Origin of the sequence: Mycobacterium palustre (genome assembly GCF_002101785.1) — a bacterium.
In the GTDB taxonomy this organism is placed as follows: Bacteria; Actinomycetota; Actinomycetes; order Mycobacteriales; family Mycobacteriaceae; genus Mycobacterium; species Mycobacterium palustre.
In genome coordinates, this window is record NZ_LQPJ01000004.1 from 1 (window position 1) to 43,157 (window position 43,157).

Annotated in this window: 38 protein-coding genes; 19 read left to right on the forward strand and 19 right to left on the reverse strand. The window is 69.3% G+C overall.

The window, feature by feature from the left end; genetic code table 11:
- Positions 1-78: 78 nt before the first annotated feature.
- Both AWC19_RS00205 and AWC19_RS00210 read right to left on the reverse strand, forming a co-directional pair.
- Complete coding sequence (locus tag AWC19_RS00205; protein WP_085076111.1) at positions 79-903, reverse strand: glycerophosphodiester phosphodiesterase; 825 nt, start codon at positions 901-903, stop codon at positions 79-81.
- A gap of 4 nt (positions 904-907) precedes the next feature.
- Complete coding sequence (locus AWC19_RS00210; protein WP_085076112.1) at positions 908-1,957, reverse strand: DUF4328 domain-containing protein; 1,050 nt, start codon at positions 1,955-1,957, stop codon at positions 908-910.
- Between the two features lie 801 nt (positions 1,958-2,758).
- Here AWC19_RS00210 and AWC19_RS00215 point away from each other — a divergent pair.
- The 9 genes from AWC19_RS00215 (at position 2,759) to rraA (AWC19_RS00255) (ending at position 8,865) form a co-directional block, all read left to right on the forward strand.
- On the forward strand, positions 2,759-3,382 hold the full coding sequence (locus tag AWC19_RS00215) for a superoxide dismutase (RefSeq protein ID WP_085076126.1): 624 nt from the start codon (positions 2,759-2,761) through the stop codon (positions 3,380-3,382).
- A 193-nt stretch (positions 3,383-3,575) separates the two neighbouring features.
- The gene (locus AWC19_RS00220) at positions 3,576-4,109 is read left to right on the forward strand and encodes a peptidase (protein ID WP_085076127.1); all 534 of its coding nucleotides are present in this window, start codon (positions 3,576-3,578) and stop codon (positions 4,107-4,109) included.
- Between the two features lie 256 nt (positions 4,110-4,365).
- Positions 4,366-5,061 (forward strand): TMEM165/GDT1 family protein, encoded by a 696-nt coding sequence (locus tag AWC19_RS00225; protein WP_085076113.1) that lies wholly within the window; start codon positions 4,366-4,368, stop codon positions 5,059-5,061.
- Between the two features lie 454 nt (positions 5,062-5,515).
- Positions 5,516-5,914, forward strand: a complete 399-nt coding sequence (locus AWC19_RS00230) for a transcriptional regulator (protein WP_085076114.1) — start codon at positions 5,516-5,518, stop codon at positions 5,912-5,914.
- 120 nt (positions 5,915-6,034) lie between these two features.
- On the forward strand, positions 6,035-6,691 hold the full coding sequence (locus AWC19_RS00235; protein ID WP_085076115.1) for a DUF6474 family protein: 657 nt from the start codon (positions 6,035-6,037) through the stop codon (positions 6,689-6,691).
- A 20-nt stretch (positions 6,692-6,711) separates the two neighbouring features.
- Positions 6,712-7,359 (forward strand): YcnI family protein, encoded by a 648-nt coding sequence (locus AWC19_RS00240; RefSeq protein WP_085076116.1) that lies wholly within the window; start codon positions 6,712-6,714, stop codon positions 7,357-7,359.
- Positions 7,356-7,868, forward strand: coding sequence for a copper resistance CopC family protein (locus AWC19_RS00245; RefSeq protein ID WP_085076117.1), 513 nt, complete (start codon positions 7,356-7,358; stop codon positions 7,866-7,868). Before AWC19_RS00240 ends, AWC19_RS00245 begins: the two co-directional genes overlap by 4 nt.
- 99 nt (positions 7,869-7,967) lie before the next feature.
- Positions 7,968-8,390, forward strand: coding sequence for an Rv3852 family protein (locus tag AWC19_RS00250; protein WP_085076118.1), 423 nt, complete (start codon positions 7,968-7,970; stop codon positions 8,388-8,390).
- Position 8,391: 1 nt separating this feature from the next.
- On the forward strand, positions 8,392-8,865 hold the full coding sequence (gene rraA / locus AWC19_RS00255; protein ID WP_085076119.1) for a ribonuclease E activity regulator RraA: 474 nt from the start codon (positions 8,392-8,394) through the stop codon (positions 8,863-8,865).
- Positions 8,866-8,868: 3 nt separating this feature from the next.
- On the opposite strand, the gene AWC19_RS00260 is transcribed toward rraA (AWC19_RS00255), so the two are convergent.
- Positions 8,869-10,338 (reverse strand): flavin-containing monooxygenase, encoded by a 1,470-nt coding sequence (locus tag AWC19_RS00260; RefSeq protein ID WP_085076125.1) that lies wholly within the window; start codon positions 10,336-10,338, stop codon positions 8,869-8,871.
- 77 nt (positions 10,339-10,415) lie between these two features.
- Here AWC19_RS00260 and AWC19_RS00265 point away from each other — a divergent pair, with 77 nt between their 5' ends.
- The 3 genes from AWC19_RS00265 (at position 10,416) to AWC19_RS28710 (ending at position 12,600) form a co-directional block, all read left to right on the forward strand.
- Complete coding sequence (locus tag AWC19_RS00265) at positions 10,416-11,057, forward strand: TetR/AcrR family transcriptional regulator (protein ID WP_085076128.1); 642 nt, start codon at positions 10,416-10,418, stop codon at positions 11,055-11,057.
- 37 nt (positions 11,058-11,094) lie between these two features.
- Positions 11,095-12,309 carry a DNA polymerase IV gene (gene dinB, locus AWC19_RS00270; RefSeq protein WP_085076120.1) on the forward strand — a complete coding sequence of 405 codons (1,215 nt, stop codon included), beginning with the start codon at positions 11,095-11,097 and terminating at the stop codon, positions 12,307-12,309.
- A gap of 102 nt (positions 12,310-12,411) precedes the next feature.
- Positions 12,412-12,600, forward strand: coding sequence for a PE domain-containing protein (locus tag AWC19_RS28710; RefSeq protein ID WP_142280894.1), 189 nt, complete (start codon positions 12,412-12,414; stop codon positions 12,598-12,600).
- Here AWC19_RS28710 and AWC19_RS00275 read toward each other — a convergent pair.
- Complete coding sequence (locus AWC19_RS00275) at positions 12,551-13,558, reverse strand: PHP domain-containing protein (RefSeq protein WP_085076121.1); 1,008 nt, start codon at positions 13,556-13,558, stop codon at positions 12,551-12,553. The two genes, AWC19_RS28710 and AWC19_RS00275, sit on opposite strands and share 50 nt — an antisense overlap.
- Before the next feature lie 103 nt (positions 13,559-13,661).
- On the opposite strand from AWC19_RS00275, the gene AWC19_RS00280 reads away from it, so the two are divergent.
- Entirely contained in the window at positions 13,662-14,519 is an 858-nt protein-coding gene (locus tag AWC19_RS00280; protein ID WP_085076122.1) for an LLM class F420-dependent oxidoreductase, read from the forward strand.
- 355 nt (positions 14,520-14,874) lie between these two features.
- Here the strand turns inward: AWC19_RS00280 and AWC19_RS00285 are convergent, their stop codons facing one another.
- Positions 14,875-16,341: a glutamate synthase subunit beta gene (locus tag AWC19_RS00285; RefSeq protein ID WP_085076123.1), complete on the reverse strand. Its 1,467-nt coding sequence runs from the start codon at positions 16,339-16,341 to the stop codon at positions 14,875-14,877.
- Entirely contained in the window at positions 16,334-20,923 is a 4,590-nt protein-coding gene (gene gltB / locus AWC19_RS00290) for a glutamate synthase large subunit (protein WP_085076124.1), read from the reverse strand. Before gltB (AWC19_RS00290) ends, AWC19_RS00285 begins: the two co-directional genes overlap by 8 nt.
- A 1,310-nt stretch (positions 20,924-22,233) precedes the next feature.
- Between gltB (AWC19_RS00290) and gltB (AWC19_RS00295) the strand changes: the two genes are divergently transcribed.
- Together gltB (AWC19_RS00295) and AWC19_RS00300 are read left to right on the forward strand one after the other, a co-directional pair.
- Positions 22,234-26,823, forward strand: a complete 4,590-nt coding sequence (gene gltB / locus AWC19_RS00295; RefSeq protein ID WP_085076124.1) for a glutamate synthase large subunit — start codon at positions 22,234-22,236, stop codon at positions 26,821-26,823.
- Complete coding sequence (locus AWC19_RS00300) at positions 26,816-28,282, forward strand: glutamate synthase subunit beta (protein ID WP_085076123.1); 1,467 nt, start codon at positions 26,816-26,818, stop codon at positions 28,280-28,282. Before gltB (AWC19_RS00295) ends, AWC19_RS00300 begins: the two co-directional genes overlap by 8 nt.
- Before the next feature lie 355 nt (positions 28,283-28,637).
- Here the strand turns inward: AWC19_RS00300 and AWC19_RS00305 are convergent, their stop codons facing one another.
- The gene (locus tag AWC19_RS00305; RefSeq protein WP_085076122.1) at positions 28,638-29,495 is read right to left on the reverse strand and encodes an LLM class F420-dependent oxidoreductase; all 858 of its coding nucleotides are present in this window, start codon (positions 29,493-29,495) and stop codon (positions 28,638-28,640) included.
- A 103-nt stretch (positions 29,496-29,598) separates the two neighbouring features.
- Here AWC19_RS00305 and AWC19_RS00310 point away from each other — a divergent pair, with 103 nt between their 5' ends.
- Positions 29,599-30,606, forward strand: coding sequence for a PHP domain-containing protein (locus AWC19_RS00310; RefSeq protein WP_085076121.1), 1,008 nt, complete (start codon positions 29,599-29,601; stop codon positions 30,604-30,606).
- Here the strand turns inward: AWC19_RS00310 and AWC19_RS28720 are convergent.
- From AWC19_RS28720 to AWC19_RS00320, 3 genes are all read right to left on the reverse strand, one after another.
- Positions 30,557-30,745, reverse strand: coding sequence for a PE domain-containing protein (locus AWC19_RS28720; protein ID WP_142280894.1), 189 nt, complete (start codon positions 30,743-30,745; stop codon positions 30,557-30,559). The genes AWC19_RS00310 and AWC19_RS28720 overlap by 50 nt on opposite strands.
- A 102-nt stretch (positions 30,746-30,847) precedes the next feature.
- Positions 30,848-32,062 carry a DNA polymerase IV gene (gene dinB / locus AWC19_RS00315; RefSeq protein WP_085076120.1) on the reverse strand — a complete coding sequence of 405 codons (1,215 nt, stop codon included), beginning with the start codon at positions 32,060-32,062 and terminating at the stop codon, positions 30,848-30,850.
- 37 nt (positions 32,063-32,099) lie between these two features.
- Positions 32,100-32,741 carry a TetR/AcrR family transcriptional regulator gene (locus AWC19_RS00320; RefSeq protein ID WP_085076128.1) on the reverse strand — a complete coding sequence of 214 codons (642 nt, stop codon included), beginning with the start codon at positions 32,739-32,741 and terminating at the stop codon, positions 32,100-32,102.
- 77 nt (positions 32,742-32,818) lie between these two features.
- Here AWC19_RS00320 and AWC19_RS00325 point away from each other — a divergent pair, with 77 nt between their 5' ends.
- Positions 32,819-34,288, forward strand: coding sequence for a flavin-containing monooxygenase (locus tag AWC19_RS00325; RefSeq protein ID WP_085076125.1), 1,470 nt, complete (start codon positions 32,819-32,821; stop codon positions 34,286-34,288).
- A 3-nt stretch (positions 34,289-34,291) separates the two neighbouring features.
- Here AWC19_RS00325 and rraA (AWC19_RS00330) read toward each other — a convergent pair whose 3' ends face one another.
- The 9 genes from rraA (AWC19_RS00330) to AWC19_RS00370 form a co-directional block, all read right to left on the reverse strand.
- Positions 34,292-34,765, reverse strand: a complete 474-nt coding sequence (gene rraA, locus AWC19_RS00330) for a ribonuclease E activity regulator RraA (RefSeq protein ID WP_085076119.1) — start codon at positions 34,763-34,765, stop codon at positions 34,292-34,294.
- A gap of 1 nt (position 34,766) precedes the next feature.
- Positions 34,767-35,189 carry an Rv3852 family protein gene (locus tag AWC19_RS00335; RefSeq protein WP_085076118.1) on the reverse strand — a complete coding sequence of 141 codons (423 nt, stop codon included), beginning with the start codon at positions 35,187-35,189 and terminating at the stop codon, positions 34,767-34,769.
- A gap of 99 nt (positions 35,190-35,288) precedes the next feature.
- Complete coding sequence (locus AWC19_RS00340; RefSeq protein ID WP_085076117.1) at positions 35,289-35,801, reverse strand: copper resistance CopC family protein; 513 nt, start codon at positions 35,799-35,801, stop codon at positions 35,289-35,291.
- Positions 35,798-36,445, reverse strand: coding sequence for a YcnI family protein (locus AWC19_RS00345; protein ID WP_085076116.1), 648 nt, complete (start codon positions 36,443-36,445; stop codon positions 35,798-35,800). The genes AWC19_RS00340 and AWC19_RS00345 overlap by 4 nt, the downstream gene beginning before the upstream one ends.
- 20 nt (positions 36,446-36,465) lie before the next feature.
- The gene (locus AWC19_RS00350; RefSeq protein ID WP_085076115.1) at positions 36,466-37,122 is read right to left on the reverse strand and encodes a DUF6474 family protein; all 657 of its coding nucleotides are present in this window, start codon (positions 37,120-37,122) and stop codon (positions 36,466-36,468) included.
- Positions 37,123-37,242: 120 nt separating this feature from the next.
- Complete coding sequence (locus tag AWC19_RS00355) at positions 37,243-37,641, reverse strand: transcriptional regulator (protein ID WP_085076114.1); 399 nt, start codon at positions 37,639-37,641, stop codon at positions 37,243-37,245.
- 454 nt (positions 37,642-38,095) lie between these two features.
- A complete protein-coding gene (locus tag AWC19_RS00360) occupies positions 38,096-38,791 on the reverse strand; it encodes a TMEM165/GDT1 family protein (RefSeq protein ID WP_085076113.1) in 696 nt (231 codons plus the stop codon).
- A gap of 256 nt (positions 38,792-39,047) precedes the next feature.
- Positions 39,048-39,581: a peptidase gene (locus AWC19_RS00365; protein ID WP_085076127.1), complete on the reverse strand. Its 534-nt coding sequence runs from the start codon at positions 39,579-39,581 to the stop codon at positions 39,048-39,050.
- 193 nt (positions 39,582-39,774) lie between these two features.
- Positions 39,775-40,398, reverse strand: coding sequence for a superoxide dismutase (locus AWC19_RS00370; RefSeq protein WP_085076126.1), 624 nt, complete (start codon positions 40,396-40,398; stop codon positions 39,775-39,777).
- Between the two features lie 801 nt (positions 40,399-41,199).
- On the opposite strand from AWC19_RS00370, the gene AWC19_RS00375 reads away from it, so the two are divergent.
- Together AWC19_RS00375 and AWC19_RS00380 are read left to right on the forward strand one after the other, a co-directional pair.
- Positions 41,200-42,249, forward strand: a complete 1,050-nt coding sequence (locus AWC19_RS00375; protein WP_085076112.1) for a DUF4328 domain-containing protein — start codon at positions 41,200-41,202, stop codon at positions 42,247-42,249.
- 4 nt (positions 42,250-42,253) lie between these two features.
- A complete protein-coding gene (locus AWC19_RS00380) occupies positions 42,254-43,078 on the forward strand; it encodes a glycerophosphodiester phosphodiesterase (protein ID WP_085076111.1) in 825 nt (274 codons plus the stop codon).
- The last annotated feature ends 79 nt before the right edge of the window (positions 43,079-43,157 follow it).

Below are 43,157 nucleotides of genomic sequence, written 5' to 3' on the forward strand. Positions count from 1 at the left end.
ACACTCAACGCCGCCACAGCGCACTCAGCGGCCTACCACCCATCAGCCGCCTGTAACCAACGTTATGGCCGGGTACACCTAGTGGGCGCCGTTGCCGGTGCTTCGGTGCTGCAGCCACGCCTTGGTGCGGCCCGGGTGGTGGGTGGCGAGCCAGGCCACCCCGACGTCGCGGCAGAAGTCGATGTCCTCGTACTCGTCGACGTTCCAGCAGTACACCGCCCGCCCCTGGGCCACGGCGCGGTCCACGAGCTGCGGGTAGTCCTTCAACGTCGGCAATGACGGTCCCACCGCGGTCGCGCCGACCGCCGTGGCCGCGGTGCTGGTCAGGTAGCGAGCGGTCCTGCCGAGCAGCACGGTCGGCAGCATCGGCGCGGCGCGGCGAATCCTCCAGACGGCGGCCGCCGAAAACGACATCACCACCGCGCGCGACCGGTCGGCCGAGGGCGGCGCGGCGATGCCGAAGCGGTGCAGCGCCGCGAGGAGTTTGCTTTCCACCAGCGAGCCGTAGCGGACCGGGTGCTTGGTCTCGATGAAGATCTTCACCGGCCGGCGCCAGTCCAAAACGAGCGACACGAGGGCGTCGAGCGTCAGCAGGCTGGTGTCACCGTGCGCCCCGTCCTCCCGCCAGCTGTCGTGCCACGCGCCGTACTCGAGCTTGCGGAGTTGCGCCAGGGTCATAGTGCTGACCAGACCGGCTCCCGTCGACGTCCGGTCCAGGCGGCGGTCATGCACGCACACCAGGTGGCCGTCGCGGGTCAACCGCACATCGCATTCCACGCCGTCGGCGCCCTGCTGGAGCGCGAGATCGTAAGCGGCCAGGGTGTGTTCGGGCCGAGCGGCCGAGGCGCCCCGGTGAGCGACGACATACGGATGCCCGGCGAGCACCTCGTCGGCCCAGGTCATACCCCTATGCTGCCGGTTCCTGCCCCTCCAACTCAACCGGGCCACCCGATGCCGGCGCGGCGGGCCGCGGCGGGCCCTCCGTGGGGACGACGACCCATCGGTGCGCGGGCCGCTCGACGGGTTTGCGCTCGAACCCCTCGAATACCCGGCCCGCGGCGGCCAGCGTGACGGCCGCGAGCAGGTAGGCGAACACCATCAGCACCGTGTTGTTGGCGATGCCCTGGGCGTCGGGGGCAAAGCTGGTCGCGATCGCGAAGGCCGACACCAGGTAGCTGAGCACCCACGCCACCCACCACTCGACGATCGGCCTGCGCAGCCGGGCGTAGTGCTCCTCGACGATGGCCAGCTCGATGACGAACACCGGCGCCCACAGCAGATTGGCGAGCGGAACGGCGCAGCCCGCCCACAGCGCCCGAACGGAGCGCGGCTCGGGCAGGCCGTGATGGGCGAACACGGCGGCCCGCCGCGCGATCAGCCAGCGGATCAGCAGCACACCGGAGACGATCACCGCCGCGATCGCGCCCAGGCTGGCCAGCACGCCCAGCCAGTCCGCGGCGAACGCGACGATCGAATTCAGCAGGGTGTTCCGGTTGACCACAAGCAGCACATACCGCACGACGTAGACCAGGGCGGTGATGCTGAGCACCAGCACGCTCAAGAACAGCCCGGTTCGCACGACGGGCGCCGATGGTGCTGTCCGCGTTGGCTTTTCGACCGTCGCCGGCGCCTGGTCGACGCGGTCGGCCAACCCCCAGCGCGGGATCACCGTGTAGCGCGGGGTGGGGCCCAGGGGCCGCCGCCCGTGCCGCGGCGGCGGCGCGGAGCCCGGGCGCACCGCGATCCAGCGGAAGCCCGCCGGCAGGCGCGGGGTGCGCTGCCAGGCGGTCGCCGCGGGAACGGGGGCCGTCGGCCCGGCCTGCGCGCCCCACCGCGGGTCGGCCGGCGGCGCGTCCGGCAGGGGCGCCATGAGCGCGCCCCGGCAGCGGGGGCACCACTCGCGCCGCCGCTCGCGCACGTTCCACCGCGTGCCGCACTGGGAGCACACCTGGATCACCGGACCAGACTAACGCCGCCGCCCACGCCGGCCGCGGATGCGGCCCGGCCGCGCAGGCGCGCGGTTGCTCGGCACCCACCGCGCCGATCGGCAACACCGAAAGCCGCCCACCCTATCCACAGTTTCCACAGGTTTATCCACAATTGGTGCATGGGTGTTCGCGGCATCGGCACAGCCCCCGCCGCGTGCCCGGCTTCGCCACTGTGGATAACACCCGGCTGGTACAGCTGTGCCATAAACAGGCCCAGGCGCGACCCGAGCGAAATGCATTGTCTTGCTAAGCATCGCCACGGCGGCGCCCGGCGGGACCGGCCCGGCGGCGGCTGTCTCCGCGCGCCGCGCCCGCCGTCGAGCAACACAGGCGCACCGCCGTTACGCAGGGCGTTTTTCAACCCCACTGCTAGCGGTTATGATCACCGTCACGAAAAATGGTTGTGACTCACCTCACTCGAGGTGAACGTGCAGGCGAAAGGCGCTTAATGGCGACGCATTCGTTCGGTCCCGGTTCCCCGGCCCCGTCGAACTCATACTCTGGCTCGCCTGCGTGGAACCATAGTTACAGCATCGCCGCCCTGCGTGCCGCTCTGATCGCGCTGGCGTTGCTCGCGGTTCTGGCCGTCATCGTCTTGTCTTAAATCGCGCCCGAGCGGGTAACCCGGGCCCCGCCCCGTTGCGGTCGTCCTTGCGGCACGCGCGGTCATGGAGCAGGGTTGACTGGTGAAGCTCGGGGCCCAGGCCGCCGCGTGGCCGACCCCGCGCGACTGCGCGTCAAGCACGATCACAATCGAAGAAAGGAATGCCGTGGCTGAATACACCCTGCCCGACTTGGACTGGGACTACGCAGCGCTGGAACCGCACATCTCCGGTCAGATCAACGAAATCCACCACAGCAAGCACCACGCCGCCTACGTCAAGGGTGTCAACGACGCCCTGGCCAAACTCGAAGAGGCGCGTGCCAACGACGACCACTCGGCGATCCTGTTGAACGAGAAGAACCTCGCGTTCCATCTCGGTGGCCACGTCAACCACTCGATCTGGTGGAAGAACCTTTCGCCGGACGGCGGCGACAAGCCGACCGGCGACCTCGCCGCCGCCATCGACGACGCGTTCGGGTCGTTCGACAAGTTCCGCGCTCAGTTCAGCGCGGCCGCCAACGGCTTGCAGGGATCGGGCTGGGCGGTGCTCGGCTACGACACCCTGGGCAGCAAGCTGCTGACCTTCCAGCTCTACGACCAGCAGGCCAACGTCCCGCTCGGGATCATTCCGCTGCTGCAGGTCGACATGTGGGAGCACGCCTTCTACCTGCAGTACAAGAACGTCAAGGCCGACTACGTCAAGGCGTTCTGGAACGTGGTCAACTGGGCCGACGTGCAGGCGCGGTACGCGGCCGCGACCTCCAAGACCCAGGGCCTGATTTTCGGCTGAGGCCAGTGTGGTGGAGGCCGGGGCGCCGCGCGGATCGCGTGGCGCCCTTGCCTTTCCCCGGCACGTTCGAGGTTTTCGATGAGCGGGTATTACCTGCCGTGTCGAGTTGCACCGCGCCGAAGCCGCAGGCATGCTGGGTTATTCGAGCTACCAGTGTGGTTATTCGGACGGAGAAGTCACGCGGGAGGCCGAGATGGAGACCGGTTCAGACCGTCCTATAGGGGTTTCGCCGTTCCACGCCCGTGGCGCGCTGAAAGGGTTCGTGATCTCCGGGCGTTGGCCCGATTCGACCAAGGAATGGGCCCAGCTGCTGATGGTGGCCGTCAGGGTCGCGTCGCTGCCCGGATTGCTTTCCACCACAACGGTGTTCGGGGCTCGCGAGGAGTTGCCCGACGAACCCGAGCCGGGCACCGTCGGCCTGGTGTTGGCCGAGGGCACCGTCTTCGGTGAAACCGCCATCCAGCCCGGGCATTTCGCCGAGCATCAGCCGCCGGCGCTGCTGATGCTGCACCCGCCGTCGGAGACGACGCCGTCGCTGCCGGAATGCAGCGGGGCCGCGTCGGGGTGCGTGCTGCTGCCGGGGTTGCCGTACCTGGGATTGGAACATCGCGCGGCCTGGGTGGAAGCCGAGGCCGACGGAACCATCACGTCGATGGTGAGCCGCGTCGGCGTCGATCCGATCAGCCATCCCGACACGGCCATCTTGGCGATGCTGCTTGCGGCGTAACGGAATTCGGATGCGCTGAATCGGCCCCCGAATCACAAATTACGGGTCTCCGAACTTCCCCGCCTCCCTGGCGTTCGCCAAATCGGCCCGCTAGCCTGAACACCGTCAGCGAAGGGGAGTAGCCCCGAATCGTCGTGTCGACATACTGGCGCACAGCCCGGCCGACGAACCGGTCCCGGCGGACCGGTGGGCGAGACCTTCGACCGATGTTCGGTGGCCCTTCCGGCGCCGACGACGTGTCGAAAGGTCGCCTCCCATGCTCGCCGCCACTTTGGTCACGCTCGGTGTGGTCTTCCTCGCCGAACTCGGCGACCGCTCCCAGCTCATCACCATGACCTTTGCGCTGCGCTACCGATGGTGGGTGGTGCTGGCGGGTGTGGCGATCGCGGCGTGCCTGGTGCACGGCGTCTCGGTGTCGATCGGCCACTTCCTGGGCGCCACGCTGCCGGCCCGGCCGATCGCTTTCGCGTCGGCGGTCGCCTTCCTGCTCTTCGCGGTGTGGGCGTGGCGCGAAGGCGCCGGCGACGGCCAGGCCGTCGCGACCGTCCGCGAACCCCGCTTCGCGTTGCTCACGGTGGTGTCGTCGTTCGTCCTGGCCGAGATGAGCGACAAGACGTCGCTGGCCACGGTCACCCTTGCGAGCAACCACGACTGGACCGGCGTGTGGATCGGCTCGACCCTCGGCATGGTGTTGGCCGACGGCTTGGCGATCGGCGCGGGGACGCTTTTGCACCAGCGCCTGCCCGCCAGGCTGTTGCACGTCCTGGCAAGCCTGCTGTTTTTGATCTTCGGCCTGTGGATGTTGTTCGACAGCGCGCTGGGGCTGCGCTCGGTCGCCATCACCGTGACCGCGGCGGTGGCGTTGATCGCCGCGGCCGCGGCGGCCGCGCAAACCGCTCGACGGCGCAGGAAAGAAGCCGCGATCGCCGGGAGGCCACCGGACGTCAACTAAGGCGCCGTCGCGCCACCTTCCCCTCGCACCGCCGTGCCCCGCATCCGCCCCGGAGGTATCGCCGCGGGCGATTATGTGCACCCTCGGCCCGTTTTGTACGCGTGTTCCCTACTTGACAGCAAATGATGTCGCCGCGAGCTCCGCGTCGCCTGCCGATTGCGGTGCGACTGCCCGGCATCCTCGCTCGCACCGCCGGACCGGGCGCCGGCGCGGCGGCCCGCCACCATCGCGCCGACGCCGAATTCTGCGGATAACCTGTGAAGTTCGCCGAGTTAGTGGACACCTCAGCGAATTGGTTAGACGCTCGTCAAGTGGGGGTTTGGCAAGCGTCAGCAATGGAGGTGTCGACCGCCCAGGGGTTTGCACCTGGTTGCGGGCCCAATCCCTCGCTACCATGATCAGCAAATACACTTAGGTAATAGTTCACTTCTACAGCCCAGTGGAGGTCTTATCGATGAGCACGACGTTCGCCGCCCGCCTGAATCGCTTGTTCGAGACGGTGTATCCACCCGGACGCGGGCCGCACACCTCGGCGGAGGTGATCGCAGCGCTCAAGGCGGAGGGCATCACGATGTCGGCTCCCTACCTGTCCCAGCTACGTTCGGGCAACCGCACCAACCCGTCAGCGGCGACCATGGCCGCCCTGGCCAACTTCTTCCGCATCAAGCCGGCCTACTTCACCGATGACGAGTACTACGAGAAGCTCGACAAGGAGTTGTCCTGGCTGGCCACGATGCGCGACGACGGCGTGCGCCGCATCGCGCTGGGCGCGGCCGAGTTGTCTGCGGAGGCCCGGCAGGAGATCGCGGAGCGCGTCGACGAGCTGCGGCGCGCCGAGCGCGCCACCGCATAGCCCGTAGCACATCTCGACCTGGAAAGCTGGGCCCGGCCCCTTCCGATTAGGGTTGGCTTTCGAATCGTGCACGAGCGATAGACACCGTTAGCCAGCGAGATCACCGGGAGGCGGCCGGGAATGGCCCTGTTTGGCAAGCGAAAGAGCCGCGCGACGCGTCGCGCCGAAGCCCGCGCGATCAAGGCCCGCGCCAAACTCGAGGCCAAGCTGGCCGCCAAGAACGAGACCCGCCGGCTCAAGGCCGAACGGCGCGCCGCGGAAAAGGCGCTGCGGGCGCAGATCAAGTCGCAGCGGGACAGCGACCGCACCGCGCTGAAGGTCGCCGAGGCCGAGCTCAAGGCCGCCCGGGAAGGCCGGCTGCTGTCGCCGACCCGGATCCGCCGGGTGCTGACGGTGGCCCGGCTGCTGGCCCCGATCCTGACGCCGTTGGTCTATCGGGCAGCCATGGCCGGCCGCTCGATCATCGACCAGCGCCGCGCCGATCGGCTCGGGATCCCGCTGGCCCAGATCGGCCAGTTCTCCGGGCATGGCGCCGAGCTGTCGGCCCGCATCGCCGGGTCGGAGAAGTCGTTGCGCCTGGTGCAGGAGAAGAAGCCCAAGGACGCCGAGACCCGGCAGTTCGTCGCCGCCATCACCGAGCGGCTCACCGACCTTTCCGCGGCCGTCACCGCCGCCGAGAACATGCCGGCGGCGCGGCGCCGGGCGGCCCACGCAGCGATCTCGTCGCAGCTCGACGGCATCGAGGCGGACCTGATGGCCCGCCTCGGGCTGGCCTGACCGCGCCGCCGGGAGATCCCGTGTCATCGCAGCACCAGCGGATTGTTCGCGTCCTAACGCCGGTCGTCGCGGCCGCCGCGCTCTACGTCGGCTCGGCCGCGGCTTGCCCCGCCGCGTGGGCGCACGTCCATGCCAGCGCGGACAACCCAGTCCGCGGCGCTAGGGCGACCGTCACCTTCCAGGTGCCCAACGAGTCGGACAAGGGCGCGGCGACCACCGCGCTGACCGTCACGCTGCCCAACGTGGCCTCGGCCAGCACCGAGGCCATGCCGGGATGGACGGCCAGGCTGGACCGCGACGCGGCGTCGGGCTCCGTCCGCTCGGTGACCTGGACGGCCGCGCCCAACGCCGGCATCGGCGTGGACCAATTCGCGCTGTTCCGCATCGCGGTCCAGTTGCCCGACGCCGAGACCGTCAGCTTCCCCGCGGCGCAGACCTATTCCGACGGCACCGTCGTCAACTGGGACCAGCCGCCGCAGCCGGGCGGCGGCGAGCCCGAGCACCCGGCGCCCATGCTGACGCTCGGCGGAAGATCGCCGGCGTCGCACGTGCACGGCGCTCCCCCGCGGTCGGAATCGCCCGACACGACCGCCCGCGCCCTGGCCGGGGTGGCCCTGGCGGTGGCCGCCGCCGGCCTCGCGCTCGCGCTGGTCCGCCGACGGTCATGAGACGAGAGGCCCTCGCCGGCTGCGCGGGGCTGCTGCTGGCCGCCGTGATGCTGACCGCCGCCCTGACCGCCCCGGTGGCGTCGGCCCACGCCGCGCGGGTGTCGGCCGAGCCCGCCGACAACGCCACCGTCGCGACCGGGCCCCAGCGGGTCAGCGCGACCTTCAACGAGCGATTGCAGACCACGTTCGCCGCCATGACGGTGGTCGGTCCCGACGGGAACGTGTGGTCGACGGGGGACCCGACCGTGCAGGGCGCGGTCGTCGGTGTAGGCCTGCGGCCCCTCGGGCCGGCCGGCACCTACACGGTCAACTACCGGGTGACGTCGGCGGACGGGCACGTGGTGTCGGGGTCCTGGTCGTTTCGCCTCACGGTGCCCGGCACCGGCACGCCGGGGCCCGCCGCCACCGGCGCCCGGCCGGGCGGCCACCCGCCGGTGTGGCCGTTCGCGGTGGCGACGCTGGCGCTCGTCGCGGCCGCCGGGGCGTGGGCGGCGCGCCGCCGGCGCTGACGACCCTGCTGGCCAAGGCGCCGCAAGCCCCCCTGGCATGATGGGACCGAGCAACCCGGTGCCCGCAATCACTTCAGAAAGCTGCAAAGGAGCGGCCGCATGGCAGACCCGCAGGACCAACCCAACGGCGAACCCGAGGGCGCAGCGACCCCGCCGGAGAAGAAGCCGCCCGCCAAGGCCGCCAAGAAAGCCCCTGCGAAGAAAGCGCCCGCCAAAAAGGCCGTCGCGAGGAAAACTCCCGCCAAGAAGGCACCGGCGAAAAAGGCTCCCGCCAAAAAGGCACCGGCCGCCGGCCCCGAACCGGCCCGGGACGCGCAGCAACGAATCGAAACCAACGGCCAGCTCGCGGCCGCCGCCAAAGACGCCGCGGCCCAAGCCAAGTCGACCGTGGAGGCCGCCCCGAACCCGGTCTCACCGGCCGTGCCGGCGCGCGAAGAAAGCGTGTTCCCCACGCCGTGGGCGGTCGCGCTGGCGGTCAGCCTGCTGGCCGTCCTGCTGATCCGTCAGCTGCGGCGCCGCTGACGTGTCCGTCTCCTTCAAGCCCACCGCCGACCTCGTCGACGACATCGGGCCCGACGTCCGCAGCTGCGACCTGCAGTTCCGCCAGTTCGGCGGCCGCTCCGAATTCGCCGGGCCGATCAGCACGGTGCGCTGCTTCGAGGACAACGCGCTGCTGAAGTCGGTGCTTTCCAGCCCGGGGAACGGCGGTGTGCTGGTGATCGACGGCGCCGGCTCGCTGCACACCGCGCTGGTCGGCGACGTCATCGCCGAACTGGCGCGGTCCAACGGCTGGGCGGGGCTGGTGGTCAACGGCGCGGTGCGCGACGCCGCCGCGCTGCGCGGCATCGACATCGGCATCAAGGCGCTGGGCACCAACCCCCGCAAAAGCAGCAAGACCGGGGACGGGGAACGCGACGTCGAGGTCACCCTGGGCGGGGTGACGTTCGTGCCCGGGGAAATCGCCTACAGCGACGACGACGGCATCGTTGTCGTCTGACGGTCAAACAGCAACCGGCGCAGGTTTCTTCGCAAACCGCAGGCCCTCGTCGTCGATCTTGCCGTGCCGGATCGTCCGCATGTCGAAGAAGTAGTTCTGTTTGAGCCGCCACGGCGCCCGCGATCCCGACTTGGGCAGCAGGTGCATCGCACGCTGGAAATACCCGGGGTTGAAGTCCATGAACGGCAGCACGTCGACGTCGTTGCCGGGGTGCTGCGGCTCCACGGTGTCGAAACCCTTGGCGTCCATGTAGTTCAGCAGCCGGCAGACGAACTCGGACACCAGGTCGGCCTTCAGCGTCCAGGACGCGTTCGTGTAACCGAAGGTGATCGCGAAGTTCGGAACGTCGGAGAACATGCAGCCCTTGTAGGTCATCAGCGTGGTCAGGTCGAAGGGCTGACCGTTCCTGGTCGGCTGCACGCCACCGAGCAACTGCATGTTCAAACCCGTTGCGGTGACGATGATGTCGGCCTGCAACTCCTCACCGGAGGTGAGCCGGATCCCGGTCTTGGTGAACCGGTCGATGGTGTCGGTGACGACGTCGGCCTTGCCGTGCCGGATGGCCCTGAAGAAATCGCCGTCGGGCGCCAGGCACAGCCGCTGGTCCCACACGTTGTAGCGCGGCCCGAAGTGCTTCTCGACGTCGTAGCCCTTGGGCAGGCGCCGCTGGGCCATCGTCATCAGCGTCTTGCGCATGTAGGCGGGCCGCTTCCGCGACAGCTGGTACTGGAAAGTGCTGAACGCGATCGCTTTCCAGCGATTCGCGATGTGGGCTAGGCGGTCCGGCAACAGCCGGTTGGCCCGAACGGCGAACGGGTCGACCGAGGGCAGCGAGCCGATGTAGGTCGGCGAGCGCTGCAGCATCGTCACATGCCCGGAACCGGAGTTCACCAGCGCCGGGATCAGGGTGATCGCGGTGGCGCCGGACCCGATGACGATGATCTTCTTGCCGGCGTAGTCCAGGTCCTCCGGCCAGTGCTGCGGGTGCACGATCGTGCCCTCGAAGTCTTTCGCTCCCGCGAAGGTGGGCGAATAGCCCTCGTCGTAGTTGTAGTAACCGGTGCAGGCGAACAGGAACGAGCAGGTGATCTCGCTCCGCTGGCCGTCGTGCTCCACCGTCACGGTCCAGCGGTTGTCGGCGTCGGACCAGTCGGCGGCCAGCACGCGGTGGCGGTAGCGGATGTGCCGGTCGATCCCGTTCTCGACCGCGGTTTCCCGGATGTAGTTTTTGATCGATTCGCCGTCGGCGATCGACTTGGCCGAGTGCCACGGCTTGAACCGGAACCCGAGGGTGAACATGTCCGAGTCGGAACGGATGCCCGGGTACTTGAACAGGTCCCAGGTGCCGCCCAGGTCGGCGCGGCGTTCGAGGATTGTGTAGCTCTTGGTCGGGCAGCGGTTTTGCAGGTGCCAGGCCGCGCTCACGCCGGAGATGCCGGCGCCCACGATGAGGACGTCGAGATGCTCAGTCATGCGGGCCACGTTATCAACGCGGTGTCGAGTCAGTCAACGGCCTGTCGAAATTCTCGACCACGTGTAAAGTGGCGGCCGTGACCACCGCCGGCCAGACCCGCGCCCTGCGCGGCCGTCGCGCCATCCGCCCGTCGGGCGACGACCGCGAGCAGGCGATCCTGGCGACCGCCGAGCGCCTCCTCGAGGAGCGCGGCTTCGCCGCCATCTCGGTCGACGACCTGGCCAAGGGCGCCGGCCTGTCGCGGCCGACGTTCTACTTCTATTTCAAGTCCAAGGAGGCGGTGGTCCTCTCGCTGCTGGAGCCGGTGATCGCGCGCGCCGACTCCGAGTTCGACGGCGCCATCCAGCGGCTGCCCGCCGACCCGCGCCGGGTTTGGCGCAACGGCATCAAGGCGTTCTACACGGCCTTCGCCTCGAACCGCGCCCTGGCGCGGGCCGCGACGGAGGCGCTGGCCTCCAGTTCGGAGCTGCGGGCGGTGTGGTCGGGCTACATGCAGAAATGGATCGACCAGACGGCGGCCATGATCACCGCGGAACGGGCCCGCGGCGCCGCGCCCGAGACCATCCCGGCCGCCGACCTGGCGACCTCGCTGAACCAGATGAACGAGCGCACCATGATGGCCGCTTTGTCCGCCGAGACCCCGGCGGTCGACCAGGACCGGGTCGTCGACACCCTCACCCACATCTGGGTCAGCAGCATCTACGGCGAGGCCGGCTAAGCCGCCTCTCGATATCGTCGGGGCCCGGTGCGAACATATGTTCGTGCGGTGCGACGCCTCCATTCTGCACGCCGACCTCGACTCCTTCTACGCGTCCGTCGAGCAGCGCGACGATCCGACGCTGCGCGGCCGGCCGGTGATCGTCGGGGGCGGCGTGGTGCTGGCGGCCAGTTACGAGGCCAAGGCGTACGGCGTGCGCACGGCCATGGGCGGGGCGCAGGCCCTGCGGCTGTGCCCCCACGCCGTCGTGGTCCCGCCCCGGATGAGCGCCTACACGCGCGCCAGCGACGCGGTGTTCGAGGTGTTCCGCGACTGCACGCCGCTCGTCGAGCCGCTTTCCGTCGACGAGGCGTTTTTGGACGTCGGCGGGCTCGGCCGGGTCTCCGGCACGCCGGTGCGGATCGCCGAGCGGCTGCGCGCCGACGTCCGCGAGCGCGTCGGCCTGCCGATCACCGTCGGGGTGGCCCGGACCAAGTTTCTCGCCAAGGTCGCCAGCCAGGAAGCCAAGCCCGACGGGCTGCTGCTGGTGCCGCCCGACCGGGAGCTGGCCTTCCTGCGCCCGCTGCCGGTGCGGCGGCTGTGGGGCGTGGGCGCGGTGACCGCCGAAAAGCTGCGCGCCCACGGCATCGCGACCGTCGCCGACGTCGCCGACCTCGGCGAGTCCACGCTGGCCGCGCTGGTGGGCGGCGCGATGGGCCGCCAACTGTATGCGCTGTCGCGCAACGTCGACCGCCGCCGGGTGACCACCGGCGTGCGCCGCCGATCGGTCGGCGCGCAGCGCGCGCTGGGCCGCGCCGGCAACCGCATGTCGGCCGCCGAGGTCGACGCGGTGGTGGTCACCCTGATCGACCGGATCACGTCGCGGATGCGCACCGCCGGGCGCACCGGACGCACCGTGGTGCTGCGGCTGCGGTTCGACGACTTCGGCCGGGCGACCCGCTCCCACACGCTGCCGTGGGCCACCTCGGCGACCCGGCCCATCCTGGCCGCGGCCCGGGGGCTGGTCGCGTCGGCGCAGCCGCTGATCGCGGAGCGGGGGCTGACGCTGATCGGCTTCGCGGTCTCGGGCATCGACCGCGGCGGCGCGCAGCAGCTGATGCTGCCGTTGGGCGCGGCCCGAAGCGAGCTCGCCGCCGACGACCTTGACGCCGCGATCGACCGGGTGCGCCACCGCTACGGCAAGTCGGCGCTGACGCCCGCGGTGCTGGTCGGCCGCGACGCGGGCCTCGAGATGCCGCACCTGCCGGACTGAGTTTCCCGGCGCTCTCGGCACGAGAGTGCACCGGAGGCACCCAACCGGCCTTCAGAATCGTGCTCGAGCCGGCGCGGCTGAGAGGAGCGCTCTGCGGAGGGAATCGATGTCGATCGCGCCCTCGGTTCCGGCGCGGCGGCGTTGCCGTCGTTGACCGCGTTGGCGCCGGCCGGGGCCGAAGAGGTGTGGATTCAGGCCGTCATGGCGTTCGCGGCTGAGGCCCAGGCGATGCCGGCCCTCACTAGGCCGACCCGGCCCACTCCAGCAACGTATCGGCCGGCCACGTGTTGACGATCCGGTCCGCGGGCACGCCGGCGTCCAGCGCGCGCTGGGCGCCGTAGCCCAAAAAGTCCAGCTGCCCGGGCGCGTGCGCGTCGGTGTCGATGCTGAACACGCAGCCGATCTCCAGCGCGAGCTTGAGCAGGCGCATCGGCGGGTCGCGGCGCTCCGGGCGGGAGTTGATCTCCACCGCCGTCCCATGGTCGCGGCAGGCGGTGAACACCGCCTCGGCGTCGAACTGCGATTCGGGCCGGATGCCGCGGCCGCCGGAGACCAGCCGCCCGGTGCAGTGGCCCAGCACGTCGGTGTGCGGGTTGGACACGGCGCGGACCATGCGCCGCGTCATTCCCGCGGAATCCATCGACAGCTTCGAATGCACGCTGGCCACCACGACGTCGAGACGCTCGAGCAGCTCGGGCTCCTGGTCCAGGCCGCCGTCCTCGAGGATGTCCACCTCGATGCCGGTCAGGATGCGCATCGGCGCGAACTGCTCGCGCAACCCCTCGATGACGTCGAGTTGCTTGCGCAACCGCTCCGGAGACAGCCCCTTGGCGATCGTCAGGCGCGGCGAATGGTCGGTCAGCGCGCAGTATTCGTGGCCCAGCGCGGAGGCGGTCGCCATCATCTCGTCGATCGGCGCCGACCCGTCCGACCAGTTCGAGTGCAGGTGTAGATCGCCGCGCAGCGCCGATCGGATGTCACCGCCACCGAGATATGCTGCGGCGGCGCGCAATTCGACGAGCATGTCGGGTTCGCGGCCAGACCAGGCCTGGTCGATCACCTTGGCGGTCTTGGGCCCGATGCCCGGGATCGTCTGCCAGCTGTTGGCCTGGCCGTGCCGCTCCCGCGTGGCGTCGTCGAGCCCCTCGATGATGTCGGCGGCGTTGCGGTAGGCCATCACCCGCCGGGGGTCGTGGCGGCTGCGGTCCTTGTAGTAGGCGATCTCGCGCAGGGCCGATACCGGATCCATGACTCCAGTGTGCCCGGCCCGGTCATCCGGCCGGCCGGCGACGAGGGCTCACCGACCGGCTCAGTTTAGTTGCCCTTCATAAAGACCGACTAACGTCGGTGGCATGCGATTCGCGTTCAAAACCTCACCCCAAAACACCACCTGGGCCGACATGCTGGCCGTCTGGCGGGCCGCCGACGGCATCGAGGTCTACGAGTCCGGGTGGACGTTCGACCACTTCTATCCGATCTTCTCCGACAGCGCCGGCCCCTGCCTGGAGGGCTGGACGACGCTGACCGCGCTGGCGCAGGCCACCGAGCGGCTGCGGCTGGGCACCCTGGTCACCGGCATCCATTACCGCCACCCCGCCGTGCTGGCCAACATGGCCGCCGCGCTCGACATCATCTCCAACGGACGCCTGGAGCTGGGCATCGGCGCCGGGTGGAACGAGGAGGAGTCGGGCGCGTACGGCATCGAGCTGGGCACCATCAGGGAGCGCTTCGACCGGTTCGAGGAGGCCTGCGAGGTGCTGACCAGCCTGCTCAGCCAGGAGACCACGGACTTCGCCGGCAAGTACTACCAGCTCAAGGGCGCGCGCAACGAGCCCAAGGGTGTGCAGCGCCCGCACCCGCCGATCTGCATCGGCGGCAACGGGGAGAAGCGCACGCTGCCGATCACCGCCCGCTACGCCCAGCACTGGAATTTCGTCGGTGGACCGCCGGACTTGTTCGCCCGCAAGCGTGACGTCCTGGCCGCCGAGTGCGAGAAGATCGGGCGCGACCCGAGGGAGATCACCCTGTCGGCGCACCTGCGCCTGAACGAGGACCGCAACTACGAGAAGGTCCTCGAGGAGGCGGCCGGCCTGGCCGCCGCGGGCCTGAACCTCGGCATCATCTACATCAACCCGCCGCACGACCCCGCGGTGCTGGAGCCGATGGCGGAAAAGATCCGGGATTCGGGGCTCTGGGACGCGGCGGGCTGACCCCCGCGTCGGGATGACAACGCTGTAAGTCCGGCAAACCCGTCGCGCGCCGGCGCTGCGCCGGCGGGGACGACTACACGCCGAAGAGCACCAGCTCCTCGGCGGTGATCAGGCGCTCGTTCTTGGCGGGAAACTCGCGGCTCTTCATCGGGTGGCGAAACCAGGACCAGGCTATTCGCCCCATCCGCGACCGAGGTACTGGGTTGACATGCACAGTGATCACTCCTGCGATCGGTCCGATCTATGGGACTCCCCCGAGACGAGCCCGCAATGAATCCATTAGACAACAGCGGGCTGGCAAACATGGGCAGAAACGCCGAATCGGTTCCGCGTGTTTCTGGTGTGACTGGTGTGACTACTGGAGGGGGACGGTCGTCGGCTTGATCGGCGCCGGCAGCGCGGTCGAGCCCATCAAGTAGCGGTCCACGCCCGCCGCGGCGGCCCTGCCCTCAGCTATCGCCCAAACGATCAATGACTGGCCACGACCCATGTCACCGGCAACGAAAACGCCGGGAACCGAGGTGTCGAAATCGGCGCCGCGCGCGACGTTGCCGCGCTCGGTGAGCTTCACGCCGAGGTCGGTCAGCAGGCCGTCCTTCTCCGGGCCGACGAATCCCATCGCCAGCAACACCAAATCGGCCTCGAGCTCGAAGTCGGAGCCCTCGACTTTGACGAACTTGCCGTCCTGCATGGTCACCTCGTGCGCCTTGAGGGCGGTGACGTGGCCGTCCTTGCCGACGAACTCCTCGGTGTTGACCGAGAACACCCGCTCGCCGCCCTCTTCGTGCGCCGACGACACCCGGTACATCAGCGGGTAGGTGGGCCACGGCGTCGACGCGGCGCGCTCGTCCGGCGGCCGCGGCATGATCTCGAACTGGTGCACCGCGACGGCGCCCTGCCGGTGCACGGTGCCCAGGCAGTCCGCGCCGGTGTCGCCGCCGCCGATGATGACGACCTTCTTGCCCTTGGCGGTGATCGGCGGCTCGCCGTCGGGCCCGAGGACGTCGTCGCCCTCCTGGACCCGGTTGGCCCACGGCAAGAACTCCATCGCCTGGTGCACGCCGTCCAGCTCGCGGCCGGGCACGGGCAGGTCGCGCCAGGCGGTGGCGCCGCCGGCCAGCACCACCGCGTCGAACTCCGCACGCAGCTGGTCGGCGGTGATGTCGACGCCGACGTTGATCCCGACCCGGAACTCGGTGCCCTCGGCGCGCAGCTGCTCCAGGCGGCGGTCCAGAACCCGCTTTTCCATCTTGAATTCCGGGATGCCGTAGCGCAGCAGCCCGCCGATGCGGTCGTCGCGCTCGAAGACGGTCACGCTGTGACCGGCGCGGGTGAGTTGCTGCGCGGCGGCCAGGCCGGCCGGCCCCGAACCCACCACGGCGACCTTCTTGCCGGTCAGCTTGTCCGGCGGCAGGGGCACCACGAAGCCCTCGTCGAAGGCGTGGTCAATGATCTCCAGCTCGATCTGCTTGATCGTCACCGGATCCTGGTTGATGCCCAACACGCACGCCGGCTCGCACGGCGCCGGGCACAGCCGGCCGGTGAAGTCCGGAAAGTTGTTGGTGGCGTGCAGCCGCTCGATGGCGTCGCGCCAGCGGCCGCGGCGCACCAGGTCGTTCCATTCGGGGATCAGGTTGCCCAGCGGACATCCGTTGTGGCAGAACGGAATGCCGCAGTCCATGCAGCGGGCCGCCTGGTGGCGCAGCGTCTCGTCGTCGAAGTCCTCGTAGACCTCGTTCCAGTCGCGCAGCCGCAGCGGCACAGGCCGGCGCCGCGGCAATTCCCGATGCGTGTATTTCAGGAAGCCGGTGGGGTCAGCCATGCGCGGCCGCCATGATCGCCTGGTCCACGTCCACGCCGTCCCGCTCCGCCTCGGCGATCGCCTGCAGCACCCGCTTGTAGTCCCGCGGCATCACCTTGACGAAGCACGGCAGCTGCCCGGACCAGTCGTCCAGGATGCGTTGCCCCACAGCCGAGTCGGTGGCGTCGACGTGCGCCTGGATGGTGGCCTGCAGGTACTCCACGTCGTCCTCGTCCAGCGGTTCCAGCTCGACCATTTCGGCGTTGAGGTTTGACGGCAACTCGCCCCGCGGGTCGTACACGTAGGCCACGCCGCCCGACATGCCCGCCGCGAAGTTGCGACCGGTCCGGCCCAGGATGACGACCTTGCCTCCGGTCATGTATTCGCAGCCGTGATCGCCGACGCCCTCGACCACCGCGTGGGCGCCGGAGTTGCGCACCGCGAACCGCTCCGCGACCACGCCGCGCAAATAGACCTCCCCGCTCGTGGCGCCGAACAGGATCACGTTGCCGCCGATGATGTTGTCCTCGGCGACGTAGTCGGCCGGCGCGTTGTCCGACGGCCGCACCACGATCCGGCCACCAGACAGGCCCTTGCCGACGTAGTCGTTGGCGTCGCCGTAGACGCGCAGGGTGATGCCCCTGGGCACGAAGGCGCCGAAGCTGTTGCCGGCGGACCCGTCGAAGGTGATGTCGATCGTTCCGTCCGGCAAGCCCTCGGCCCCATAGGCTTTCGTCAGCTCGTGGCCGAGCATGGTGCCCACGGTGCGGTTGACGTTGCTGATCGTGGTGGAGAACCGGACCGGCTTGCCCGAATCGAGCGCCTCGCGGCTCATCACGATCAACTGCTGATCGAGTGCCTTGTCCAGCCCGTGATCCTGCCGCGAGCTGCAGTACAGGTCCTGGTTCATGAAGGCCGACTCCGGCGCGTGCAGCACCGGCGTCAGGTCCAGCTTGTGCGCCTTCCAGTGCGCGCGGGCCAGCGTGGTGTCCAGCGAGCCGACCTGGCCGACGGCCTCGTTGAAGGTGCGGAAGCCCAACTGCGCCATGTATTCCCGCACTTCTTCGGCGATGAACATGAAGAAGTTCTCGACGAACTCGGGCTTGCCGGTGAACCGCGCGCGCAGCACCGGGTTCTGGGTGGCGACGCCGACCGGGCAGGTGTCTAGGTGGCACACCCGCATCATGATGCAGCCCGAGACCACCAGCGGCGCGGTGGCGAAGCCGAATTCCTCGGCGCCCAGCAGCGCGGCGATCATCACGTCGCGGCCGGTCTTGAGCTGACCGTCCACCTGGACCACGATCCGGTCACGTAACCCGTTGAGCAGCAACGTCTGCTGGGTCTCGGCAAGGCCGAGTTCCCAGGGGGCGCCGGCGTGCTTCATCGAGGTCAACGGGGTGGCCCCGGTGCCGCCGTCGTGCCCCGAGATCAGCACCACGTCGGCGTGCGCCTTGGAAACGCCCGCCGCGACCGTTCCGACGCCGTTCTCGGAGACCAGCTTGACGTGCACCCGCGCGGCCGGGTTGGCGTTCTTCAGGTCGTGGATCAGCTGCGCCAGGTCCTCGATGGAGTAGATGTCGTGGTGCGGCGGCGGCGAAATCAGGCCGACGCCGGGCGTGGAGTGGCGGACCTCCGCCACCCACGGGTACACCTTGTGGCCCGGAAGCTGGCCGCCCTCACCGGGTTTGGCGCCCTGGGCCATCTTGATCTGAATGTCCGAGCAGTTGGTCAGGTAGTGCGAGGTGACCCCGAACCGGGCCGAGGCGACCTGCTTGATCGCGCTGCGGCGCCAGTCGCCGTTGGGGTCGCGCTCGAAACGCTTGGCGTCCTCGCCGCCCTCGCCGCTGTTGGACCGGCCGCCCAGGCGGTTCATAGCGATGGCCAGCGTCTCGTGCGCCTCGGCCGAGATCGAGCCGTAGCTCATCGCGCCGGTGGAGAAGCGCTTGACGATCTCGCTTGCCGGCTCCACCTCGTCGAGCGGCACCGGGGGCCGCACGTCGCCGCGGAACTTCAGCAGGCCGCGCAGCGACGCCATCCGCTCGCTCTGGTCGTCGACCAGGCGGGTGTATTCCTTGAAGATCTTGTACTGCCCGGTGCGGGTGGCGTGCTGCAGCTTGAACACTGTCTCGGGGTTGAACAGGTGGTACTCGCCCTCACGGCGCCACTGGTATTCGCCACCCACCTCCAGCTCGCGGTGGGCGCGCTCGTCCGGCCGGTCGAGGTAGGCCAGCTTGTGGCGGGCGGCGACGTCGGCGGCGATGTCGTCCAGGGTGATGCCGCCGGTCGGGCAGCTCAGCCCGGTGAAGTATTCGTCGAGCACGTCCTCGGAGATGCCGACCGCCTGGAACAGCTGGGCGCCGGTGTAGGAAGCGACCGTCGAAATGCCCATCTTGGACATGACTTTCAGCACGCCCTTGCCGGCCGCCTTGACGTAGTTGTTCAAGGCCGTGTTGCGGTCTATCCCGTTTGCACCGCCGTCGAAGAAGCCGCGGTCAAGCATGTCCTCGATCGACTCGAACGCCAGATAGGGGTTGATCGCCGCCGCGCCGAAGCCGACCAGCGCCGCCATGTGGTGCACCTCGCGGGCGTCACCGGTCTCGACCACCAGGCCCACCTGGGTGCGCGTGCGGTCGCGCACCAGGTGGTGGTGCACCGCCGCCACCGCCAGCAGCGACGGGATGGGGGCCAGCCGCTCGTCGGATTCGCGGTCGGACAGGATGATGACCCGGGCCCCGTCGGCGATCGCCGCCGACGCCTGCGCGCGCACGTCCTCGATTGCGGCGGCCAGCCCGGCGCCGCCGTCGGCGACGGGGTACAGGCAGCGAATCACCTTGGAGCGCATGCCGTGTGGCCGCCCGTCGATCTTGTCGTCGGGGTTGAGGTTGATCAGCTTGGCCAGCTCGTAGTTACGCAGGATCGGCTGCTGCAACACGATCTGGTGACAGGAGTTCTCGTCCGGGTTGAGCAGGTCGCGCTCGCCGCCGGTGGTCCCCTGCAGGCTGGTCACCACCTCCTCGCGGATGGCGTCCAGCGGCGGGTTGGTCACCTGGGCGAACAGCTGCTGGAAGTAGTCGTAGAGCATGCGGGGCCGCTGGGACAACACCGCCACCGGGGTGTCGGTGCCCATCGACCCGATCGGCTCGGCGCCGGAGCGGACCATCGGCGCCACCAACAGGTTGAGCTCCTCGTAGGTGTAGCCAAAGATCAACTGGCGCTTGACGAGTCGCTCGTGCGGCATCCGGACGTACTCGCCCGACGGCAGGTCGTCAAGGGGAACCAGGCCCTTGTCGAGCCACTCCTGGTAGGGGTGCTCGGCGGCCAGCTCGGCCTTGATCTCCTCGTCGTCGACGATGCGGCCCTGCGCGGTGTCCACCAAAAACATCCGGCCCGGCTGCAGGCGCATCCTGCGGACCACCTTGGCCGGGTCCAGGTCCAGCACCCCGGCCTCGGAGGCCATCACCACCAGGCCGTCATCGGTGACCCAAATTCGCGAGGGGCGCAGACCGTTTCGGTCCAGCACGGCGCCCACGATGGTCCCGTCGGTGAACGTCATCGATGCCGGGCCGTCCCACGGCTCCATCAACGACGCGTGGTACTGGTAGAACGCCCGCCGCGCCGGGTCCATCGACTCGTGGCGCTCCCAGGCCTCCGGGATCATCATCAAAACCGCGTGGGCGAGGCTGCGGCCGCCCAGGTGCAGCAGTTCGAGCACCTCGTCGAAGCGGGCGGTGTCCGACGCCCCGGGGGTACAGATCGGGAACAGCTTCTCGACGTCGTCGCCGAAGACGTCGGTCTTGATCAACGCCTCCCGGGCGCGCATCCAGTTCTCGTTGCCCGTGACGGTGTTGATCTCACCGTTGTGGGCGATGCGCCGGAACGGATGTGCCAGCGGCCAGGACGGGAAGGTGTTGGTGGAGAACCGCGAGTGCACGATGCCCAGCGCGCTGGTCAGCCGATCGTCTTGCAGGTCAAGGTAGAACGCCTTGAGCTGCGGGGTGGTCAGCATGCCCTTGTAGATGAACGTCTGACCGGAAAGACTTGGGAAATAAACGGTTTCGCGACCCGGGCCGTCCTGCCCGGGGCCCTTGGTCCCGAGCTCGTGTTCGGCGCGCTTGCGCACCACGTACGCGCGGCGCTCCAGCGCCATGTCGGACGCACCCGCGATGAACACCTGGCGGAACGTCGGCATCGCGTCGCGCGACAGCGCACCCAGCGACGAGTCGTCGGTGGGCACGTCGCGCCAGCCCAGCACCTGCAGGCCCTCGGCCTCGACGATCTTCTCCACCGCGGCGCAGGCGGCGGCGGCGTCCTTGGACGACTGCGGCAAAAACGCGATGCCCGTGGCGTAGCTGCCGGGCGGGGGGAGCTCGAAATCCACGACCTCGCGCAGGAAGGCGTCCGGGACCTGAATCAGGATGCCCGCGCCGTCACCGCTGCGCGGCTCGGCGCCCTGGGCGCCGCGGTGTTCGAGGTTGAGCAGCGCGGTGATCGCCTTGTCGACGATGTCGCGGCTGCGCCGGCCGTGCATATCGACGACCATGGCAACCCCGCACGCGTCGTGCTCGAACGCGGGGTTGTATAACCCGACGCGCTTCGGCGTCATATGCACCTGACCCTTCACCAAAACGTTCTCGCTGCCATTACGAGCGGCTCCGACGGGGCCGCAACCCCGGAGGGTTGCGGGCTTCGGACCCCTTAGGCCCCTTCGGTCTTGTCGATAGGCTGTCCCCAAGCGGAGCTGGTCCGATCAGGGATTCGTCCGTGCAGCGCTGAACGGGGGCTTGGAACCGGTCTCGACAAGTCGTAAAACGATATGACAATACCCGCCTGACATGCCAACTTCGTTAAGTCTAGCCGCCGACCGGCAGCGCCGTAAATTCGCTGCAGCCAACGACCGGCGACGCCGCCGACGTGCTGTTTCCGGTCGATACTTTTCTCGCCCCACCGTCGATGCTACCGAATCACCAGCCATGTCTGCCAATCCCGCGAGTTTGCTGTGACGATGCCCACGTGGCACCGAATGGCCGCCCGCGCCGCCCGCGGGCGTGCTCAGCGAAAGACCGGTATCGCGGTGGCCTCGCGGCCCGAAGTTTGCGCGCTGTTCGGCCGAGCCGGTGGCGGCGCGGGAGGCGATACTTAACACAAATTTCTCCGCGCGGTCGGCCCCGCGCGAGGATCGATTCCCGGCAGTCGAGGAGCCCATGAACGAGCGCGACGAATTCCTGCGGGACCGTCTGCAGCCCGACCTGCCCGGCGTCGACGCCGGGCAGGTCGGGCTGCAGACGGTCCCGCAGGAATTCGTCGCGCTCGTTCATGGGCTCCTCGACTGCCGGGAATCGATCCTCGCGCGGGGCCGACCGCGCGGAGAAATTTGTGTTAAGTATCGCCTCCCGCGCCGCCACCGGCTCGGCCGAACAGCGCGCAAACTTCGGGCCGCGAGGCCACCGCGATACCGGTCTTTCGCTGAGCACGCCCGCGGGCGGCGCGGGCGGCCATTCGGTGCCACGTGGGCATCGTCACAGCAAACTCGCGGGATTGGCAGACATGGCTGGTGATTCGGTAGCATCGACGGTGGGGCGAGAAAAGTATCGACCGGAAACAGCACGTCGGCGGCGTCGCCGGTCGTTGGCTGCAGCGAATTTACGGCGCTGCCGGTCGGCGGCTAGACTTAACGAAGTTGGCATGTCAGGCGGGTATTGTCATATCGTTTTACGACTTGTCGAGACCGGTTCCAAGCCCCCGTTCAGCGCTGCACGGACGAATCCCTGATCGGACCAGCTCCGCTTGGGGACAGCCTATCGACAAGACCGAAGGGGCCTAAGGGGTCCGAAGCCCGCAACCCTCCGGGGTTGCGGCCCCGTCGGAGCCGCTCGTAATGGCAGCGAGAACGTTTTGGTGAAGGGTCAGGTGCATATGACGCCGAAGCGCGTCGGGTTATACAACCCCGCGTTCGAGCACGACGCGTGCGGGGTTGCCATGGTCGTCGATATGCACGGCCGGCGCAGCCGCGACATCGTCGACAAGGCGATCACCGCGCTGCTCAACCTCGAACACCGCGGCGCCCAGGGCGCCGAGCCGCGCAGCGGTGACGGCGCGGGCATCCTGATTCAGGTCCCGGACGCCTTCCTGCGCGAGGTCGTGGATTTCGAGCTCCCCCCGCCCGGCAGCTACGCCACGGGCATCGCGTTTTTGCCGCAGTCGTCCAAGGACGCCGCCGCCGCCTGCGCCGCGGTGGAGAAGATCGTCGAGGCCGAGGGCCTGCAGGTGCTGGGCTGGCGCGACGTGCCCACCGACGACTCGTCGCTGGGTGCGCTGTCGCGCGACGCGATGCCGACGTTCCGCCAGGTGTTCATCGCGGGTGCGTCCGACATGGCGCTGGAGCGCCGCGCGTACGTGGTGCGCAAGCGCGCCGAACACGAGCTCGGGACCAAGGGCCCCGGGCAGGACGGCCCGGGTCGCGAAACCGTTTATTTCCCAAGTCTTTCCGGTCAGACGTTCATCTACAAGGGCATGCTGACCACCCCGCAGCTCAAGGCGTTCTACCTTGACCTGCAAGACGATCGGCTGACCAGCGCGCTGGGCATCGTGCACTCGCGGTTCTCCACCAACACCTTCCCGTCCTGGCCGCTGGCACATCCGTTCCGGCGCATCGCCCACAACGGTGAGATCAACACCGTCACGGGCAACGAGAACTGGATGCGCGCCCGGGAGGCGTTGATCAAGACCGACGTCTTCGGCGACGACGTCGAGAAGCTGTTCCCGATCTGTACCCCCGGGGCGTCGGACACCGCCCGCTTCGACGAGGTGCTCGAACTGCTGCACCTGGGCGGCCGCAGCCTCGCCCACGCGGTTTTGATGATGATCCCGGAGGCCTGGGAGCGCCACGAGTCGATGGACCCGGCGCGGCGGGCGTTCTACCAGTACCACGCGTCGTTGATGGAGCCGTGGGACGGCCCGGCATCGATGACGTTCACCGACGGGACCATCGTGGGCGCCGTGCTGGACCGAAACGGTCTGCGCCCCTCGCGAATTTGGGTCACCGATGACGGCCTGGTGGTGATGGCCTCCGAGGCCGGGGTGCTGGACCTGGACCCGGCCAAGGTGGTCCGCAGGATGCGCCTGCAGCCGGGCCGGATGTTTTTGGTGGACACCGCGCAGGGCCGCATCGTCGACGACGAGGAGATCAAGGCCGAGCTGGCCGCCGAGCACCCCTACCAGGAGTGGCTCGACAAGGGCCTGGTTCCCCTTGACGACCTGCCGTCGGGCGAGTACGTCCGGATGCCGCACGAGCGACTCGTCAAGCGCCAGTTGATCTTTGGCTACACCTACGAGGAGCTCAACCTGTTGGTGGCGCCGATGGTCCGCTCCGGCGCCGAGCCGATCGGGTCGATGGGCACCGACACCCCGGTGGCGGTGTTGTCCCAGCGGCCCCGCATGCTCTACGACTACTTCCAGCAGCTGTTCGCCCAGGTGACCAACCCGCCGCTGGACGCCATCCGCGAGGAGGTGGTGACCAGCCTGCAGGGGACCACCGGCGGCGAGCGCGACCTGCTCAACCCGGACGAGAACTCCTGTCACCAGATCGTGTTGCAGCAGCCGATCCTGCGTAACTACGAGCTGGCCAAGCTGATCAACCTCAACCCCGACGACAAGATCGACGGGCGGCCACACGGCATGCGCTCCAAGGTGATTCGCTGCCTGTACCCCGTCGCCGACGGCGGCGCCGGGCTGGCCGCCGCAATCGAGGACGTGCGCGCGCAGGCGTCGGCGGCGATCGCCGACGGGGCCCGGGTCATCATCCTGTCCGACCGCGAATCCGACGAGCGGCTGGCCCCCATCCCGTCGCTGCTGGCGGTGGCGGCGGTGCACCACCACCTGGTGCGCGACCGCACGCGCACCCAGGTGGGCCTGGTGGTCGAGACCGGTGACGCCCGCGAGGTGCACCACATGGCGGCGCTGGTCGGCTTCGGCGCGGCGGCGATCAACCCCTATCTGGCGTTCGAGTCGATCGAGGACATGCTTGACCGCGGCTTCTTCGACGGCGGTGCAAACGGGATAGACCGCAACACGGCCTTGAACAACTACGTCAAGGCGGCCGGCAAGGGCGTGCTGAAAGTCATGTCCAAGATGGGCATTTCGACGGTCGCTTCCTACACCGGCGCCCAGCTGTTCCAGGCGGTCGGCATCTCCGAGGACGTGCTCGACGAATACTTCACCGGGCTGAGCTGCCCGACCGGCGGCATCACCCTGGACGACATCGCCGCCGACGTCGCCGCCCGCCACAAGCTGGCCTACCTCGACCGGCCGGACGAGCGCGCCCACCGCGAGCTGGAGGTGGGTGGCGAATACCAGTGGCGCCGTGAGGGCGAGTACCACCTGTTCAACCCCGAGACAGTGTTCAAGCTGCAGCACGCCACCCGCACCGGGCAGTACAAGATCTTCAAGGAATACACCCGCCTGGTCGACGACCAGAGCGAGCGGATGGCGTCGCTGCGCGGCCTGCTGAAGTTCCGCGGCGACGTGCGGCCCCCGGTGCCGCTCGACGAGGTGGAGCCGGCAAGCGAGATCGTCAAGCGCTTCTCCACCGGCGCGATGAGCTACGGCTCGATCTCGGCCGAGGCGCACGAGACGCTGGCCATCGCTATGAACCGCCTGGGCGGCCGGTCCAACAGCGGCGAGGGCGGCGAGGACGCCAAGCGTTTCGAGCGCGACCCCAACGGCGACTGGCGCCGCAGCGCGATCAAGCAGGTCGCCTCGGCCCGGTTCGGGGTCACCTCGCACTACCTGACCAACTGCTCGGACATTCAGATCAAGATGGCCCAGGGCGCCAAACCCGGTGAGGGCGGCCAGCTTCCGGGCCACAAGGTGTACCCGTGGGTGGCGGAGGTCCGCCACTCCACGCCCGGCGTCGGCCTGATTTCGCCGCCGCCGCACCACGACATCTACTCCATCGAGGACCTGGCGCAGCTGATCCACGACCTGAAGAACGCCAACCCGGCCGCGCGGGTGCACGTCAAGCTGGTCTCCGAGAACGGCGTCGGAACGGTCGCGGCGGGCGTTTCCAAGGCGCACGCCGACGTGGTGCTGATCTCGGGGCACGACGGCGGCACCGGGGCCACCCCGTTGACCTCGATGAAGCACGCCGGCGCCCCCTGGGAACTCGGCCTTGCCGAGACCCAGCAGACGTTGCTGCTCAACGGGTTACGTGACCGGATCGTGGTCCAGGTGGACGGTCAGCTCAAGACCGGCCGCGACGTGATGATCGCCGCGCTGCTGGGCGCCGAGGAATTCGGCTTCGCCACCGCGCCGCTGGTGGTCTCGGGCTGCATCATGATGCGGGTGTGCCACCTAGACACCTGCCCGGTCGGCGTCGCCACCCAGAACCCGGTGCTGCGCGCGCGGTTCACCGGCAAGCCCGAGTTCGTCGAGAACTTCTTCATGTTCATCGCCGAAGAAGTGCGGGAATACATGGCGCAGTTGGGCTTCCGCACCTTCAACGAGGCCGTCGGCCAGGTCGGCTCGCTGGACACCACGCTGGCCCGCGCGCACTGGAAGGCGCACAAGCTGGACCTGACGCCGGTGCTGCACGCGCCGGAGTCGGCCTTCATGAACCAGGACCTGTACTGCAGCTCGCGGCAGGATCACGGGCTGGACAAGGCACTCGATCAGCAGTTGATCGTGATGAGCCGCGAGGCGCTCGATTCGGGCAAGCCGGTCCGGTTCTCCACCACGATCAGCAACGTCAACCGCACCGTGGGCACCATGCTCGGCCACGAGCTGACGAAAGCCTATGGGGCCGAGGGCTTGCCGGACGGAACGATCGACATCACCTTCGACGGGTCCGCCGGCAACAGCTTCGGCGCCTTCGTGCCCAGGGGCATCACCCTGCGCGTCTACGGCGACGCCAACGACTACGTCGGCAAGGGCCTGTCTGGTGGCCGGATCGTGGTGCGGCCGTCGGACAACGCGCCGGCCGACTACGTCGCCGAGGACAACATCATCGGCGGCAACGTGATCCTGTTCGGCGCCACGAGCGGGGAGGTCTATTTGCGCGGCGTGGTCGCGGAGCGGTTCGCGGTGCGCAACTCCGGCGCCCACGCGGTGGTCGAGGGCGTCGGCGATCACGGCTGCGAATACATGACCGGAGGCAAGGTCGTCATCCTGGGCCGGACCGGTCGCAACTTCGCGGCGGGCATGTCGGGCGGCGTGGCCTACGTGTACGACCCGCGGGGCGAGTTGCCGTCAAACCTCAACGCCGAAATGGTCGAGCTGGAACCGCTGGACGAGGACGACGTGGAGTACCTGCAGGCCACCATCCAGGCGCACGTCGACGCCACCGACTCGGCTGTGGGGCAACGCATCCTGGACGACTGGTCCGGGCAGCTGCCGTGCTTCGTCAAGGTGATGCCGCGGGACTACAAGCGGGTGCTGCAGGCGATCGCCGAGGCGGAGCGGGACGGCGTGGACGTGGACCAGGCGATCATGGCGGCCGCGCATGGCTGACCCCACCGGCTTCCTGAAATACACGCATCGGGAATTGCCGCGGCGCCGGCCTGTGCCGCTGCGGCTGCGCGACTGGAACGAGGTCTACGAGGACTTCGACGACGAGACGCTGCGCCACCAGGCGGCCCGCTGCATGGACTGCGGCATTCCGTTCTGCCACAACGGATGTCCGCTGGGCAACCTGATCCCCGAATGGAACGACCTGGTGCGCCGCGGCCGCTGGCGCGACGCCATCGAGCGGCTGCACGCCACCAACAACTTTCCGGACTTCACCGGCCGGCTGTGCCCGGCGCCGTGCGAGCCGGCGTGCGTGTTGGGCATCAACCAGGATCCGGTGACGATCAAGCAGATCGAGCTGGAGATCATTGACCACGCCTTCGACGAGGGCTTCGTGGTGCCCCTGCCGCCGGACAAGCTGACCGGCAAGAAGGTCGCCGTGGTGGGTTCGGGGCCGGCCGGCCTGGCCGCCGCGCAGCAACTCACCCGCGCCGGTCACAGCGTGACCGTCTTCGAGCGCGACGACCGCATCGGCGGGCTGCTGCGCTACGGCATCCCGGAATTCAAGATGGAAAAGCGGGTTCTGGACCGCCGCCTGGAGCAGCTGCGCGCCGAGGGCACCGAGTTCCGGGTCGGGATCAACGTCGGCGTCGACATCACCGCCGACCAGCTGCGTGCGGAGTTCGACGCGGTGGTGCTGGCCGGCGGCGCCACCGCCTGGCGCGACCTGCCCGTGCCCGGCCGCGAGCTGGACGGCGTGCACCAGGCGATGGAGTTCTTGCCGTGGGCCAACCGGGTCCAGGAGGGCGACGACGTCCTCGGGCCCGACGGCGAGCCGCCGATCACCGCCAAGGGCAAGAAGGTCGTCATCATCGGCGGCGGCGACACCGGCGCGGACTGCCTGGGCACCGTGCACCGGCAGGGCGCCGTCGCGGTGCACCAGTTCGAGATCATGCCGCGGCCGCCGGACGAGCGCGCCGCGTCGACGCCGTGGCCCACCTACCCGCTGATGTACCGGGTGTCGTCGGCGCACGAAGAGGGCGGCGAGCGGGTGTTCTCGGTCAACACCGAGGAGTTCGTCGGCAAGGACGGCCACGTCACCGCCCTCAAGGCGCACGAGGTGACCATGCAGGACGGCAAGTTCGTCAAAGTCGAGGGCTCCGACTTCGAGCTCGAGGCCGATTTGGTGTTGCTGGCGATGGGATTCGTCGGCCCGGAGAAGGACGGCCTGCTGACCGACCTCGGCGTGAAGCTCACCGAGCGCGGCAACGTCGCGCGCGGCGCCGATTTCGACACCTCGGTTCCCGGCGTTTTCGTTGCCGGTGACATGGGTCGTGGCCAGTCATTGATCGTTTGGGCGATAGCTGAGGGCAGGGCCGCCGCGGCGGGCGTGGACCGCTACTTGATGGGCTCGACCGCGCTGCCGGCGCCGATCAAGCCGACGACCGTCCCCCTCCAGTAGTCACACCAGTCACACCAGAAACACGCGGAACCGATTCGGCGTTTCTGCCCATGTTTGCCAGCCCGCTGTTGTCTAATGGATTCATTGCGGGCTCGTCTCGGGGGAGTCCCATAGATCGGACCGATCGCAGGAGTGATCACTGTGCATGTCAACCCAGTACCTCGGTCGCGGATGGGGCGAATAGCCTGGTCCTGGTTTCGCCACCCGATGAAGAGCCGCGAGTTTCCCGCCAAGAACGAGCGCCTGATCACCGCCGAGGAGCTGGTGCTCTTCGGCGTGTAGTCGTCCCCGCCGGCGCAGCGCCGGCGCGCGACGGGTTTGCCGGACTTACAGCGTTGTCATCCCGACGCGGGGGTCAGCCCGCCGCGTCCCAGAGCCCCGAATCCCGGATCTTTTCCGCCATCGGCTCCAGCACCGCGGGGTCGTGCGGCGGGTTGATGTAGATGATGCCGAGGTTCAGGCCCGCGGCGGCCAGGCCGGCCGCCTCCTCGAGGACCTTCTCGTAGTTGCGGTCCTCGTTCAGGCGCAGGTGCGCCGACAGGGTGATCTCCCTCGGGTCGCGCCCGATCTTCTCGCACTCGGCGGCCAGGACGTCACGCTTGCGGGCGAACAAGTCCGGCGGTCCACCGACGAAATTCCAGTGCTGGGCGTAGCGGGCGGTGATCGGCAGCGTGCGCTTCTCCCCGTTGCCGCCGATGCAGATCGGCGGGTGCGGGCGCTGCACACCCTTGGGCTCGTTGCGCGCGCCCTTGAGCTGGTAGTACTTGCCGGCGAAGTCCGTGGTCTCCTGGCTGAGCAGGCTGGTCAGCACCTCGCAGGCCTCCTCGAACCGGTCGAAGCGCTCCCTGATGGTGCCCAGCTCGATGCCGTACGCGCCCGACTCCTCCTCGTTCCACCCGGCGCCGATGCCCAGCTCCAGGCGTCCGTTGGAGATGATGTCGAGCGCGGCGGCCATGTTGGCCAGCACGGCGGGGTGGCGGTAATGGATGCCGGTGACCAGGGTGCCCAGCCGCAGCCGCTCGGTGGCCTGCGCCAGCGCGGTCAGCGTCGTCCAGCCCTCCAGGCAGGGGCCGGCGCTGTCGGAGAAGATCGGATAGAAGTGGTCGAACGTCCACCCGGACTCGTAGACCTCGATGCCGTCGGCGGCCCGCCAGACGGCCAGCATGTCGGCCCAGGTGGTGTTTTGGGGTGAGGTTTTGAACGCGAATCGCATGCCACCGACGTTAGTCGGTCTTTATGAAGGGCAACTAAACTGAGCCGGTCGGTGAGCCCTCGTCGCCGGCCGGCCGGATGACCGGGCCGGGCACACTGGAGTCATGGATCCGGTATCGGCCCTGCGCGAGATCGCCTACTACAAGGACCGCAGCCGCCACGACCCCCGGCGGGTGATGGCCTACCGCAACGCCGCCGACATCATCGAGGGGCTCGACGACGCCACGCGGGAGCGGCACGGCCAGGCCAACAGCTGGCAGACGATCCCGGGCATCGGGCCCAAGACCGCCAAGGTGATCGACCAGGCCTGGTCTGGCCGCGAACCCGACATGCTCGTCGAATTGCGCGCCGCCGCAGCATATCTCGGTGGCGGTGACATCCGATCGGCGCTGCGCGGCGATCTACACCTGCACTCGAACTGGTCGGACGGGTCGGCGCCGATCGACGAGATGATGGCGACCGCCTCCGCGCTGGGCCACGAATACTGCGCGCTGACCGACCATTCGCCGCGCCTGACGATCGCCAAGGGGCTGTCTCCGGAGCGGTTGCGCAAGCAACTCGACGTCATCGAGGGGTTGCGCGAGCAGTTCGCGCCGATGCGCATCCTGACCGGCATCGAGGTGGACATCCTCGAGGACGGCGGCCTGGACCAGGAGCCCGAGCTGCTCGAGCGTCTCGACGTCGTGGTGGCCAGCGTGCATTCGAAGCTGTCGATGGATTCCGCGGGAATGACGCGGCGCATGGTCCGCGCCGTGTCCAACCCGCACACCGACGTGCTGGGCCACTGCACCGGGCGGCTGGTCTCCGGCGGCCGCGGCATCCGGCCCGAATCGCAGTTCGACGCCGAGGCGGTGTTCACCGCCTGCCGCGACCATGGGACGGCGGTGGAGATCAACTCCCGCCCGGAGCGCCGCGACCCGCCGATGCGCCTGCTCAAGCTCGCGCTGGAGATCGGCTGCGTGTTCAGCATCGACACCGACGCGCACGCGCCCGGGCAGCTGGACTTTTTGGGCTACGGCGCCCAGCGCGCGCTGGACGCCGGCGTGCCCGCGGACCGGATCGTCAACACGTGGCCGGCCGATACGTTGCTGGAGTGGGCCGGGTCGGCCTAGTGAGGGCCGGCATCGCCTGGGCCTCAGCCGCGAACGCCATGACGGCCTGAATCCACACCTCTTCGGCCCCGGCCGGCGCCAACGCGGTCAACGACGGCAACGCCGCCGCGCCGGAACCGAGGGCGCGATCGACATCGATTCCCTCCGCAGAGCGCTCCTCTCAGCCGCGCCGGCTCGAGCACGATTCTGAAGGCCGGTTGGGTGCCTCCGGTGCACTCTCGTGCCGAGAGCGCCGGGAAACTCAGTCCGGCAGGTGCGGCATCTCGAGGCCCGCGTCGCGGCCGACCAGCACCGCGGGCGTCAGCGCCGACTTGCCGTAGCGGTGGCGCACCCGGTCGATCGCGGCGTCAAGGTCGTCGGCGGCGAGCTCGCTTCGGGCCGCGCCCAACGGCAGCATCAGCTGCTGCGCGCCGCCGCGGTCGATGCCCGAGACCGCGAAGCCGATCAGCGTCAGCCCCCGCTCCGCGATCAGCGGCTGCGCCGACGCGACCAGCCCCCGGGCCGCGGCCAGGATGGGCCGGGTCGCCGAGGTGGCCCACGGCAGCGTGTGGGAGCGGGTCGCCCGGCCGAAGTCGTCGAACCGCAGCCGCAGCACCACGGTGCGTCCGGTGCGCCCGGCGGTGCGCATCCGCGACGTGATCCGGTCGATCAGGGTGACCACCACCGCGTCGACCTCGGCGGCCGACATGCGGTTGCCGGCGCGGCCCAGCGCGCGCTGCGCGCCGACCGATCGGCGGCGCACGCCGGTGGTCACCCGGCGGCGGTCGACGTTGCGCGACAGCGCATACAGTTGGCGGCCCATCGCGCCGCCCACCAGCGCGGCCAGCGTGGACTCGCCGAGGTCGGCGACGTCGGCGACGGTCGCGATGCCGTGGGCGCGCAGCTTTTCGGCGGTCACCGCGCCCACGCCCCACAGCCGCCGCACCGGCAGCGGGCGCAGGAAGGCCAGCTCCCGGTCGGGCGGCACCAGCAGCAGCCCGTCGGGCTTGGCTTCCTGGCTGGCGACCTTGGCGAGAAACTTGGTCCGGGCCACCCCGACGGTGATCGGCAGGCCGACGCGCTCGCGGACGTCGGCGCGCAGCCGCTCGGCGATCCGCACCGGCGTGCCGGAGACCCGGCCGAGCCCGCCGACGTCCAAAAACGCCTCGTCGACGGAAAGCGGCTCGACGAGCGGCGTGCAGTCGCGGAACACCTCGAACACCGCGTCGCTGGCGCGCGTGTAGGCGCTCATCCGGGGCGGGACCACGACGGCGTGGGGGCACAGCCGCAGGGCCTGCGCCCCGCCCATGGCCGTGCGCACGCCGTACGCCTTGGCCTCGTAACTGGCCGCCAGCACCACGCCGCCCCCGACGATCACCGGCCGGCCGCGCAGCGTCGGATCGTCGCGCTGCTCGACGGACGCGTAGAAGGAGTCGAGGTCGGCGTGCAGAATGGAGGCGTCGCACCGCACGAACATATGTTCGCACCGGGCCCCGACGATATCGAGAGGCGGCTTAGCCGGCCTCGCCGTAGATGCTGCTGACCCAGATGTGGGTGAGGGTGTCGACGACCCGGTCCTGGTCGACCGCCGGGGTCTCGGCGGACAAAGCGGCCATCATGGTGCGCTCGTTCATCTGGTTCAGCGAGGTCGCCAGGTCGGCGGCCGGGATGGTCTCGGGCGCGGCGCCGCGGGCCCGTTCCGCGGTGATCATGGCCGCCGTCTGGTCGATCCATTTCTGCATGTAGCCCGACCACACCGCCCGCAGCTCCGAACTGGAGGCCAGCGCCTCCGTCGCGGCCCGCGCCAGGGCGCGGTTCGAGGCGAAGGCCGTGTAGAACGCCTTGATGCCGTTGCGCCAAACCCGGCGCGGGTCGGCGGGCAGCCGCTGGATGGCGCCGTCGAACTCGGAGTCGGCGCGCGCGATCACCGGCTCCAGCAGCGAGAGGACCACCGCCTCCTTGGACTTGAAATAGAAGTAGAACGTCGGCCGCGACAGGCCGGCGCCCTTGGCCAGGTCGTCGACCGAGATGGCGGCGAAGCCGCGCTCCTCGAGGAGGCGCTCGGCGGTCGCCAGGATCGCCTGCTCGCGGTCGTCGCCCGACGGGCGGATGGCGCGACGGCCGCGCAGGGCGCGGGTCTGGCCGGCGGTGGTCACGGCCGCCACTTTACACGTGGTCGAGAATTTCGACAGGCCGTTGACTGACTCGACACCGCGTTGATAACGTGGCCCGCATGACTGAGCATCTCGACGTCCTCATCGTGGGCGCCGGCATCTCCGGCGTGAGCGCGGCCTGGCACCTGCAAAACCGCTGCCCGACCAAGAGCTACACAATCCTCGAACGCCGCGCCGACCTGGGCGGCACCTGGGACCTGTTCAAGTACCCGGGCATCCGTTCCGACTCGGACATGTTCACCCTCGGGTTCCGGTTCAAGCCGTGGCACTCGGCCAAGTCGATCGCCGACGGCGAATCGATCAAAAACTACATCCGGGAAACCGCGGTCGAGAACGGGATCGACCGGCACATCCGCTACCGCCACCGCGTGCTGGCCGCCGACTGGTCCGACGCCGACAACCGCTGGACCGTGACGGTGGAGCACGACGGCCAGCGGAGCGAGATCACCTGCTCGTTCCTGTTCGCCTGCACCGGTTACTACAACTACGACGAGGGCTATTCGCCCACCTTCGCGGGAGCGAAAGACTTCGAGGGCACGATCGTGCACCCGCAGCACTGGCCGGAGGACCTGGACTACGCCGGCAAGAAGATCATCGTCATCGGGTCCGGCGCCACCGCGATCACCCTGATCCCGGCGCTGGTGAACTCCGGTTCCGGGCATGTGACGATGCTGCAGCGCTCGCCGACCTACATCGGCTCGCTGCCCTCGGTCGACCCGTTCGCCGTTCGGGCCAACCGGCTGTTGCCGGACCGCCTAGCCCACATCGCGAATCGCTGGAAAGCGATCGCGTTCAGCACTTTCCAGTACCAGCTGTCGCGGAAGCGGCCCGCCTACATGCGCAAGACGCTGATGACGATGGCCCAGCGGCGCCTGCCCAAGGGCTACGACGTCGAGAAGCACTTCGGGCCGCGCTACAACGTGTGGGACCAGCGGCTGTGCCTGGCGCCCGACGGCGATTTCTTCAGGGCCATCCGGCACGGCAAGGCCGACGTCGTCACCGACACCATCGACCGGTTCACCAAGACCGGGATCCGGCTCACCTCCGGTGAGGAGTTGCAGGCCGACATCATCGTCACCGCAACGGGTTTGAACATGCAGTTGCTCGGTGGCGTGCAGCCGACCAGGAACGGTCAGCCCTTCGACCTGACCACGCTGATGACCTACAAGGGCTGCATGTTCTCCGACGTTCCGAACTTCGCGATCACCTTCGGTTACACGAACGCGTCCTGGACGCTGAAGGCCGACCTGGTGTCCGAGTTCGTCTGCCGGCTGCTGAACTACATGGACGCCAAGGGTTTCGACACCGTGGAGCCGCAGCACCCCGGCAACGACGTCGACGTGCTGCCGTTCATGGACTTCAACCCCGGGTATTTCCAGCGTGCGATGCACCTGCTGCCCAAGTCGGGATCGCGGGCGCCGTGGCGGCTCAAACAGAACTACTTCTTCGACATGCGGACGATCCGGCACGGCAAGATCGACGACGAGGGCCTGCGGTTTGCGAAGAAACCTGCGCCGGTTGCTGTTTGACCGTCAGACGACAACGATGCCGTCGTCGTCGCTGTAGGCGATTTCCCCGGGCACGAACGTCACCCCGCCCAGGGTGACCTCGACGTCGCGTTCCCCGTCCCCGGTCTTGCTGCTTTTGCGGGGGTTGGTGCCCAGCGCCTTGATGCCGATGTCGATGCCGCGCAGCGCGGCGGCGTCGCGCACCGCGCCGTTGACCACCAGCCCCGCCCAGCCGTTGGACCGCGCCAGTTCGGCGATGACGTCGCCGACCAGCGCGGTGTGCAGCGAGCCGGCGCCGTCGATCACCAGCACACCGCCGTTCCCCGGGCTGGAAAGCACCGACTTCAGCAGCGCGTTGTCCTCGAAGCAGCGCACCGTGCTGATCGGCCCGGCGAATTCGGAGCGGCCGCCGAACTGGCGGAACTGCAGGTCGCAGCTGCGGACGTCGGGCCCGATGTCGTCGACGAGGTCGGCGGTGGGCTTGAAGGAGACGGACACGTCAGCGGCGCCGCAGCTGACGGATCAGCAGGACGGCCAGCAGGCTGACCGCCAGCGCGACCGCCCACGGCGTGGGGAACACGCTTTCTTCGCGCGCCGGCACGGCCGGTGAGACCGGGTTCGGGGCGGCCTCCACGGTCGACTTGGCTTGGGCCGCGGCGTCTTTGGCGGCGGCCGCGAGCTGGCCGTTGGTTTCGATTCGTTGCTGCGCGTCCCGGGCCGGTTCGGGGCCGGCGGCCGGTGCCTTTTTGGCGGGAGCCTTTTTCGCCGGTGCCTTCTTGGCGGGAGTTTTCCTCGCGACGGCCTTTTTGGCGGGCGCTTTCTTCGCAGGGGCTTTCTTGGCGGCCTTGGCGGGCGGCTTCTTCTCCGGCGGGGTCGCTGCGCCCTCGGGTTCGCCGTTGGGTTGGTCCTGCGGGTCTGCCATGCGGCCGCTCCTTTGCAGCTTTCTGAAGTGATTGCGGGCACCGGGTTGCTCGGTCCCATCATGCCAGGGGGGCTTGCGGCGCCTTGGCCAGCAGGGTCGTCAGCGCCGGCGGCGCGCCGCCCACGCCCCGGCGGCCGCGACGAGCGCCAGCGTCGCCACCGCGAACGGCCACACCGGCGGGTGGCCGCCCGGCCGGGCGCCGGTGGCGGCGGGCCCCGGCGTGCCGGTGCCGGGCACCGTGAGGCGAAACGACCAGGACCCCGACACCACGTGCCCGTCCGCCGACGTCACCCGGTAGTTGACCGTGTAGGTGCCGGCCGGCCCGAGGGGCCGCAGGCCTACACCGACGACCGCGCCCTGCACGGTCGGGTCCCCCGTCGACCACACGTTCCCGTCGGGACCGACCACCGTCATGGCGGCGAACGTGGTCTGCAATCGCTCGTTGAAGGTCGCGCTGACCCGCTGGGGCCCGGTCGCGACGGTGGCGTTGTCGGCGGGCTCGGCCGACACCCGCGCGGCGTGGGCCGACGCCACCGGGGCGGTCAGGGCGGCGGTCAGCATCACGGCGGCCAGCAGCAGCCCCGCGCAGCCGGCGAGGGCCTCTCGTCTCATGACCGTCGGCGGACCAGCGCGAGCGCGAGGCCGGCGGCGGCCACCGCCAGGGCCACCCCGGCCAGGGCGCGGGCGGTCGTGTCGGGCGATTCCGACCGCGGGGGAGCGCCGTGCACGTGCGACGCCGGCGATCTTCCGCCGAGCGTCAGCATGGGCGCCGGGTGCTCGGGCTCGCCGCCGCCCGGCTGCGGCGGCTGGTCCCAGTTGACGACGGTGCCGTCGGAATAGGTCTGCGCCGCGGGGAAGCTGACGGTCTCGGCGTCGGGCAACTGGACCGCGATGCGGAACAGCGCGAATTGGTCCACGCCGATGCCGGCGTTGGGCGCGGCCGTCCAGGTCACCGAGCGGACGGAGCCCGACGCCGCGTCGCGGTCCAGCCTGGCCGTCCATCCCGGCATGGCCTCGGTGCTGGCCGAGGCCACGTTGGGCAGCGTGACGGTCAGCGCGGTGGTCGCCGCGCCCTTGTCCGACTCGTTGGGCACCTGGAAGGTGACGGTCGCCCTAGCGCCGCGGACTGGGTTGTCCGCGCTGGCATGGACGTGCGCCCACGCGGCGGGGCAAGCCGCGGCCGAGCCGACGTAGAGCGCGGCGGCCGCGACGACCGGCGTTAGGACGCGAACAATCCGCTGGTGCTGCGATGACACGGGATCTCCCGGCGGCGCGGTCAGGCCAGCCCGAGGCGGGCCATCAGGTCCGCCTCGATGCCGTCGAGCTGCGACGAGATCGCTGCGTGGGCCGCCCGGCGCCGCGCCGCCGGCATGTTCTCGGCGGCGGTGACGGCCGCGGAAAGGTCGGTGAGCCGCTCGGTGATGGCGGCGACGAACTGCCGGGTCTCGGCGTCCTTGGGCTTCTTCTCCTGCACCAGGCGCAACGACTTCTCCGACCCGGCGATGCGGGCCGACAGCTCGGCGCCATGCCCGGAGAACTGGCCGATCTGGGCCAGCGGGATCCCGAGCCGATCGGCGCGGCGCTGGTCGATGATCGAGCGGCCGGCCATGGCTGCCCGATAGACCAACGGCGTCAGGATCGGGGCCAGCAGCCGGGCCACCGTCAGCACCCGGCGGATCCGGGTCGGCGACAGCAGCCGGCCTTCCCGGGCGGCCTTGAGCTCGGCCTCGGCGACCTTCAGCGCGGTGCGGTCGCTGTCCCGCTGCGACTTGATCTGCGCCCGCAGCGCCTTTTCCGCGGCGCGCCGTTCGGCCTTGAGCCGGCGGGTCTCGTTCTTGGCGGCCAGCTTGGCCTCGAGTTTGGCGCGGGCCTTGATCGCGCGGGCTTCGGCGCGACGCGTCGCGCGGCTCTTTCGCTTGCCAAACAGGGCCATTCCCGGCCGCCTCCCGGTGATCTCGCTGGCTAACGGTGTCTATCGCTCGTGCACGATTCGAAAGCCAACCCTAATCGGAAGGGGCCGGGCCCAGCTTTCCAGGTCGAGATGTGCTACGGGCTATGCGGTGGCGCGCTCGGCGCGCCGCAGCTCGTCGACGCGCTCCGCGATCTCCTGCCGGGCCTCCGCAGACAACTCGGCCGCGCCCAGCGCGATGCGGCGCACGCCGTCGTCGCGCATCGTGGCCAGCCAGGACAACTCCTTGTCGAGCTTCTCGTAGTACTCGTCATCGGTGAAGTAGGCCGGCTTGATGCGGAAGAAGTTGGCCAGGGCGGCCATGGTCGCCGCTGACGGGTTGGTGCGGTTGCCCGAACGTAGCTGGGACAGGTAGGGAGCCGACATCGTGATGCCCTCCGCCTTGAGCGCTGCGATCACCTCCGCCGAGGTGTGCGGCCCGCGTCCGGGTGGATACACCGTCTCGAACAAGCGATTCAGGCGGGCGGCGAACGTCGTGCTCATCGATAAGACCTCCACTGGGCTGTAGAAGTGAACTATTACCTAAGTGTATTTGCTGATCATGGTAGCGAGGGATTGGGCCCGCAACCAGGTGCAAACCCCTGGGCGGTCGACACCTCCATTGCTGACGCTTGCCAAACCCCCACTTGACGAGCGTCTAACCAATTCGCTGAGGTGTCCACTAACTCGGCGAACTTCACAGGTTATCCGCAGAATTCGGCGTCGGCGCGATGGTGGCGGGCCGCCGCGCCGGCGCCCGGTCCGGCGGTGCGAGCGAGGATGCCGGGCAGTCGCACCGCAATCGGCAGGCGACGCGGAGCTCGCGGCGACATCATTTGCTGTCAAGTAGGGAACACGCGTACAAAACGGGCCGAGGGTGCACATAATCGCCCGCGGCGATACCTCCGGGGCGGATGCGGGGCACGGCGGTGCGAGGGGAAGGTGGCGCGACGGCGCCTTAGTTGACGTCCGGTGGCCTCCCGGCGATCGCGGCTTCTTTCCTGCGCCGTCGAGCGGTTTGCGCGGCCGCCGCGGCCGCGGCGATCAACGCCACCGCCGCGGTCACGGTGATGGCGACCGAGCGCAGCCCCAGCGCGCTGTCGAACAACATCCACAGGCCGAAGATCAAAAACAGCAGGCTTGCCAGGACGTGCAACAGCCTGGCGGGCAGGCGCTGGTGCAAAAGCGTCCCCGCGCCGATCGCCAAGCCGTCGGCCAACACCATGCCGAGGGTCGAGCCGATCCACACGCCGGTCCAGTCGTGGTTGCTCGCAAGGGTGACCGTGGCCAGCGACGTCTTGTCGCTCATCTCGGCCAGGACGAACGACGACACCACCGTGAGCAACGCGAAGCGGGGTTCGCGGACGGTCGCGACGGCCTGGCCGTCGCCGGCGCCTTCGCGCCACGCCCACACCGCGAAGAGCAGGAAGGCGACCGCCGACGCGAAAGCGATCGGCCGGGCCGGCAGCGTGGCGCCCAGGAAGTGGCCGATCGACACCGAGACGCCGTGCACCAGGCACGCCGCGATCGCCACACCCGCCAGCACCACCCACCATCGGTAGCGCAGCGCAAAGGTCATGGTGATGAGCTGGGAGCGGTCGCCGAGTTCGGCGAGGAAGACCACACCGAGCGTGACCAAAGTGGCGGCGAGCATGGGAGGCGACCTTTCGACACGTCGTCGGCGCCGGAAGGGCCACCGAACATCGGTCGAAGGTCTCGCCCACCGGTCCGCCGGGACCGGTTCGTCGGCCGGGCTGTGCGCCAGTATGTCGACACGACGATTCGGGGCTACTCCCCTTCGCTGACGGTGTTCAGGCTAGCGGGCCGATTTGGCGAACGCCAGGGAGGCGGGGAAGTTCGGAGACCCGTAATTTGTGATTCGGGGGCCGATTCAGCGCATCCGAATTCCGTTACGCCGCAAGCAGCATCGCCAAGATGGCCGTGTCGGGATGGCTGATCGGATCGACGCCGACGCGGCTCACCATCGACGTGATGGTTCCGTCGGCCTCGGCTTCCACCCAGGCCGCGCGATGTTCCAATCCCAGGTACGGCAACCCCGGCAGCAGCACGCACCCCGACGCGGCCCCGCTGCATTCCGGCAGCGACGGCGTCGTCTCCGACGGCGGGTGCAGCATCAGCAGCGCCGGCGGCTGATGCTCGGCGAAATGCCCGGGCTGGATGGCGGTTTCACCGAAGACGGTGCCCTCGGCCAACACCAGGCCGACGGTGCCCGGCTCGGGTTCGTCGGGCAACTCCTCGCGAGCCCCGAACACCGTTGTGGTGGAAAGCAATCCGGGCAGCGACGCGACCCTGACGGCCACCATCAGCAGCTGGGCCCATTCCTTGGTCGAATCGGGCCAACGCCCGGAGATCACGAACCCTTTCAGCGCGCCACGGGCGTGGAACGGCGAAACCCCTATAGGACGGTCTGAACCGGTCTCCATCTCGGCCTCCCGCGTGACTTCTCCGTCCGAATAACCACACTGGTAGCTCGAATAACCCAGCATGCCTGCGGCTTCGGCGCGGTGCAACTCGACACGGCAGGTAATACCCGCTCATCGAAAACCTCGAACGTGCCGGGGAAAGGCAAGGGCGGCACGCGATCCGCGCGGCGCCCCGGCCTCCACCACACTGGCCTCAGCCGAAAATCAGGCCCTGGGTCTTGGAGGTCGCGGCCGCGTACCGCGCCTGCACGTCGGCCCAGTTGACCACGTTCCAGAACGCCTTGACGTAGTCGGCCTTGACGTTCTTGTACTGCAGGTAGAAGGCGTGCTCCCACATGTCGACCTGCAGCAGCGGAATGATCCCGAGCGGGACGTTGGCCTGCTGGTCGTAGAGCTGGAAGGTCAGCAGCTTGCTGCCCAGGGTGTCGTAGCCGAGCACCGCCCAGCCCGATCCCTGCAAGCCGTTGGCGGCCGCGCTGAACTGAGCGCGGAACTTGTCGAACGACCCGAACGCGTCGTCGATGGCGGCGGCGAGGTCGCCGGTCGGCTTGTCGCCGCCGTCCGGCGAAAGGTTCTTCCACCAGATCGAGTGGTTGACGTGGCCACCGAGATGGAACGCGAGGTTCTTCTCGTTCAACAGGATCGCCGAGTGGTCGTCGTTGGCACGCGCCTCTTCGAGTTTGGCCAGGGCGTCGTTGACACCCTTGACGTAGGCGGCGTGGTGCTTGCTGTGGTGGATTTCGTTGATCTGACCGGAGATGTGCGGTTCCAGCGCTGCGTAGTCCCAGTCCAAGTCGGGCAGGGTGTATTCAGCCACGGCATTCCTTTCTTCGATTGTGATCGTGCTTGACGCGCAGTCGCGCGGGGTCGGCCACGCGGCGGCCTGGGCCCCGAGCTTCACCAGTCAACCCTGCTCCATGACCGCGCGTGCCGCAAGGACGACCGCAACGGGGCGGGGCCCGGGTTACCCGCTCGGGCGCGATTTAAGACAAGACGATGACGGCCAGAACCGCGAGCAACGCCAGCGCGATCAGAGCGGCACGCAGGGCGGCGATGCTGTAACTATGGTTCCACGCAGGCGAGCCAGAGTATGAGTTCGACGGGGCCGGGGAACCGGGACCGAACGAATGCGTCGCCATTAAGCGCCTTTCGCCTGCACGTTCACCTCGAGTGAGGTGAGTCACAACCATTTTTCGTGACGGTGATCATAACCGCTAGCAGTGGGGTTGAAAAACGCCCTGCGTAACGGCGGTGCGCCTGTGTTGCTCGACGGCGGGCGCGGCGCGCGGAGACAGCCGCCGCCGGGCCGGTCCCGCCGGGCGCCGCCGTGGCGATGCTTAGCAAGACAATGCATTTCGCTCGGGTCGCGCCTGGGCCTGTTTATGGCACAGCTGTACCAGCCGGGTGTTATCCACAGTGGCGAAGCCGGGCACGCGGCGGGGGCTGTGCCGATGCCGCGAACACCCATGCACCAATTGTGGATAAACCTGTGGAAACTGTGGATAGGGTGGGCGGCTTTCGGTGTTGCCGATCGGCGCGGTGGGTGCCGAGCAACCGCGCGCCTGCGCGGCCGGGCCGCATCCGCGGCCGGCGTGGGCGGCGGCGTTAGTCTGGTCCGGTGATCCAGGTGTGCTCCCAGTGCGGCACGCGGTGGAACGTGCGCGAGCGGCGGCGCGAGTGGTGCCCCCGCTGCCGGGGCGCGCTCATGGCGCCCCTGCCGGACGCGCCGCCGGCCGACCCGCGGTGGGGCGCGCAGGCCGGGCCGACGGCCCCCGTTCCCGCGGCGACCGCCTGGCAGCGCACCCCGCGCCTGCCGGCGGGCTTCCGCTGGATCGCGGTGCGCCCGGGCTCCGCGCCGCCGCCGCGGCACGGGCGGCGGCCCCTGGGCCCCACCCCGCGCTACACGGTGATCCCGCGCTGGGGGTTGGCCGACCGCGTCGACCAGGCGCCGGCGACGGTCGAAAAGCCAACGCGGACAGCACCATCGGCGCCCGTCGTGCGAACCGGGCTGTTCTTGAGCGTGCTGGTGCTCAGCATCACCGCCCTGGTCTACGTCGTGCGGTATGTGCTGCTTGTGGTCAACCGGAACACCCTGCTGAATTCGATCGTCGCGTTCGCCGCGGACTGGCTGGGCGTGCTGGCCAGCCTGGGCGCGATCGCGGCGGTGATCGTCTCCGGTGTGCTGCTGATCCGCTGGCTGATCGCGCGGCGGGCCGCCGTGTTCGCCCATCACGGCCTGCCCGAGCCGCGCTCCGTTCGGGCGCTGTGGGCGGGCTGCGCCGTTCCGCTCGCCAATCTGCTGTGGGCGCCGGTGTTCGTCATCGAGCTGGCCATCGTCGAGGAGCACTACGCCCGGCTGCGCAGGCCGATCGTCGAGTGGTGGGTGGCGTGGGTGCTCAGCTACCTGGTGTCGGCCTTCGCGATCGCGACCAGCTTTGCCCCCGACGCCCAGGGCATCGCCAACAACACGGTGCTGATGGTGTTCGCCTACCTGCTCGCGGCCGTCACGCTGGCCGCCGCGGGCCGGGTATTCGAGGGGTTCGAGCGCAAACCCGTCGAGCGGCCCGCGCACCGATGGGTCGTCGTCCCCACGGAGGGCCCGCCGCGGCCCGCCGCGCCGGCATCGGGTGGCCCGGTTGAGTTGGAGGGGCAGGAACCGGCAGCATAGGGGTATGACCTGGGCCGACGAGGTGCTCGCCGGGCATCCGTATGTCGTCGCTCACCGGGGCGCCTCGGCCGCTCGGCCCGAACACACCCTGGCCGCTTACGATCTCGCGCTCCAGCAGGGCGCCGACGGCGTGGAATGCGATGTGCGGTTGACCCGCGACGGCCACCTGGTGTGCGTGCATGACCGCCGCCTGGACCGGACGTCGACGGGAGCCGGTCTGGTCAGCACTATGACCCTGGCGCAACTCCGCAAGCTCGAGTACGGCGCGTGGCACGACAGCTGGCGGGAGGACGGGGCGCACGGTGACACCAGCCTGCTGACGCTCGACGCCCTCGTGTCGCTCGTTTTGGACTGGCGCCGGCCGGTGAAGATCTTCATCGAGACCAAGCACCCGGTCCGCTACGGCTCGCTGGTGGAAAGCAAACTCCTCGCGGCGCTGCACCGCTTCGGCATCGCCGCGCCGCCCTCGGCCGACCGGTCGCGCGCGGTGGTGATGTCGTTTTCGGCGGCCGCCGTCTGGAGGATTCGCCGCGCCGCGCCGATGCTGCCGACCGTGCTGCTCGGCAGGACCGCTCGCTACCTGACCAGCACCGCGGCCACGGCGGTCGGCGCGACCGCGGTGGGACCGTCATTGCCGACGTTGAAGGACTACCCGCAGCTCGTGGACCGCGCCGTGGCCCAGGGGCGGGCGGTGTACTGCTGGAACGTCGACGAGTACGAGGACATCGACTTCTGCCGCGACGTCGGGGTGGCCTGGCTCGCCACCCACCACCCGGGCCGCACCAAGGCGTGGCTGCAGCACCGAAGCACCGGCAACGGCGCCCACTAGGTGTACCCGGCCATAACGTTGGTTACAGGCGGCTGATGGGTGGTAGGCCGCTGAGTGCGCTGTGGCGGCGTTGAGTGTT

Bases quoted from the DNA above. Each gene is read 5' to 3' on its own strand.
- AWC19_RS00205 (WP_085076111.1), bottom strand. From the start codon at position 903: ATGACCTGGGCCGACGAGGTGCTCGCCGGGCATCCGTATGTCGTCGCT.
- AWC19_RS00220 (WP_085076127.1), top strand. From the start codon at position 3,576: ATGGAGACCGGTTCAGACCGTCCTATAGGGGTTTCGCCGTTCCACGCC.
- AWC19_RS00225 (WP_085076113.1), top strand. From the start codon at position 4,366: ATGCTCGCCGCCACTTTGGTCACGCTCGGTGTGGTCTTCCTCGCCGAA.
- AWC19_RS00230 (WP_085076114.1), top strand. From the start codon at position 5,516: ATGAGCACGACGTTCGCCGCCCGCCTGAATCGCTTGTTCGAGACGGTG.
- AWC19_RS00235 (WP_085076115.1), top strand. From the start codon at position 6,035: ATGGCCCTGTTTGGCAAGCGAAAGAGCCGCGCGACGCGTCGCGCCGAA.
- AWC19_RS00245 (WP_085076117.1), top strand. From the start codon at position 7,356: ATGAGACGAGAGGCCCTCGCCGGCTGCGCGGGGCTGCTGCTGGCCGCC.
- AWC19_RS00250 (WP_085076118.1), top strand. From the start codon at position 7,968: ATGGCAGACCCGCAGGACCAACCCAACGGCGAACCCGAGGGCGCAGCG.
- AWC19_RS00260 (WP_085076125.1), bottom strand. From the start codon at position 10,338: ATGACTGAGCATCTCGACGTCCTCATCGTGGGCGCCGGCATCTCCGGC.
- dinB (WP_085076120.1), top strand. From the start codon at position 11,095: ATGTTCGTGCGGTGCGACGCCTCCATTCTGCACGCCGACCTCGACTCC.
- AWC19_RS00275 (WP_085076121.1), bottom strand. From the start codon at position 13,558: ATGGATCCGGTATCGGCCCTGCGCGAGATCGCCTACTACAAGGACCGC.
- AWC19_RS00280 (WP_085076122.1), top strand. From the start codon at position 13,662: ATGCGATTCGCGTTCAAAACCTCACCCCAAAACACCACCTGGGCCGAC.
- AWC19_RS00285 (WP_085076123.1), bottom strand. From the start codon at position 16,341: ATGGCTGACCCCACCGGCTTCCTGAAATACACGCATCGGGAATTGCCG.
- gltB (WP_085076124.1), bottom strand. From the start codon at position 20,923: ATGACGCCGAAGCGCGTCGGGTTATACAACCCCGCGTTCGAGCACGAC.
- gltB (WP_085076124.1), top strand. From the start codon at position 22,234: ATGACGCCGAAGCGCGTCGGGTTATACAACCCCGCGTTCGAGCACGAC.
- AWC19_RS00300 (WP_085076123.1), top strand. From the start codon at position 26,816: ATGGCTGACCCCACCGGCTTCCTGAAATACACGCATCGGGAATTGCCG.
- AWC19_RS00305 (WP_085076122.1), bottom strand. From the start codon at position 29,495: ATGCGATTCGCGTTCAAAACCTCACCCCAAAACACCACCTGGGCCGAC.
- AWC19_RS00310 (WP_085076121.1), top strand. From the start codon at position 29,599: ATGGATCCGGTATCGGCCCTGCGCGAGATCGCCTACTACAAGGACCGC.
- dinB (WP_085076120.1), bottom strand. From the start codon at position 32,062: ATGTTCGTGCGGTGCGACGCCTCCATTCTGCACGCCGACCTCGACTCC.
- AWC19_RS00325 (WP_085076125.1), top strand. From the start codon at position 32,819: ATGACTGAGCATCTCGACGTCCTCATCGTGGGCGCCGGCATCTCCGGC.
- AWC19_RS00335 (WP_085076118.1), bottom strand. From the start codon at position 35,189: ATGGCAGACCCGCAGGACCAACCCAACGGCGAACCCGAGGGCGCAGCG.
- AWC19_RS00340 (WP_085076117.1), bottom strand. From the start codon at position 35,801: ATGAGACGAGAGGCCCTCGCCGGCTGCGCGGGGCTGCTGCTGGCCGCC.
- AWC19_RS00350 (WP_085076115.1), bottom strand. From the start codon at position 37,122: ATGGCCCTGTTTGGCAAGCGAAAGAGCCGCGCGACGCGTCGCGCCGAA.
- AWC19_RS00355 (WP_085076114.1), bottom strand. From the start codon at position 37,641: ATGAGCACGACGTTCGCCGCCCGCCTGAATCGCTTGTTCGAGACGGTG.
- AWC19_RS00360 (WP_085076113.1), bottom strand. From the start codon at position 38,791: ATGCTCGCCGCCACTTTGGTCACGCTCGGTGTGGTCTTCCTCGCCGAA.
- AWC19_RS00365 (WP_085076127.1), bottom strand. From the start codon at position 39,581: ATGGAGACCGGTTCAGACCGTCCTATAGGGGTTTCGCCGTTCCACGCC.
- AWC19_RS00380 (WP_085076111.1), top strand. From the start codon at position 42,254: ATGACCTGGGCCGACGAGGTGCTCGCCGGGCATCCGTATGTCGTCGCT.